Source organism: Methylobacterium sp. P5_C11 (assembly GCF_054049775.1).
Map to the genome: position 1 here is coordinate 1 of NZ_JBFULS010000051.1, position 42,290 is coordinate 42,290.

Consider the following 42,290-nt stretch of genomic DNA (forward strand, 5'->3'; position numbering starts at 1 on the left):
AGTGCTCGGGCAATTCCCGCGGCTTCTTCGAGCCGCGCATCGCCGGCGGCCAGCTCGCCAACGGCGCCATGGGCTGCGCCCGCTGGACCGGCGTGCCGCTCAAGGCCGTGCTCGACAAGGCCGGCGTGAAGGCCGGCGCCGTGCAGGTGTCCTTCGAGGGCCTCGACGGACCGGTCCTGCCCGAGACGCCGGACTTCGCCAAGGCGCTGACCCTCGACCACGCCCGGGACGGCGCGGTGATGCTGGCCTGGGGCATGAACGGGGCGGATCTCCCCTGGCTGAACGGCTTCCCGCTCCGCCTCGTGGTGCCGGGCTATTACGGGACGTACTGGGTCAAGCACCTCAACGGTATCGCCGTCCTCGATCACCCCTTCGAGGGCTTCTGGATGAAGACGGCCTACCGCATCCCCGACAACGCGTGCGCCTGCACCGAGCCCGGCAAGGCGCCGGACAAGACCGTGCCGATCGGCCGCTTCAACGTCCGCTCCTTCGTGACCAGCCTCGCCGACGGCGCGCAGGTCAAGGCCGGGCGCGTGCCCCTGCGCGGCATCGCCTTCGACGGCGGATCGGGCATCAAGGCGGTGGCGGTCTCGACCGACGACGGCAGGACCTGGAGCACGGCGCAGCTCGGCCCGGATCTCGGCCGCTACGCCTTCCGCACCTGGACCGCGGAGGTCGACCTGGCGCCGGGCGCCCATGCCCTGCGGGTACGGGCCACGGGCAACGACGGCGACACCCAGCCGATGGAGCCGCGCTGGAACCCCGCCGGCTACATGCGCAACGTCGTCGAGACCACCCGCGTCACAGCGGCCTGAGGAGGATCGACATGCTGAGGTCCATCGTGCTGCCCGCCACGGCCGTCGCGCTCGCGGCCGCCCTGGCGGGAACCGAAGTCCGCGCCGCGCCCGAGACCTACGCGCTGCCGGAGCCCACGGCCCAGTTCCGGCCGGCCCCGGAGGCCGCGCACGCCGCCGGCTTCCAGGCCGCGCAGGAGAACTGCCTGACCTGCCACTCGGCCGACTACGTCGCCATGCAGCCGCCGAAGAAGGGGCAGGCGTTCTGGGACGCCGAGGTCGCCAAGATGATCAAGGTCTACCGGGCGCCGATCACGGAGGCGCAGGCCAAGGCCATCGCCGCGTATCTCGGCGCGACCTACTGAGCGCCGGACAGGGAGGCGACGCCATGACCGCCAGGATGGCCAGCCGCGCCGCGGCCGAGATCGCGCCCGCCGGCCGCGGTCGCGCCTGGGCCGGTGCGGCGGGCAGCCTGCTGCCGGGGCTCGTCCTGTGCCTCGTCCTCACGGTGGTGGCGCAGGCGCTCCAGGCCGGCGAGGAGCGCCTGACCGGCCATCCCTACGTCGAGGCCCTGGTCCTCGCCATCCTGATCGGCACGGCTTTGCGCACCGTCTGGATGCCGGGCGCGCGCTTCAAGGCCGGGATCGCCTTCTCGGCCAAGCAGGTGCTGGAGGTGGCCGTCACCCTGCTCGGAGCCTCGGTGAGCCTCGGGGCGATCGTCGCGTCGGGTCCGGCGCTGCTCGCCGGCATCATCGGGGCGGTGGCGCTCACCATCCTGGCGAGCTGCGCCATCTGCCGCGGCCTGGGTCTGCCGGTGCGCATGGCGCTGCTGATCGCCTGCGGCAACGCGATCTGCGGCAACTCGGCCATCGCCGCGGTGGCGCCCGTCATCGGCGCCGACAGCCGGGACGTTGCGGCCGCCATCGCGTTCACGGCGGTGCTCGGCGTGCTGATGGTGTTGGGGCTGCCGCTGTTCGTTCCCCTGGCCGGCTTCGGGGAGCACCAGTACGGCGTGCTGGCGGGGCTCACCGTCTACGCGGTGCCGCAGGTGCTGGCCGCGACCGTCCCGGTGAGCCCGCTCGCCACGCAGGTGGGCACGCTGGTCAAGCTGGTCCGGGTGCTGATGCTCGGACCGGTGGTGCTGGCCCTCTCGCTCCTCGCCCCGCGCCTGCCGGCGGACGACGCTGCCAAGGCCGCCCAAGGGTCCGCGCCGGCCCGGCCCGGGTTCTTCAAGCTGGTGCCGTGGTTCATCCTCGGCTTCCTGGCGCTGGCCACGCTGCGCTCGCTCGGACTGATCCCGGATGCCTGGATCGGCCCGCTCTCCCGCTTTGCCGGCTTCCTCACGATCATGTCGATGGCGGCGCTGGGCCTCGGGGTCGATGTCCGCGTGCTGGCCCAGGTCGGCGGCCGGGTGACGCTGGCCGTCACCGCCTCGCTCCTCGTGCTGCTGGCCATCGCCGTCCTGCTCATCCGCGGCCTCGGAATCGGTTGAGGCGCCGCCGACGACCGGGCTCAGGCCGGCCGCTGCGCCGAGGCCGTGCAGGCCCCCACCGGCGGGCGTGTCGAAGGCGCCTGCGTCTGCATCATGCTCGGACGGACTGCTTCGACCGCCTCAAACTCACGACAGCCTCTGGGACGCACGTCACATCCGTTCCGCGCTGATCGTCATCGGCGCAACGGTCGCCGATTTGCGGACGCCGAAGGCGGGCCGCGCACGAACCGCCTGTCCGAACCGGGGACGTGCCTTCGGCGGTTGGCATGACCGGAGCGGATGCGAAGCCGAGCGTCCGTCCGGCGCGCTGGCGTGACGTGGTCTGGCTGGATGCGGTCCGTCGCCTCGCAGGCGGCCGAAACGGCCCAGCGGACACATCGGACGCGGACCAGTCACGCGTGACCGCATGCAGAGTGTCGGAGGATTGACCTTCGAACGCCTCCACTGCCCTCGGGCGGTTCCTTTTTCTCGTTCGGTTTCGGAGATGCTTGGCCGATTGTCGGACCAACTGTCGATAAAATAAGCGGGATCTTATTTGATCCAGATCAACGCCCCTTCCGATGGGTCCTAAGCTTATCGATCGGCAATCAAAACGGAATGCGACCGAGCAAAGACGGACAACCGCGACAGGAGGTGTCTCATGAGCAGGACGGCGACCTTTGGAACCCTCCCCGCGCAGACGGGCCATGCCCGCGGGTGGTTCATCGCGGTCGGCACCGCGCTGCTGGTCCTCGGCATCGTGGGCCTGTTCATGGCGGTGACCCTCACCATCGTCAGCACGCTCTGGTACGGCATCCTCCTGATCGCCGCCGGCATCGCCGAGATCGTGGAAGCGCTCACCAAACCCGCGGAGATGGAGGTCTGGCGCTCCCGCGCCGTCCGGTTCCTCGCGGGGCTGCTCTATCTCATCGGCGGTCTCTGGGCGGTCTTCCGTCCCCTTGAAGCCTCGCTCGCCCTCACGCTCGTCCTCGGCCTGACCCTGATCGCCTCGGGCGTGGCGCGCGCGCTCTGGGCGATCGTCCATGAGACGCAGATGTCCCGCGCCGCGGTGATCCTGTTCGCCCTGCTCTCGATGCTCCTGGGCGCCGCCATCATCGCGCAATGGCCGTATTCGGGTCTGTGGGCGATCGGCCTGTTCGTCTCCTGCGACCTGATCGCCGCGGGCCTGTCATGGGCCTGGATCGGCCTCTTCGGCAAGCCGCCCGTGGCGCCGGCGATCGCCTCGCCCGGCATCGGCTCGGCGGCCCGATGACCCTCTGCTGCGGACACGCCGATGTCCGCCGGCCGTCGACGTGACCACGGACATCAGCCTGCGGTTTGGAGGATGACAATGGGACCCCTGCCTCGTCGCACCGTCCTGGGTGGCCTCTCGTCGGCCGCCCTGGTGGCTACGGGCCTGCTCACGCTGCCGGGCGCCGTGGACGCCGCACCTCTCAGGGTGGAGCCCCTCGGCGGTCCGAACGGCGGCGCGCCCGTCGAGAAGGCTCGGGCCGTGGTCGTCGTCCCGCGCCGCCGCCGCCGCCGCAGGGTTTGCTGGTGGCGGCGCGGACGCCGGGTCTGCGCGTGGCGCTGATGGATGTGCCCGCGAGCCGGACCGGCCGCCCTCCTCGCGGCCCCCGGCGGCGTTCGCAGGCCGGGTCGTCTCACCGCCCGTGGCCGCGTCAGGGTTGGAACTGACCGATGTCCACACGACGCGCCTTCATCAAGACCCTCCCCGCCGTCGGGGCCGCGTTCTCCGCGGCCGGCTGTCTCATGGCGGAGGCGCGTGCCGCCGGCGGCACGGAGAACCGGCCGGAAACGCCCTTCCCGGAGCACTTCCACCCGAAGGGCAAGCCGGCATCGCCGTTCACGCGCGCGGTGCTGCGTCAGGCCCGCCAGTCTCTGCCTTTCGCGGACGACAGAGATGTCGAGGAGCAGAGACGCGGGCTGATCGCCCCCATGACCGCCATGACCATCCCGGCCGATGACGGTCACGCGGCCTGGGACATGCAGCAATTCAAGTTCCTCGAGGAGCAGGACGAGTTCGACAGCATTCATCCGTCGCTGCTGCGGATCTCGCGTCTCAACAACAATTACGGGCTCTATGAGGTCGTCCCAGGCATCTATCAGGTGCGGGGCTTCGACCTCTCGGACCTCACCGTCGTGCGCGGGCGGACGGGCTGGATCGTCTTCGATCCCCTGGTCAGCCAGGAGACCGCGCGCGCCGCCTGGGCGCTGTTCCAGGCCCATGTGGGCGAGGGGCGGCCGATCTCGGCTGTGATCTACTCCCACACCCACGGTGACCATTGGGGCGGCGTGCGCGGGATCGTCAACGAGGCGGACGTGCGGTCCGGGGCGGTGCCGGTGATCGCGCCGGCCGATTTCCTGCCCCACACGGTGGCGGAGAATGTCTACGCCGGCAACGCCATGAACCGGCGGCTCTTCTACCAGTACGGCCTGCTCCTGCCGGCGGCGCCGCACGGCTATGTCGGGCAGGGTCTCGGGCAGCGCGTCTCGGCCGGCACCAGCGGCCTGATCGCTCCGACGCGATCCGTAGAGAAGCCGATCGAGACCTTCGAGGTCGACGGCGTCCGAATGGTCTTCCAGAATACGCCCAACACCGAAGCGCCGCGGGAGATGAACACCTACATCCCCGAGATGAAGGCGCTCTGGATGGCCGAGAACGTCATCGCGTCCCTGCACAACATCTACACCCTGCGGGGCGCGCCGGTGCGCGATCCGCTGAATTGGTCGAAATACATCAATGTGGCGCTGCACCAGTTCGGGCAGGAGGCCGAAGTGATGTTCGCCTCCCACCACTGGCCCCGCTGGGGCAATGCGCGCATCCAGGAGGTTCTGCGGGCGCAGCGCGATCTCTACGCCCACATGAACAACCAAGTGCTCCACCTCGCCAACCAGGGCGTGACGATCAACGAGATCCACACCGTCTACGCGCTGCCGCAGAGCCTCCAGCAGACGTGGCATTGCCGCGGCTATCACGGGTCGCCGGAGCACAACAGCCGGGGCGTCATCCAGCGCTATCTCGGATTCTGGGACTGCAACCCGGCGACGCTGATCCCGCTGGCCCCGTCCGAAAGCGCGCCTCTCTACGTCGACATGATGGGGGGCGCGGAGGCGATCCTCGCCCGGGGACGACGCCTGCACGACGCGGGCCAGTACCTTCTGGCCCAGGAGATCGTGAAAAAGCTGGTCCAGGCCGAGCCGCACAACCAGGCCGCCAAGGAGCTGCTCGCCGACATCTTCGAGCAGATCGGCTACCAGCAGGAGAACCCCGGCCTGCGCAACAGCTTCCTGGCCGGCGCCTACGAGCTTCGCTCCGGCATCCCGGAAGGGGCGACGGCCAGTTCGAGCAGTCCCGACGTGGTGCGGGCGATGACGACCGAGCTGTTCCTGGACTTCCTCGGCATCCGCATGGACAGTCGGAAGGCCGAGGGCCTGCGCTTCACCATCAACCTGATCACGCCGGACAACGGCGAGCGGTTCATCGTCGAGCTGGAGAACGCGACGCTGACCACCATCGCGGGCTTCCAGGCCGAGAAGCCCGATCTGACCCTGACCCTCAACCGGTCGGATCTCGAGCAGACGATGGTCGGCGCCAAGACCCTGGAGGCGCACATCGCCGACGGGACCGCGCAGGTTCAGGGCGACGCGAGCATCCTGACCCGGCTGGCCGCCACGATGGTGGATTTCGATCCGCGCTTCGAGATCCTGCCCGGCACCAAGGTCCGGGGCGCCGCGGACCTGGTGCAGGCCGACCCGTACCGGGCCGATCCTTATCGGGCCGATCCTGGGCGGGCGTTCGCCGAGTAGCCGGGGACGAGCGCCCCCTCTTCGGCGGCGGTCGCGTTCCGGCCCGTCCGCGTGACGCTGGAATGCATGGCACGCGGGATGGGGGCTCGATCCGATGGCGAACGACGCGATCTCACCGGGGGCGTGCGCGGGGGATCAGGTCCTGATCGACCTGGCTCTGCAGGGCGGCGGCGCCCACGGTGCCTTCACCTGGGGCGTGCTCGACCGCCTGCTGGAGGAGCCAGGGCTCGGAATCGACGGCATCTCCGGAACGTCGGCCGGCGCCATGAACGCGGCGTTCCTCATCGACGGCTACGAGCAAGGCGGGGCCGCCGGAGCGCGCGCGGCGCTCGAGGCCTTCTGGGACGCCATCGCGCGCGCGGCCCGATTCAGCCCGCTCCAACGCAGCCCGCTCGACGTGATGCTCGGCCGCTGGACGCTCGATTACGCCCCCCTGTACTTGGCCGCGGACCTGATGGCGCGGGTGTTCTCCCCCTATGACCTCAACCCGCACGGCTTCAATCCGCTGGGGCGGATCCTGGACGCGCAGCTGGATTTCGAACGCATCGCGCGGAGCCGGATCAAGCTCTTCGTCACCGCAACGAATGTTCACACGGGCCAAGGCCGCGTGTTTCGCAACGCCGAGCTCACGGCCGACGTGCTCCTCGCCTCGGCGTGCCTGCCGACGCTGTTCCAGGCGGTCCAGATCGACGGCGCCGCCTATTGGGACGGAGGCTATTCCGGAAACCCGACGATCACGCCCCTCGTGCGCGAATGCGAGTCGCGGGACACGATCATCGTGCAGGTCAATCCGGTCGAGCGGGCACAAGCGCCGACCTCGGCGCGGGAGATCCTCAACCGGCTCAACGAGGTCTCGTTCAACGCGGTCCTGCTCAAGGAACTGCGGATGATGGCCCTGCTGCGGCAGGTCGCGCCCGCGGACGACTCGGAATGTGCCCGATGGTCGGCGATGCGCCTGCATCGCATCGCGAGCGACATCGTTGCGGGCCTTGGCGCCTCGTCGAAGCTCAATTCGGAATGGGCATTCCTGACGATGCTGCGGGACGAGGGACGCCGCTGCGCCGAGACCTTCCTGAACGCGCATCGGGCCGATCTGGGACGCCGCCCCACGTTCGACCTCGACCGGCTGCTCGACGGCGTGTGACGCGGGCAGCACCCGGCCGGGGACCGGCAACTCTGGCTTGGCCGATCCGATCCCGCGTTGATCAGGATCAATACGCTTATCGATCCCGGATATTATAAATATTCGCGCCGATGTCGGAATGCATATTTCGAGTATTTCAATATCGGTGGACTGCTGGCGGCGCTCTGGTGCCCAGCAAGTCGAAGTGGGGTGCCTGCGAGGGGTGGCGCGAGGCCCCGTATTCGGGCCGTCCGCGATCGCGGGTCGCTTTCATGTCCGGAACGACCGACCGCGTCCGGCCGGCGTCGGACACAAGGCCCGGCCCTGTGCTTATGGACAGAGGAGAGAACGCACATGAACAAGATCCGGACTCTTCGGGTGGCGCTGTTCGCCCTCCCCTTGGCCCTCCCCCTCGCCCTCCCTTTGGTCACTTTCGCCACGTTCGCGGAGGCGGCGCCGGCCGGCCCTGCGCACGCAACCGTATTGGCCGGTCCGGCGCTCTCGACAGCGGGCGTCACGATCGGCCGCCACAGGGCGCTTCCGAAGAAGAAGCGCATCCATCATCAGCGGAAACTCTAGGCGCGATCGAGCCGCGGGATCGCGCGTGCGTGCTGATCCCTGAGCGCTGGCGCATCGGTGGAACGACCCCTCCGGGGGGCGAGCGCGCGAGACGCGGGACCCGGCCGGACCTCGACACGCAGACTTCGACGCGCGCGCTGCCGCCGACCCGACTTGGTAAAGCGTTCGGTTGCCTCCATCCTGTTCGCGGACGGAACCGCTGGACCGGGTCGAGGGCGGCATGAAGCGACTGGACGTAGCGGTCATCGGCGGTTCGATCGCCGGACTGACCGCGGCATGTCTGCTCGCGCGCAGTGGGCATACCGTCTCGGTCTACGAGCGGTCGGCGAGCGCCCTCTCGAGTCGCGGGGCGGGGATCGTCACGCATCCGGGGCTCCGGTCGGTGCTGGAACGCTGCGGCAGCCGGGCCGGCGCGCGTGATCTCGGGGTGACGGTCGAGGGCCGCAGAGTCCTCGACCGGGACGGCCACGTCATCGCGGAACGCAGGCTGCCGCAGGTGCTCGCGGGCTGGGGGCGTCTCTATCGCCTGTTGCTGGATGCCCTGCCGCCGGACCGGGTCCGCTTCGGGGCGGCGCTGGCCACGGTCGACCATCGGGGCGATCACGTCGTCGCGTCCTTCGCTGACGGCCGTCGAATCACGGCGGACCTCCTCGTCGGAGCCGACGGGCAGTTCTCGACGGTGCGGGGCCAGTTCCTGAATGCCGTGACGCCGACCTATGCGGGTTACGTCGCCTGGCGCGCGGTCGTGGACGAGGCCGCCCTCTCACGCACAACCCGCGAGGCAATCTGCGGCCATTTCGCGTTCTGTCTGCCTCCGGGGGAGCAAATCCTCGGCTATCCGGTCTCAAGCCTCGAGGACGGGACCGGAGCCAAGCGGAGTTTCAACGCGGTCTGGTACAGGCCGACCCCGGAGGCCGCGCTCCACGCGCTGCTGACCGATACCGGCGGGATCCGCCATGCCCTCTCCATCCCGCCGGGCCGGATCAAGGCCGAGGTGCTGGCGGCGATGCGCGCCGACGCCGAGGGGATCCTCGCGCCGCCGTTCACCGAGGTCATGCTGCGCGCCGAGCAGCCGTTCCTGCAGGCGATCCTGGACATCGAGACGCCGACCATGGTTCCGGCCCGGGGCGTCGCCCTGATCGGCGATGCGGCCTTCGTGGCCCGTCCCCATGTCGGGATGGGCGTGACCAAGGCGATGGAGGACGCCGCCGCCCTCGTGGACGCCCTGGAGGTGGCGGGCGGCGACGTGGACGCGGCCCTCGCGGCCTTCGACCGCGCCCGACGCGCCTACGGAGCGGCGGTCGTGGCGCGGGGGCGCGATCTCGGCGCGTACCTGCAGGCGCAGCAGCGCGGGGCAGCCGAACGGATGGCGGCGGAGCGGTTTCGCAGCCCCGAGGCGGTGATGGCCGGGACGGCGGTCCCGCCGGATGTCCGCCTCGCTTAGGCCGCGCGGCGGGTCGCCTCCGCGCGGATGGCATCCGGGAGCCCCAGGGGCGGGTTCGCGCTGTCCAGGAACTCGACGGTGGTGAAGAGCAGCTCCGTGTCGCCGATATTGGCGAGGTCATGGGTCATCGACTCGCCCGGCCCGAACGACAGGTGCTGGATGTCGCCCGCGCGGTAATCGACCTCCGCGACCCGCCCGTCTCCGTACTGCGAGCGGGCGCGCCCCGCCGTCACCGCGGTCCAGAAATAGTCGAGGACGTGCGTGTGGAAGCCGATCCGCGCCCCGGGCGCCAGGACGATGGTCCAGACCCGGCAGCGCGCGTCCTCCGAGAGGAGGCGGGTGCCGACGCAGCCATTGCCGCGCGCCGCGTCGAACTCGCGCGCCAGATCCGGCGGCAGCGCCGCCAATGCCGGTTGCGATCCCTGGGTCATGGCGTTCCTCCACGCCGCAAGGCTAGCGCAGTTTTCGCGGAAGTCATCGACCCATCCGCGGATGACGGTGCCGCACGGGCTCGTCGCGCGATGTCGCCCGCGCGTCGGACCTCATGACGTCGGGTCGCCGGCGCCCGACCCGGTCCGGCTCGATCCGCTCGCCCGCTGGCCGGCGCCCAGCACCACCCGGCGATGGGTCGCGTGCAGGCCCGGCAGGGCCGCGTCGAGCATCGCGGCCCGGACCCCGTCGCGATCCGCGGCGCCGTCGATCCCGTAGACCCGCGAGCGGAGGCCGACATAGACCAGGGCGCCGTGGATGCCGAACAGCAACTCGAACTCGGCGTCGGACAGCGCCTGCGTCTGCGCGTTCGGCAGGTTCGACTCGGCCCGCATGCCCGCCAGCAACGGCGCGAAGATCCGTTCCCGGACCATGCCTAGATAGCGGCTCGGAAGATCGAAGCCCTTGAGCCCCGCCGAGACGAAGATCCGCAGCCACGCGTAATCGTCGATCCGGTGCTGATAATCGATCTCGAAGCGTCGGAAGCGTTCGAGGCACGGGAGGGCGGTGTCGCGCACCGTCGCCTCCCAGCCGGGATCCCAGCGCTTGAGATAGACCTCCTCGTAGATCCGCTCGATCAGGGCCGCCTTGGTCGGAAAGTACCGGAACAGGAGCGGCTGGGTGATGCCCAGCCGGCGGGCGAGTTCACGGGTGTGCCCGTCGAGGCCCACCTCGGCGAAGTAGTCGATCGCCCCCGCGACGATCTGGCGCTCGCGCGCCTCGGGCGTCAGCCGCCGGCCGGCCGGAGCACGCGCATCCCTGTCTGCCGGCCTGCTTGACGCCATACCGTTTTCGCCTTCTATTGAGCGAACGATCAATAAGGGCTTCCAGCCTGTCTCATCGAGGCGGTCATGGGCAAGTCCACAGGGAGGAGAAGCCGCGCGTGAAGGCGCCAGACTTCGCCTATGTGCGCCCGGCCTCGCTCGATGCGGCGCTGGCTTTGCTCGCCGAGCACGGGGAGGACGCCGTTCCCCTCGCGGGCGGCCAGAGCCTCGTCACGGCCCTCAACATGCGGCTCTCGGCGCCCGGCCTTCTGGTCGACCTCAACGCGATTCCCGAACTCGCCGGCGTCTCGGAAGCCGACGGCGTGGTGCGGATCGGCGCCATGACGCGCCACCGCGACGTCGGCACCGTGGCACTCGTGCGCGAACGCCTGCCGCTGCTGGCCGCCGCCCTGCCGCACATCGCCCATCCGGCGATCCGCAACCGTGGCACGATCGGCGGCTCGGTGGCGCTGGCCGATCCCGCCACCGAGTGGCCCGCCTGCTGCCTCGCCGCCGGCGCCACCATCGTGGTGCGCGGCCCCGGGGCCGAGCGGCGCATCGCGGCGGACGCCTTCTTCCTCGGCCTCTACACGACGGCGCTGGAGCCCGGCGAGATCGTCACGGCCGTCGAGTTTCCGGTGCCGGGTGCCGACGCGGTCTGGGGCTTCGACGAGCTGTCGCGCCGCCACGGCGACTACGCCCTCGTCGGCCTCGCGGCGACCGGGCGGCGCGGCGCGGGCGGCCTGTCGGACCTGCGCCTCGCCTTCTTCGGGGTGGCCGACCGGCCGGTCCTGGCCCCGGCCGCCGCGGCCTCCATCGAGGCGGGAGACCTCGCGGGCGCCCAGGCGGCCCTCGCCGGCGAACTCGACCCCCCGGACGATCCGACCACCAAGGCCGCGACGCGGCTCCACCTCGCCCGCGTGATCCTCGGCCGCGTGGCGGCCCGGATGCAAGGCGGCACCGCGCAGGAGGGCGGCCCCGATGGCGTCTGAGAGCCCGGACCGCGCGCACGCGGTCGCCTTCACGCTGAACGGCGAGGCCGTGCGGGCGCACGTCCCGGCCCGGATGCATCTCGGCGATTTCCTGCGCCAATCCTTCGGCCTCACCGGCGTGCATCTCGGCTGCGAGCACGGCGTGTGCGGCGCCTGCACGATCCTGGTTGACGGCCGGGCGGTGCGGTCCTGCCTGATGCTCGGCGTCCAGGCCGACGGCGCCACCGTCGAGACCGTGGAGGGCCTGACCGAGAGCGGCCGCATCCGCGACCTGCAGGACGCCTTCCACACGCGCAACGCCCTGCAATGCGGCTACTGTACCCCCGGCATGCTGGTGACGGCCGCCGAGCTGCTGGACGACGCGGACGCGACGGCTTCGCGCGCGGCGATCCGGGCGGCGATCGCGGGCAATTACTGCCGCTGCACCGGCTACCACGCCATCGTCGACGCGATCGCGGCGACCGCCGAGGCGCGCCGCAATCCCGGCCGGGAGGCCGCCGAATGAGCGCGGACCTAAGCGGCCTCACCTTTCTCGACCGGCCGAACAGCTATATCGGCCGCTCGGTCCCGCGGCCGAACGCCCGGCGCCTCCTGGAAGGCCGGGGCGTCTACGTGGACGACGTCGCCGTCGCCCGCCTCGGCCACGTCGCCTTCCTGCGCAGCCCCCACGCCCATGCCCGCATCGTCGCCCTGGAGACCGCGGACGCCAAGGCCATGCCCGGCGTGATCGCGGTGGTGACGGGCGCCGAACTGGCCGCGGTGTGCACGCCCTGGGTCGGCGTGCTCGGCCACTTCAAGGGCCTGCGCTCGGCGCCCCAGCACGCCCTGGCCCTCGACCGGGTGACCTGGGTCGGCGAGCCGTTCTGCGCGGTCGTCGCCCGCAGCCGGGCCGAGGCCGAGGATGCGCTCGCGGCGATCGTGGTCGAGTTCGACCCGCTCCCCGCCGTGGTCGACATGGAGACGGCACTCGATCCCGCGACGCCGGCGATCCACGCCGAGCTCGGCGACAACCTCGCCTTCGAGCGCGTCCTCGACGTCGGCGACGTGGATGCGGCCTTCCGCGACGCGGCCCTGGTGGTGGAGGAGACCTTCCAGTTCGGCCGGCACACGGGCGTCTGCCTGGAGCCGCGGGCGATCCTGGCGGACTGGGCGGCGGCGGACGGGATGCTCACCGTCCACCACTCCTTCCAGGCGCCGCATATGATGCAGGACATCCTGTGCAAGCACCTCGTCCTGCCGGAGGGCGCCGTGCGGGTGATCTGCAAGGATGTCGGCGGCTCCTTCGGGATCAAGGTCCACATCTACCCCGACGAGATGGCGACCTGTGCGCTGGCGCTGATGCTGAAGCGCCCGGTCAAGTTCGTCGCCGACCGGCTGGAGAGCTTCCAGAGCGACATCCACGCCCGCGACCACCGGGTCACCGCCCGGATGGCCTTCTCGGCCGCGGGCGACATCCTCGCCCTCGACATGGACGACCTCACCGGCATCGGTCCCTACTCGGTCTACCCGCGCACCAGCGCGGTCGAGGCCAACCAGGTCGTCAACCTGACCGGCGGCCCCTACCGGCACCAGCATTACCGGGCACGGGCGCGCGTCGTGCTCCAGAACAAGGCGCCGACCTGCCAGTACCGGGCGGTGGGCCACCCGATCGCCACGATGGTCGCCGAGGGGCTCGTCGATCTCGGCGCCGCCCGCCTCGGCCTCGACCCCCTGGCCGTGCGCGAGCGGAACGTCATCCCCGACGACGCCTACCCATGCGCGGGCGTCTCGGGGATCAAGCTGGAGAAGCTGTCCCACCAGGCGGCGCTCGCCAAGCTCAAGGCGATGATGGACTACGACGGCCTCAGGGCCGAGCAGGCGGACCTGCGCGCGCGGGGGATCCACCGGGGCATCGGGCTCGCGGCCTTCATCGAGATCACCAACCCGTCGGCGGCCTTCTACGGGGTCGGCGGCGCGCGCATCTCCTCCCAGGACGGCTGCACGATCCGGCTCGATCCACAGGGCGGCGTCGTCGCGTCGGTCAGCGTCACCGAGCAGGGCCAGGGCACCGAGGGCATCATCGCGCAGATCGTGGCCACCGCCACGGGCGTGCCGATGGACAGGGTCCGGGTGATCTCGGGCGACACGCAGACGACCCCCTACGGCGGCGGTACCTGGGCCTCCCGCGGGGCCGGCATCGGCGGCGAGGCCGCGTGGCAGGCCGGCAAGGCGCTGCGCGGCAACGTCCTGGCGGTGGCGGGGGCGATCCTGCAGGCCGATCCCGGGAGCCTCGATATCCGCGACGGCGCCGTGGTGGACGCCGCCACCGGGACCGAGCGCATGCCCCTCGCGGAGCTCGGCCGCATCGTCTACTTCCGCCCGGACACGCTGCCGCCTGGCGTGCAGCCGGAATTCGTGGCGACCCGGCACTACGTGCCGAAGGACTACCCCTTCGCTTTCACCAACGGCGTGCAGGCCTCCTACGTCGAGGTCGACACCGAGACGGGCTTCGTGCGGCTGCTCAAGCACTGGTGCGTCGAGGATTGCGGGACCGTGCTCAACCCGCTCCTCGTCGACGAGCAGATCCGCGGCGGCATCGTCCAGGGGATCGGCGGCGCCTTGTTCGAGCACTGCCTCTACGACGCGGAGGGCCAACTGCTGAACGGGTCGATGGCCGACTACCTCGTGCCGATGGCCGGCGAGATGCCCGACATCGATGTCGCCCACGTGGTCTCGGCCACCGCGTCGTCCGAGATCGGCGCCAAGGGCGCGGGCGAGGCCGGCACCGCCGGCGCGCCGGCGGCGGTCGTCAACGCCATCAACGACGCGCTCGCGCCGCTGAACGCCCGGGTCGCGCGCCAGCCGGTGACGCCCGAGGTGGTGCTGGAGGCGCTGGGACTGATCTGATCACAGGAAGGATAAACCGGACAGGCTTCCCCGTCTTTGCGAGCGCAGCGAAGCAACCCAGGGCAGCGGGACGCTGCCGAACGTGGCGGCTCCCTGGGTTGCTTCGCTGCGCTCGCAAGGACGGATGGCCCTCCCCGGTCGGTACACATCGACCACGACGACGCATCGACCACCACGGGGCACGGTCCGCCGAAGAGGCCGGTCCCGACGCGGAAACGCCACGCCAACGGAGGGACGAGGGAATGGGAAGCTTCGACAGGCGCCGGCTGCTTCAGGGCAGCGCCGCCGCATCCGCGCTGGCGCTCGCCGCCCCGGCGTTCCTGCGCTCGGCCGCCGCGCAAGGGGGGCCGACCGGCGGTCCGATCCGCATCGGCTTCCCGGTGCCGCTCACCGGCGCCTTCGGGGCCGAGGCGAACGACCAGGTGCGCGCCGCCCAGCTCGCCATCAAGGAGTTCAACGAGGCCGGCGGCTTCCAGGGCCGCACCGCCGAACTCCTCGTGCGCGACGACAAGCTCAACCCCGGCGAGGCGGCGACCCGCACCCTCGAGCTGATCGAGAAGGACAAGGTCAACTTCCTGGTCGGCGGCCTCTCGGCGGCCGTGACCCTGTCGACCAACAACGTCGCCCGCGAGCGCGGCGTGATCTACAACTCGATCAGCCAGTCCGACGCGATCAACGAGGCCAAGGATTTCGGCCGCACCACCTTCCACGAGGCCCTGAACCCGCACATGACCGCAGGGGCGGTCGGCCGCTACGTCTTCCCGAAGTCGGGCAAGCGGGTCGCCTTCCTCAGCGCCGACTACGCCTACGGCCACGAGATGATGCGCGGCTTCAAGCGCGCCGGCGAGGCCTCGGGCATCGAGGTCGTGGCCGATATCCGCCACCCGATCGGCGCCTCCGACTACTCGGCCTTCCTACCCCGGATCGCCGCGCTCAAGCCCGACGTGCTGTGCCTGTGCAATTTCGGGCGGGACCAGGTCGTCTCGATCCAGCAGGCCACCGAGTTCGGCCTGAAGCGCAACACCAAGCTGGTGGCCCCGGTCCTCCTGTTCACCGCCCGCAAGGCCGGCGGCGACGCCTTCGACGGCGTGATCGGCGGCACCTCCTATTACTGGCGCCTGGAGGACAGCGTGCCCTCCGCCAAGGCGTTCAACGACCGGTTCCGCGCCGCCTATAGCGGTGCCGTGCCGTCGGATTACGGCGCGCTCGGCTATGCAGGCGTCCGCTCGGTGCTGGAGGGGGTGAAGGCCGCCGGGTCGGTCGAGACCGACAAGGTCGTGGCCGCCATGGAGGGCCTGAAGGCCGATTTCTACAAGGGGCCGCAGAGCTTCCGGAAATGCGACCACCAGTCGGTCCAGTCGGTCCTGATCGTCGAGGCGAAGTCGAAGGACATGAAGACACCGGACGACGTCTTCACGATCCTCGGCACCGAGGGACCCGACGAGCGCTTCCTGCGCGGCTGCGACGAACTCGGCCACAAGGCGTGAGGCGCGCCCTGCGAACCCGCGGGAGGGCGCGGCCTTGAGCGACATCACGATCGGCGGCTTCCCCCTCGATCTCCTCGCCCTTCAGCTCGTGACCGGCATCGCGCTGGGGGCGATCTACGTCCTCGTCGGCATCGGCCTGTCGCTGATCTTCGGGCTGATGAACGTGGTCAACTTCGCCCACGGCGCCTTCTTCATGGCCGGGGCCTATGTCGGGGTCTTCCTCTACGGCTACACCGGCAGCTTCTGGCTGAGCCTCGTCGCGGCGCCGCTGGCGATGGGGCTTCTCGGGCTCGCCGTGGAGCGGGTGCTCGTGCGCCCCCTCTACGGGCGCGGCATCGACGACCCGCTGCTCCTCACCTTCGGCCTGTCCTACGTCATGATCGAGAGCGTGCGCATCGCCTTCGGGCTGACCGGGCTGCCCTTCGGGGCGCCGCCCGAGCTGCGCGGCGCGGTCGATATCGGCATCGGCTACTTCCCCCTCTACCGCCTGTTCCTGATCGGCTTCGCGCTGGCCGTGGTGGGCGCGCTCTGGCTCTTCATCGAGCGCACGCCCTTCGGACTCGTGATCCGCGCCGGCGCCCGCGACCCGCAGATCGTACAGGTGCTCGGCATTGAGATCGCGAAGGTCTGGCTCGCGGTCTTCGCCCTCGGCTGCGCGCTCGCCGGGCTCGCCGGCATCCTCGCGGCGCCCCTCCAGGGCGTCACGCCCGAGATGGGCATCCCGGTGCTGGCCGAGGCCTTCGTGGTCACGGTGGTCGGCGGCATGGGCTCGCTGGGGGGCGCCGTCCTCGCCGGGCTGCTCGTCGGCATCGTCGTGGCGATGACGTCGCTCGTCGCCCCCGACATGACCAAGATGGCGATCTTCGCCCTCATGGCCCTGGTGCTGCTGGTGCGCCCCCGGGGCCTCCTCGGCCGGGCCGGAGCCCTCGGATGAGCGCCCGCGCCCCTGCCCCCGCCGTCACGGAGGACAGCGCCTTGCCGCCGACCTTGCCGGCGACCTTGCCGGCGGCCCGGCCGGGCTCCGGCCGGACCGGCCGCCGGCTCGCGTGGTGCGGCCGGCACCGCGTCGCCCTGACGCTCGCCTTCCTCCTCGTGTTCCCCTGGATTACGCCCTACCAGGCCCTCGCCGTGAACATCCTGGTGCTCGGCCTCTACGCCCTCGGGTTCAACCTGCTGTTCGGCTATACCGGGCTGCTGTCCTTCGGCCACGCCGCCTTCCTGGGCGGCGGCGCCTACGGCTGCGGCATCGCCATCGTCCATTTCGGGCTGCACCCGGCCCTGGCCCTCGTCGCCGGCACGCTGCTCGCCACCGGGATCGCCGCCGTCATGGGCGTGCTCGCGATCCGCACCCGCGGCATCTACTTCGCGATGACGACCCTGGCGCTGTCCATGTGCGTCTACTACGCCTTCTACCAGGCGGAGGCCTTCACCGGCGGCGAGAACGGCCTGCGCGGCATCAACGTGCCGTCGCTCGCCCTGCCGGGCTTCCGCCTCAATCTCCTCGACCCGGTGGTGAAGTACTACGCCGCGCTGGCGGTGGTCGGGGTCGCGGTCTGGCTGTTCTCGCGCCTCCTGTCGTCGCCGTTCGGGGCCGCCCTCGAGGCGATCCGCGAGAACGAGGGCCGGGCGCAGGCCTGCGGCTACGACGTGCGCCGCATGAAGCTCGTGGCCTTCGTGATCTCCGGAGCCCTGTGCGGCCTCGCGGGCGGCCTCCAGGCGATCCACCTCTCGATCGTGCCGATCGAGACGATGCACTATTCGACCTCCGGCCAGGCCGTGATGATGGCGCTGCTCGGCGGCATGGGGACCTTCTTCGGACCCTTCGTGGGGGCCGCCACCTTCGCGCTGCTGCAGGACGGGCTCGCCACCGTGACGAGCCACTGGCAGCTCTTCGTCGGCGCCATCTTCATCGCCTTCGTGCTGTTCCTGCCGCTCGGCATCTGGGGCGAGGTGCTGGCGCGCCTCAGGAGGGCCGGATGGTGAGCACCGCCCCGGTCGTCGCCACGCCCGCCACGGCGCCCGTGGCGGCCCCGCCGATCCTCGCCACGGAGGGCCTCGGCAAGCGGTTCGGGCATTTCCGCGCCCTGTCGGACGTGACGGTCGCGTTTCCGGAGGGCGGCATCACGGCGATCATCGGGCCGAACGGGGCGGGCAAGTCGACCTTCTTCAACCTGATCTCGGGCGCCTTCCCGCCGAGCGAGGGCCGGGTGCTGTTCCGGGGGCGCGACATCACCGGATCGCCCCCGCACGCCTTCGCCCGCATGGGCATCGCCAAGTCGTTCCAGATCACCAACGTCTTCCCGCACCTCACGGTGCGCGAGAACGTGCGGGTGGCCGCCCAGGCGCGGCGGGTCCGCTTCGCGGTCTTCCGGGACCGCGCGGCCTATCCCGAGCTGGCGGAGCGGGCCGAGGCGCTCCTCGGCGAGGTCGGGCTCGGCGCCCGGATGGACCGCCTCGCCCGGGAACTCGCCCACGGCGAGCAGCGCGCCCTGGAGATCGCGGTGGCGCTGGCCGCCGAGCCGAGCCTCCTCCTCCTCGACGAGCCGACCGCCGGGATGAGCCCCGAGGAGACGCGCGAGATGATGGACCTCGTGCAGCGCCTCGCCGAGACGCGGACGCTGATCCTCGTCGAGCACAAGATGAAGCTCGTCATGGGCCTGTGCCGCCGCCTCGTGGTCCTCCACCAGGGCCAGCTCCTCGCCGAGGGCAGCCCCGACGACATCCGCGCCCATCCCGAGGTGCGCCGCGTCTACCTGGGCAACACGACGGGCAGAACGACGGGCACGACCGCATGAGCGCCGCCGCCACGCAGCCGCTCCTGGCGGTCGAGAACCTGCGGGCGTGGTACGGCCACTCCCATATCCTTCAAGGTCTCTCTCTGGAGGTGCGGCCCGGCGAGATCGTCACGCTGGTCGGCCGCAACGGCGCCGGCAAGACCACGACGCTGAAGGCCATCATGGGCCTCGTGGCGAAGCGCACGGGCCGCGTGACCTTCGCGGGCGCCGACATCCTCGACCGGCCGCCCCACGAGCGCTTCCACCGGGGCCTCGCCTACGTGCCGGAGGAGCGGCGCATCGTGCCGGGGCTGACCGTGGAGGAGAATCTGCGCCTCGGGATCCTGGCGGCCAGAAGCGGTCGCGCGACGCGCCGCGACGAGGCGCGGCGGATCGAGGTGATCGCCGAGACCTTCCCGCGGCTGAAGCAGCGGCTGAAGCAGGAGGCGATCACCATGTCGGGCGGCGAGCAGCAGATGCTCGCCATCGCCCGCGCGCTGATGGCCGAGCCCGTGATGGTGCTCCTCGACGAGCCCTCCGAGGGGATCATGCCGATCCTCGTCGAGGAGATGTTCGCGCAGTTTGTCGCGATGAAGCGGGCCGGGACCACGATCCTGCTCGTCGAGCAGAACGTGGAGCTCGCCCTCGAGGTGTCCGATCGCGTCTACATCGTGGACGGCGGTGCCGTCGTCTACCACGCCCCCGCGGCCGCGCTGCGGGACGATCCGGAGATCCAGGCGCGCTACTGCGCGGTCTGAGCGCCCGCCCCGGCCCTCCGGCGGCGCGGCTTCGCGAGAGGAGACGAACATGGACATCGCCGGCGAGTACCGGATCCCCGCCGCGCGGGAGGCCGTCTGGGCGGCGCTGAACGATCCGGACGTCCTCGCCCGCTGCATCCCCGGCTGCAAGGAGCTGGTGCAGGTCTCGCCGGAGGAGATGACGGCCAAGGTCGCCCTGAAGATCGGGCCGGTCTCGGCGGCCTTCATGGGCACGGTTCGCCTGGAGGACGTGCGTCCTCCGGAGGGCTACAGCCTCGTCGGGCAGGGCAACGGCGGCATGGCCGGCTTCGCCAAGGGCCGCGCCGCCGTGACCCTCGCGTCCGAGGGCGGCGAGACGGTCCTGGCCTACACCGCCAAGGCCGAGGTCGGCGGGAAGATCGCCACCCTCGGCGGCCGGCTCATGCAGGCGACCTCGCGCAAGCTCGCCGACGAGTTCTTCGGCAAGTTCGCCGCCGAGTTCGGCGTGACCCGCGATCCGGCCGCCCCGACACCGGCCGAAGCCTAGGCCCGCACGCCCGAGCCGTCGCTCCGGTGAGGCCGAGAGAGGCGCCCGCCTCCATCGCGGCGGCGCGCGAGGTCCCTGCGGCCGTCGTCGCACGCAGGACCCGTGATCCGGCCCAGTGCGATATCCGCTTCGGAGATGCCGCAGAACTCCGCCGAACGGCCCGGATGGGCTCCGAGCTGAACGGCCGGTCCGGCGCGCAATGTCGATCCGGCCTGACCGCCTGCACGGCCCTCAACGCGTTTTGGCGGGCAGAGCGAAGAGAGCGACGAACGACCGGACGAGATCGGCCTCGCCCGCGAAGGCGAGCGTTCCGCCCGCACCGTCTTGAGCCAGCGGCGCCTTGCCGTAAATCGTGCGGCGCATCGCCATCGTGTCGCCCGTGAACGCGAGGTCGGGTGCCTCCATGACACCCCGTCTCACAACGATCTCACCACCGGCCACCGTCGCGACGAAGTCCTCGCCGGGGAAGTGAAAGGCGACCGACACGGACAGCTCCGCGGCACGTGTGCGGTCGACCAGGGCCTGAAGCGACATCATGGCCGACGCGGCCGACATGAAGAGGCGCGGATCGTGCCGGGGCGAGCGCGCCGCCCAACGCCCCAGGTCGCGCATCAGCGGCGCGGTCTCGCGGCCCCACTCCGTCAGATCGTAGACCTGCACGTTGGCCGGAGACGGCAGCTGGTAGCGCAGGACGATCCCCGCCTCCTCCAGGCTCACCAGGCGCTGCGTCAGCACGTTGGCGCTGATGCCCGGGAGGTTCGCCCGAATCTCGCCGAAGCGGCGGGGGCCGAAAACCAGCTCCCGCATGATGAGCAGCGACCAACGCTCGCCGATGAATTCCAGGGCGAGCGCCGTGCCGCAAGCGTCGTCGTACCGTCGCTCCCGCGGTGCGAATGCCTCACCAGTTATTTTTTCTGACTGCATGGTTGTCTTGTGTAACCGGAAATGCCAGCCTGGGCAAAGCGGGACCTTAAGGGGTGCCGGGACGCGGCCGATGCGCCGGTTGTCAGGGAGAAGCGCCGGATGCCAACTGTCGAGGGGACCCCCATCTGGTTCGAGCTGAATGCGGTCGACCAGGACGCGGTGCAAGCCTTCTACGCGGCTGTCGCCGGCTGGCGCATCGCACCGTCGCCGATGCCGGAGCATGGCGGCTACCGGGTCGCTGAGGCCGACGGGGAGCCCGTGGCCGGGATCCGGCAGTCGATGCCCCAAGCGCCCGGCTTTCCCGGCTGGGCGGTCTACCTCGCGACCGACGACGTCGACGCCCTGGCGTCCCGGGTGGTGGACCTCGGCGGTCGGGTCCGGTTCGGGCCCGTCGACATCCCCCATGTCGGCCGGTTCGCCATGGTGAGCGACCCGCAGGACGTTGTCTTCGCGGTGATGAAGGCGGCCCGGCCCGGCAGGAGCCGCGCCTTCGGACCCGTCCCCCTCGGGACGGAGCAGACCCTCGGCCACGGCGTGTGGATCGAACTCGCTACCCCGGATCCCGAGGCAGCCTTCGCGTTCTATGGGGCGCTGTTCGGCTGGGAGAAGCTCGGGGCCATGCCGATGGGCGGCATGGGCGAGTACGCCTTCATCGGCCGAGGCGACCTACGCCCTGGCGCGGTGATGTCGAGCGCGGCCACCGGCGCGCCGGCCCGATGGAACTGGTACGTTCACGTGGCCGACATCGATGCCGCCCTCGCGACGGTCCGCGAGGGCGGCGGCACGGTTCTCAAGGGGCCCGACCCGATTCCCGGGGGCAGCTACTCGGCCAACATCGCCGATCCGGCGGGCAACAGGCTCGGCCTCGCCGGCCCGCGCCAGGCGGCGTGACGGGAGGCGCGTGATGACGTGCGAGATGCCGATGCATGCAGGTGGGCGGCCTGATACCAGCGCCGGGCAGGCACCCACGACGATGGAGCGGACATCGGACAGGGCGTTCGTTGTCATGCGAACCGTCGATGCCCCGCCGCGGATCGTCTTCGACGCGTGGACGCAGCCGACGCTGTTCCGGCGATGGTGGGTACCCGAATCCTGCGGGGTCTCCTTGATCGCGTTCGAGGCCGAGATCCGTACGGGCGGCACGTACCGTCTGGTGATGGGCCATCCCGCCTCGGAGCAACCCATGGCGTTCTTCGGCCGATACATCGAGGTGACGCCGCACGCCCGCCTCGTCTGGACCAATGACGAAGGGGGCGCGGACGGGCACCTCACCACGGTGACCTTCGAGGACCGGGACGGCGCGACGGACGTCGTCGTGCACGAGCTCTATCCCTCGAAGGAAGCCCTCGACGCAGCCCTGGCCTCGGGAAGCCCGAGCGGGTGGGGCGAGCAATTCGCGCAGCTGGACGACCTGATCGTCTCCCCGGACGCACAGGGCTGACGGCCATGGGCAGGGTGCGCGCGAGAGGCTTCGCAGTCTCCATCGACGGCTTCGGGGCCGGCCCGGACCAGAGCCTGGAGCATCCCCTCGGGAAAGGCGGCCCGGAATTGATGCGGTGGTTCTTCCCGACACGGGCCTTCCGATCGATGATCGGGCAGGAGGGCGGGACTGACGACCGGTTCGCCGACGCCGCGATGGACGGCTTCGGCGCCTTCATCCTCGGCCGCAACATGTTCGGGCCGGCCGGCGACGATTGGGGCGGGCCGGACTGGAAGGGCTGGTGGGGCGACAACCCCCCGTATCACGCGCCGACCTTCATCCTCACCCACCACGCCCGGGCGCCCATCGTGATGGAGGGCGGGACGACCTTCCATTTCGTCACCGGGGGGATCGAGGCGGCGCTCGACCAGGCCAGGGCCGCCGCCGGCGACTTGGATGTCAAGATCGGCGGTGGTGTGTCGACGGTCCGCCAGTATCTGCTCGCGGGCGCGATCGATGACTTGCACGTGGCGGTGTCGCCTGTTGTCCTGGGCCGGGGCGAGCACCTGTTCGCGGGCATCGACCTGCCGAGCCTCGGCTATCGGGTGACGGAAACGGTCCCGACGGAGCTTGCGACCCACATCGTGCTGACGCGCGGAGCGCCGGAAGACAACCGGGCGCCGCCCCCACCTTCGGAACCCGTATGAATGCGGACGTCGGAACCGCTCCCTGCCGGCGACGGCATGGACAAGGGACGCCGACGCCTGCCGGAACGGGTGTTCCGGCAGGATCACGGGGCCGAATCGGCGTTCGGCTCCGCACAGACCGGTCAACATGCCAGCGGATGGAACGGCTGAGATGAAGGTGACTGTTTCCATCGACGTCCCGTCGATCGATGAGGGCCTGAAGTTCTTCGGTGACGTCTTTGGCTTCGTCGAGACGTCCCGTCCCCATCCCGGTTACGCGAAGCTCACTGCGGGGACTGAAACGATCGGGCTTCTCGCGAAACCGGCCGGATCCTCCCCTGCGCCGGGCAGCGGCGACCGTCGCCGGTATGAGCGCCATTGGACGCCGGTGCACATCGACTTTCGGGTCGACGACTTCGAAGGGACGCTCGCACGCGCTGTGGCGAATGGCGCAACGTCAGAGCAGGTGCACCGCGTGCCGGGCTTTCCTCCGGTCGCCTTCTGCAGCGATCCTTTCGGGCATGGGTTCTGCATCGTCGGCATCAACGAGCTCTAGACTTGCGGCAAATCGAGTCATGGGATCAATTTATTTTCACGAAGTTCCGCCCATGAAGATTCGATTTTTTGTAGAAATTGTTTCGATGGGAGTCTGATTGCTGCTCGCGATTCAATAATTGCCGATATTAGCTTCGGAAATGCCTGTAAGGACGGCTGAATGGCCAGGGTTGCCGCAAGGCCGAAGCTCGCATTTCGACTGACCGAACGCTGTTCAGCGGGGCTGCATGGCGCCCGGAGATCGCGTGCGGCAGGAGGCCGATCGACGGTATCTCGTGATCTCAAGGACAACAGTGTTCGCAGTTTCGTTCGGGCTGGCGCGGCATGCGCGATCGTCGGGTCTTCATGTCCCGCATGATCAAGCACCCTCAGCGGGACCTGCAATGATGGGCGCGATCGACCATCGCGGAGCACAGGATAGTTTCCGATAAAATTTCTCGGACTATTTTATTGGATGGCGGAAAGATAATAAGCCGAATTATATATATCATCAATGATAATATTTCGGGTTGCGGCATGAATGCGGCCGGCTCGCGGAGGTGTCGCCCGGCTGCGAATTCCTGATGATCGCCCTGTTTTCGCGAAGAAAAAGACAGCGCATAGGGGTTGGGAGGAAAGAGAATTGTTCATGGACAATTCCTGTCACCAAACCTCATCCGGGCCGGGTGACGCGTCTTCCTGCTCTGCAGAACGAGATGGATCTCGGATCCGGAAATTCGGGCGCAGATTGTTGTCGGAGATCAAGCATATCCTCGGTATTTTCTCATATCTCTGGATCATATTCGGAATCCTGATCCTTCATGAACATGCCGTCCTGTCGCGACAGGGTATTGCCTATCAATTCTATGGGCTGGCCTTCCTCAACGCGTGGATCCTGGCGAAGGTCATGCTCATCGCCGAGCATCTCGATGCCCGACCGCACCTTCAGGGCAGACCCCTGATCTATCCGATCATCGCCCGTTCCTGCGTCTTCGCGGCGGTCCTGGTGAGCGCCTACGGCCTCGAGGAGATGGCAATCGGGCTGTATCGGGGACAGGCATGGCGCGCGAGTGTGCCGGCAATCGGCGGGGGCGGCGTCTTCGGCGTCGCGGCGGTGACCCTCATCATGACCGTGGCCTTGCTGCCTTACTTCGCGTTTCGAGAACTCGGGCGCGTGCTCGGCCCCGATCGACTGCGAACCCTGTTGTTGCGCGATGGAACCGGCCTTGACCTCTCGCGTCGGGCCAACCTCGGCAGCGGTTGAGGCCCAGGACGCCGATGCGTCCCGCGGCGCGTCACGGGTCACGGTCGGTGACGCGCGGGACCGGCACGACCCGAATCCCCGGCACCGCATCGCGTAAGCTCGGTGGCTGCGTCTTCGGCCCCGGTGAGTCCCACTCGATCAAGCGAAAAGTCCGGTGCCTGCGAAGATGGGGTCGCGCGGCTTTTTCGAGCCGTCGCGAGGCTCGGTCATGGTCCGCTTCCGCTCCCTGGTGCTGGGTCTCCTGCTGACCGCCGGTCTCTGTCCATCGGTCCGCGGCGAGGGCGATCTCAATGCGGCGCTGCCGGTCGGAACGGTCGCGGCCCAGCGCAAGGCTCTCGACAAGGCGCTGGACTTCGTGGGCCGGATCGAGGCCGTGGGCCGCGTCGAGGTGCGCGCCCGCGTGACCGGCTATCTCGAGGCGGTTCTGTTCACCGAGGGCAATCCGATCAAGGCCGGGGCGCCCCTCTATCGGATCGAGCGTGACCTGTTCGTGGCCGCGGTCAAGCAAGCCGAAGGCGCCCTGGAGCGCAGCAAGGCCGCGCAGGCCCTGGCCGCCATCCAGCTGCAGCGCGCCCAGGACCTGCTCGACCGCAACTCGGGAACCGTCGTTGCCCGCGATCAGGCACGCGCCGCCCTCGATCAGGCGAAGGGCGCCGTCACGGGCGACGAGGCCAGTCTCGAGACCGCCCGCATCAATCTCGGCTACACGGATATCACCGCTCCCATCGCCGGCCAGATCGGCCGCACGAGCGTGACGAAGGGCAACGTGGTCGGGCCCGACAGCGGCGTGCTGACCACGATCGTCAGCCAGGACCCGATCTACGTCACCTTCCCGGTGAGCCAGCGCGAGTTCCTGCGCTACCAGCAAGGCGCGAAAAGCCCGGACCGCAGCAAGGTCGGCGTCAGGATCCGGTTCCAGGACGGCTCGGAATACGGCCAGCTGGGCCGGGTCGACTTCGTCAACATCAGCGTCGACCGCACGACCGACACGGTCTCGGTCCGCGCCGTCATGCCGAACCCGGCGGGCGCGCTGCGCGACGGGCAGCTGGTCCGGGTCGCCCTTCAGGTCGGCGAGCCCGAGCAGAAGGTGGTCGTGCCGCAGGCGGCACTCATCGCCGACCAGGGCGGCGTCTACGTCTTCGTCGTGGAGGACGGGCGAGCCGTGATCCGGCGCGTCAAACCCGGTTCCGGCGGCACCGGCCCGGACGCCGTCATCGACGAGGGCCTGTCCGGCGGGGAACTCGTCATCGTCGATGGCCTGCCGCGGGTGCGGCCCGGGATCCCCGTGCGGGCGAACCCGATCGCCCAGTCGGCCAGCAGGACCTGAGGCCATGGTCTCGGCGCTCTTCGTCGACCGCCCGCGCCTCTCGGTGGTCATCGCGATCGTCATAACGATCGCGGGTGCGCTGGCGTTGTTCACCATYCCGGTGGCGCAATACCCCGACATCGTGCCGCCTCAGGTYTCGGTGACGACGATGTATCCCGGCGCCTCGGCCGAGGTGGTGGAATCCACGGTCGCACAGCCCATCGAGTCGCAGGTCGTGGGCGTCGACAAGCTGCTCTACATGAAGAGCGTCAGCGGCAACGACGGCAGCTACACGCTCACCGGATCCTTCGAACTCGGCACCGATCCGGACATCAACGCCGTCAACGTCAACAACCGGGTCCAGATCGCCCTGGCCAAGCTGCCCGAGGACGTTCGCAAGCAGGGGATTACGGTCAAGAAGAAGTCGTCCGCCCTGCTCGGCGTGCTCGCGGTCTACTCGCCCAAGGGTGTTCAGGACCCGCTCTTCATCTCGAACTACGTCACCATCAACCTGCTCGACCGCATCAAGAGCACGCCCGGCGTCGGCGACGCGACCTTGTGGGGGCCGCAGGATTACGCGATGCGGGCCTGGGTGCGGACCGACCAGCTGACCGGGCTCAACCTCACCACGAGCGACGTGATCGACGCGATCAAGGCGCAGAACGTCCAGGCGCCCGTGGGGCGGATCGGTGCCCGGCCGATCTCCAACGCGCAGCAGCTTCAGCTCAGCATCCAGACCCAGGGACGGCTCACCTCGCCCGAGCAGTTCCAGAACATCGTCCTGCGCACGAACCCGGACGGCTCCCTGCTCCGCCTCGGCGACGTCGCCCGGATCGAACTGGGTGCGGCGAGCCTCGACCGTGAGACCCGGCTCAACGGCAGCCCGGCGACCGTCGTGGCGATCTACCAATCGCCGGGCGCCAACGCGATCGCGACGCTCAAGGAGGTCAAGGCCCGCGTCGCGGCGCTCGCCCCCTCCTTCCCGGAGGGGCTGGAGTGGAAGGTCACCTACGACCCGACGGCCTTCATCACCGAGACCGTCCACGAGGTGCAGAAGACCCTGATCGAGGCGTTCGTGCTCGTCGTGGTGGTGGTGTTCCTGTTCCTCGGCAGCCTGCGCGCGACGCTCATCCCGACGCTGGCCGTGCCTGTCAGCCTGATCGGGACCTTCATCGCCCTCAAGGCGGTGGGGTACTCGGCGAACTCCGTCTCGCTGCTCGCCATGGTGCTCGCCATCGGCATCGTGGTCGATGACGCCATCGTGGTCGTCGAGAACGTCGAGCGGGTGATGGAGGAGCATCCCGACCTCTCCCCGCGCGAGGCCACCAAGCGGGCGATGGCCGAGATCACGGCCCCGATCATCGCGATCACCCTGGTCCTGCTCTCGGTCTTCGTGCCGGTCGCCTTCGTGCCCGGCATCTCGGGGGAGCTGTTCCGCCAGTTCGCCGTGGCGGTCGCGGTCTCGATGTTCCTCTCGGCGATCAACGCGCTGACGCTCTCGCCCGCGCTCTGCGGGGTGCTGCTGCGGCCGCACCACGGCCCGCGCCGCGGGATCATGGGCTTCATCATGCGCGCGATCGACGGGGTGCGCGACGGCTACGGCGTGGCGGTCGCCCGCATCGTCCGCCTGTCGATCATCGGTGTCGTGCTGTCGCTCGCGGCGGCCTGGGGCACGGTCGAGCTGGCCAAGATCACGCCCACGGGCTTCCTGCCGGAGGACGATCAGGGCGCGTTCTTCGTGGTCGTGCAACTGCCCGAGGGCGCGTCCGTCGACCGGACCTCGGCGGTCGCGGCGCAAGCCGAGGCGATCCTGCGCGAGGAGCACGCGGTCGCGGACACGACCACGGTCGTCGGCCTCAACTTTATCGACAATTACTCGCAGGGCAGCGCCGCCTTCCAGGTGGTGACGCTCAAGCCCTTCGAGGAGCGGAAGGGCGCGGGCGACGGCGCCGCGGCGCTGATCGCGCGGCTCGGCCAGCGCTTCCGCGAGATCCCCGGCGGCACGGTCGTGCCGATCGCGCCGCCGCCGATCATCGGTCTCGGCACCGGCGGCGGCTTCGCCTACGTTCTGGAGGACCTGCGCGGCGGCGACCCGAAGGAGCTCGCGCAAGTCTTGCGCGGGCTCCTTGTCGCGGCGAACCAGGAGCCGAAGCTCAATCGCGTCTTCAGCACCTTCTCGGCGACGAACCCCTCAGTCTACCTCGATATCGACCGCAACAAGGTCCAGATCCTCGGGGTGTCGCTCGACGCCGTGTTCCAGGCGCTGCAGGCCTCGCTCGGCGGCTACTACATCAATGACATCAACCTGTTCGGCCGCGCGTGGCAGGTCCAGGTCCAGGCCGAGGCGACGGACCGCCAGAAGATCGACGACATCTACCGCATCAACGTGCGCAACAAGGACGGCGGGATGGTCCCGTTGCGCAGCCTCGCGGAGGCCCGCATCGTCGTCGGGCCGCCCGCGCTGATCCGGTACAACAACCTCCGCGCCGTGACGGTGCAGGGCGGCCCCGCGCCGGGCGTCTCCTCGGGCCAGGCGCTCGCGGCCATGGAGGCCGTCGCGGCGCGCACGCTGCCGGCAGGTTTCGGCGGGGAATGGACCGACACCGCTTTCCAAGAGAAGCGGGCAGAGGGCAAGACCGCGATCATCCTGGCCTTCGCGGTGCTGTTCGCCTTCCTGTTCCTGGTCGGCCTGTACGAGAGCTGGACCATCCCGGTGCCCGTGCTGCTCTCCGTGACGGTCGGCATCGTCGGCGCCTACGCGGCGATGGTCTGGGGCAACCTCACCCTCGATCTCTATGCGCAGATCGGCATGGTCGTGCTGATCGGCCTGGCCGCCAAGAACGGCATCCTCATCGTCGAGTTCGCCAAGGAGCAGCGCGAGAAGGGCATACCGCTGCGCGAGGCCGCGACCGAGGGGGCGCGCCTCCGCTTCCGCCCGGTGATGATGACGTCCTTCGCCTTCATCCTCGGGCTCCTCCCACTCGTGATCGCCACGGGCGCCTCGCAGCTCGCCCGGCGCGATGTCGGGACGCCCGTGTTCGGCGGCATGATCGCCGCATCGTTCCTCGGCATCTTCGTGATCCCGCCGCTCTACGTCGTATTCCAGGGCCTGCGCGAGCGGGCGTGGCGCCTCCTGAGCGGCGGGACCGGCAAGACGACCGACACGGCCGCGCAACCCGACGCGCCCGCCGGCACGCCGGGCCATCTCCCGGCGGAATAGCGGAGGTTTGGCCCCCATGGACGGTACGAATCAGGCACGCGCCGCTGAGGGGCGCGTCAATGACGAGCTACCCGGCGAGCGCAGCCGGCTCAAGCGCAATGCCTACGAGCGCGAGTTGCGGAAGCTCCAGGTGCAGCTCTGCCACCTCCAGGCCTGGGTCAAGGCGACCGGCGCACGGATCATCGTGGCGTTCGAGGGGCGCGACGCGGCTGGCAAGGGCGGCACCATCAAGGCGATCACCGAGCGGGTCAGCCCGCGCGTGTTCCGCGTCGTCGCCCTGCCGGCGCCGTCCGATCGCGAGAAGAGCCAGCTTTTCCTTCAGCGCTACATCGCGCACTTTCCGGCTGCGGGCGAGATCGTGATCTTCGACCGCAGCTGGTACAATCGTGCGGGTGTCGAGGCCGTCATGGGGTTTGCCGGCGAGGCCGAGCAGCGCCGCTTCCTGACCCTCTGTCCGCAAATCGAGCAGTTCATCGCCGGGAGCGGGATCCAGCTCATCAAGTTCTGGCTGGAGGTCGGCCGCCAGGAACAGAGGATCCGCTTCGAGGCCCGCATCAGTGATCCGCTCCGGCAGTGGAAGCTGAGCCCGATGGACCTGGAATCTTATCGGCTCTGGTATGATTATTCCCGCGCTCGCGACGCAATGCTTGCGGCAACCGATTCCGACGATCTCCCGTGGTATGTGGTGCGCTCCGACGACAAGCGCAGGGCGCGGCTGAACTGCATCGCGCACCTGCTGCATCTGATCCCCTACCGGGAGCTCAAGCCGGAGCCGGTTGCGCTGCCCAAGCGCTGCAAGAAGAACGCTTACGATGACATGCTGCGCGACCAGCGGTTCGTGCCGGAGCAGTACTGATCCGGCGGCGGGAGCCACCGTTCGCCGTCTGCACGGTGTTGCGGCGATAGAGGATCTCGATCGTGGACGCGACGCACTCAGGCCGGCTGGCGGCGGGACGCGGCCTGCAAAGGCGTGTTCACTCCCGTGAAGGCGCAGTCCCGGCTGCGCGTCGCAGTCGGACTTTGCCGTGAATCCTTTTTCGTCCCAGTATCGGAGTTCTCTGCATCGGGACCGAGCTAACTCTGATGGATCGGCCGGCAAGGTTCCTCGGAGAAATCCTCGCTCGGCCCCGAAAAAGGTCAGGGAGACTCTTACTAGGTTCGGAGCTGTTCCGGTGTCCCGTCCGATCAAGCAATAATTTATGGTTCAGATTAACTGGTGTCGGAGGCTGCGACTATGTCCCTGTCCGCCACGTTGCGCAGCGGCTTCTGCTTGACGGAGGCAGCCTTGGCCGAGCGCGTCCACGCAACCGAGAAAGCGCCCTTGACGAGGTTTGTCCCAGTCGACGACGTCAGGGCGATCCAGGTCGATCTCGCCGAACTCGGCGCCGGCTTCGGCAGCCTCATCGCCGAAGCCGGCCTCGATCCGCAGATAATCGATAGCCGCACGAAGCTCGTCCCGTTCACCGCAGTCGGCCGCCTCATCGCTCTGGCAGCCGATTGCCGGCAACTCGGACTCCTCATCGGGGAGCGCGTCACGCTGGCCTCGCGGTGGCTCCGCGGCTCGATGCTGTGCAACTGCGACACGGTCGGGGACGCTCTGCAGGCCCTCAAGGCTCATCTGTGCGTACAGGACCGGGGCGGCGCGGTCGGGCTGGGCGTCTTCGACGAGATCGCCGTATTCAGCTACACCCCGTATGAGCTCGAGGTTGCCGGAGCCGCCCTCCGTTCCGAGCGGGCCCTGGCCAAGGTGACCAACGTTCTGCGGGCGCTCTGCGGGCCCCGATGGGCGCCGCTGGAGGTGCTGCTGCCGCGCTCCGCGCCGGATGACAGCACGCCATACGGTGCGTTCTTCCGCGCGCCCGTCCGGTTCGATCAGGAAATGACCGCCCTGATTTTTCCGGCGCCCCTCGTGCAGCAGACGATCGCCGGCGCGGACCCGGCCGTTCGCCGACGGGTGGAGGAGCGGATCCGCCGGATCGAGGTCGCCCAGCCCGCCAAGCTCACCGACGAGCTCCGCCACTATCTCCATGCTACGGTGATTAAGCAGCGCTGCAAGGCGGAGCAGATAGCGCGCCTGCGGCTGGTGAACCGCCGCACCCTGAGCCGCCGCCTGAGGGCCGAGGGCACGAGCTTCAGGCAGCTCACCAACGAGGTCCATTTCGCGGTGGCCAAGCAGCTTTTGGCCGACACGAGCATGAACCTGACGCAGATTTCGGCGGCCCTGAACTTCTCCGAGCTTGCCGCCTTCACGCATGCCTTTCGGCGCTGGTCGGGCATGGCGCCCAGCACATGGCGGAAGGAGAAGCGATCGGAGACGAACAGCCCCGTCGACAGTGACAAGCCTCAGGCGGGTTAGAGGAGGGACAAGGGATGCGCCAACCCGCTCGCATCTTGGTCTGCGCCCTCATCCTGTTCGCCGGCGCCGCGCGCGCGCAGGAAGCCCGCCCGCTGATCGCGATGCAGGCGGATTCGCACATGCAGATGGCCGCGGCGTCGCTGATCCCGACCCTCCGGGGACGGTGGCTCCACGCCGATCACAAACTCGTCGTGGGGCGCGTGCAGGATGTCAGGGTCTCGCAGGACGGCCATACGCTGATCGGCGTGGTCGCCCGCCGACGATGGCTCGGTGGCGGGGAGATCGGCATCCCGGTCCCAAAGCTGCATCAGTTCAACAATGACCTGATCGTCAGCGGCACAGGCGAAGATATCCGGCAAGCTCCCGTGATCGGGCCTTGAGAAAGGCTCTTCAGCTGAGCGCCATGGTTTTTCCAGGACCGCAACCTGGGCGCACGCCGACTGCGGCGCCGCCGGCAAAGCTGACTGCCCGACCTTTTTTAACGGCTTGACGAGAGTTGTTGAGATGACCATCGCCAACATCCTGGTTTCACTTGACCTTGGCGCGGCAGCCGCTACCCGCGTCCACCTTTCGGCGCATCTCGCGAAGCGCTTCGAGGCCATGCTGACCGGTGTCGCTGCGCGCAAGATTCCAAATCCTGGCCCCGGCCACGACCTGGCTGAGATTCAGGCGGACTATAACGAGGAGCAAGCCAAGCTCGCGAGGGATTTGGAGCGATGCCGGGATCTTTTCGAGCAGAATTCCGGCGCGGATGTCCCGACCAGCTGGTTACAAGCGGAGGCCAACGCGGCAGACTTTCTGGTGCGGTAGGCGCTGGCTGCGGACGTCGTTGTCGTCGGGCGCGAGAGTGATGAAGGCATCGGCGAGATGAGCGCCCTGCCCGGCGCGGTCCTGATGGAAGTCGGGCGTCCGGTCCTGATGACTCCACCCGGCTCGGATGACCTCAGGGCCGAACGGATCGTCGTCGCTTGGAAAGATGCGCCGGAGGCACGTCGCGCGGTCTCGGCTGCGCTGCCTTTCCTCCGTCGCGCGAAGCACGTCTCCGTCGTCAGTGCGGGCGAGGAATCCCGATCCGATGGTGTCGGCCGCGTCGCGGAGTTTCTGACCCGTCACGGCGCATAGGTCAGCCAGCACCTGTTGGATGCGACCGCTCGGAATGTCGCGGATGAAATCCTGCGCTTCGTAGACCAAGCGGATGCGGATCTTGTGGTTATGGGCGGATATGGCCGGTCCCGATTGCGGGAATGGTTGTTCGGCGGCGTCACGCGCGACTTCTTGAAACGTTCGTCGGTCTGCTGCCTGATGAGCCACTGATGACCAGTTCGCGGCGTATACACCGCCGGTTATCGCCCGACGACAGCGGCGGCCGGTCTACGGGGCACGCGACTGCCACGCGCGCCGCAGGCGCGCGCCGCGATGCAGGCGGACCCGTAGGTGCGGGCCGATCAGCCTCTCGAAGGCGTAAGCGACCTGCTTATACTCCTCTCCGCACGTCGCGGCCCGCTCGCTCGGCAGATAGCCCTTTGCAACGATGTCGGGGTAGCGGCGGGGATCGGAGCCGTAGGCGAGGCAGACGAGGCTGTAGAATCTCTGCCACGACAGGCCGTGCACGTTGGCGAAACTGCTTCTGTCGATCGCTTCCTGCCGCCCCAGCGTCACGAAGAAGTACCCGCTCCCGCCGATGAGATCCCGCGCCTGCGCAGGGGCGAGGTGGAGCAGGAGGAGGGCTGCGAGTTGATCGGCTGCATCCTCCTCGCGCCCGAAGATCGGGACGCGCAGCAGGTGGAACAGGGCATGTCCGGTCTCGTGGACGAGGATCTGGGCCACCGGCCCGCGGATCGCCTGCTCCTGGGTGACGCCGGCCGCAGAGGCCTCGCGCGGCGCGAGAGCGACGATGCCCGCGACCAACTCGTAGCACATCGTGACGGCGCGGCTTTCGGGATCGTACCAGGCGTTCGCCTCGCCGCCGCACCCCTTCACCCGGAGCGTCAAACGACCGGGGAGCCGGACCAGACGAACGACCGCGCCGAGTCGCTCCAACACGCGCTGCCGCCGCAGTCTCCGGTAGATCTCGCGATGCGCGGGGTCGGTAGGCTGCACGTAGGTCACGACGACGCCGCCGCGGCCGTGCCGCGCAGGCGTGGCATGGACGGGAGCAACCAATAAAAGGAGGAGGGCCGTCAGTAGGACCCTGGGGATCGCCCGACGACCGACGCGGTTGACCATGGCGCCGTCCTGTCCCGGTCCTCTAAGCCCAGAAACCACCCTCGCCTGAAGGCGCTGTGCTATGTCCATGATGCGCACCCGGTGGAAGAAGACTCTGTGGGTGGTTAGATCTGCTCGGGTTGTGGTGCGACGGTTCGGATCCGAGATGCGGCTCGATGCGGGGTCGCCGGAATGGTCCCGCCAGACGCCACGCCGCATTGCAGTGACAATCTAAATTGCAGTCGCCTTCATTTTGAACTAGATTGCCGGATGACAGATTAAGACATTTTTCCAACGAGATAGTCATCTGTCCCAAACGATCAAGCGGCGTGTATTCATCCCATTATAGCTTCTGATGGTCGCAGCTTCCAATCAGGTTCACGCCTCGGCGGGGTCTGGCGGGTAGTGCGGCAGGATTGGAAACTGTCGTCCGTTCGTCTGGAATCGCCGATTCAAGGACGAGCGACCGGATAGGGAAACATCCTATGGCCGATTGGCTCGTCAGGACCTTTCAGACCTATCCCGAGCTGGCGATTTTCCTGTCCCTTGCGATCGGATTTGCAATCGGCCCTCGAAAAATCGCGGGCTTCAGCCTCGGGAACGTCACCGCGACCCTGCTCGCCGCGGTCGCCATCGGTCAGCTGGGGATCGCCATCTCACCCAACGTCAAATCGACCTTCTTCATCCTGTTCATCTTCGCCGTCGGATACGGGGTCGGACCGCAATTCGTGAGCGGCCTGACCAAAGAGGGTCCGCGGCAGATCGGCTTCTCGCTCGTTGTCCTGGTCCTCTGCCTGCTCTCGCCCGTGCTCTGCGCGAAGCTCGCTGGCCTCGATCTCGGATACGCCGCGGGGTTGTACGCCGGCTCGCAGACCATCTCCGCCTCGATTGGTGTCGCATCCGACCAGATCTCGCGGCTCGACATGCCGGCCGACCAAGCCAAGACCTATCTCGATCAGATCCCGATCGGTTACGCAGTCACCTATATTTTCGGCACGATTGGGTCAGCGATCATACTAGCGCAGCTCGGACCGAAGCTGATCGGCGTCGATCTGGAGAAGGCCTGCAAAGACTACGAGCAGACGATGGGCGGCCAAGTGAGCGAGGGAGGCCTCATCTCGGCGATCCGCCACATCGAGTTACGGGCGTACCGGGTACCCGACGACGACAGTATCGTCGGCCGTCCGGTGCGGGACATATGGCCGGGGATGCGCGTCTTCGTTGAGCGCGTTCGGCGCGGCGATCAGATCATCGAGGCCGATGGCGAGACCATGCTGCGGCCGGACGACGTCGTCGCGGTCTCCGGTCATCGCGAGCGCCTCGTCGATACCCTCAATCCCATGCTGGAGGAGGTCCAGGACCGGGAGCTCCTCAACGTTCCGGCAGAAGTTGTCGACGTTCTCGTAACGAATCGAGCCATCGCCGGCAAGAATCTCGAGGAGCTGGCGACCCACGATTGGGCGCGCGGCGTCTATCTTCGCAAGATCATGCGAAACATGGTCGAACTCCCGGTGTTGCCCCGGACCGAGATCCTGCGCGGCGACATCCTGACGCTTGCCGGAGGCCACCGGCACGTCGAAGCGGCGATCGGGCACCTCGGCTACCCGGACAGGACGGTTGAGACGACCGATATCGCTTTTCTTGCCATGGGCATCGTCCTCGGGGGGGCTCGTCGGCGCGCTGAGCTACAAGATCGGCGGCATCCCGATCAGCCTGTCGACCTCCGGCGGCGCCTTGCTGGCCGGCTTGGTGCTCGGTTGGCTGCGGACGGTMCGTCCGATCTTCGGGCGCATCCCGGGGCCGGCCCTGTGGCTACTGAACACGCTGGGCCTCAACGTGTTCATCGCCGTCGTCGGCATCAGCGCCGGTCCGGGCTTCGTGGCGGGTGTCCAGGCTGTGGGCCTGAGTCTTCTTCTCTGGGGCGCACTGGCGACCGCTATCCCGATGGTCCTGTCGGTCTACATCGGCCGGTACATCTTCAAGTTCCACCCTGCCATCCTGTTCGGTGCCTGCGCGGGCGTACGGACCACCACCGCGGCCCTCGGCATGGTCCAGGAAGCCGCCAAGAGCAAGATCCCAGCTCTTGGCTACGGCATGCCCTACGCCATCGGCAACACCGTACTTACCATCTACGGAATGGTAATCGTGCTCATCTTTTCTTGAGACCCCCCGAAGCGCCGGAGTATTGTCATGACAGGATCATTCGATCTACAGGACTTCGAGTCGCTTAGCCCCTTCGAGATCAAGGACGAGCTGATCAAACTGGCAAAGGACACGTCTCGCCGAACACAATCGGCCTTTCTCAATGCGGGACGAGGTAACCCGAACTGGGTCGCCACGACGCCACGCGACGCCTTTTTCCTCCTCGGCCAATTCGCGATGACCGAAAGCCGGCGCGTGATGAGCCACCCCGCCGGGCTCGGCGGCATGCCGCAGGCAACCGGCAGTGCCGAACGCCTGGACGCGTGGCTGCATCAGCACGCCGATCAACCGGGCGCCGACTTCCTGACCGCCCTCGTTCCCTACGCGACGACAACGTTCGCCTTCGAGCCGGACGCCTTCGTGCACGAACTCGTCGACTCGATCGTCGGAGACAACTACCCTGTTCCCGATCGGATGCTCGTGCACAACGAGCGCATCGTGCACGAATACCTGATGTGGGCAATGTGCGGGTCGCGTAAGCCGCCGGGCCGGTTCGATCTCTACGCGGTCGAAGGCGGAACGGCGGCGATGTGCTACCTGTTCAAGTCGCTCAAGGCCAACCGGCTTCTGATGCCGGGCGACACGATCGCCCTCGGCACGCCGATCTTCACGCCTTATCTCGAGATGACGCATCTCGAGGACTACGCCCTCGACGTTGTCCACATCAAGGCGCCGCAGGAGAACAAATTTCAGTACACGGACGCCGAGATCGACAAGCTCCTCGATCCCAAGGTCAAGGCCTTCTTCGTGGTCAACCCCGGCAACCCGACCGGGATGGCCCTGAGCCCCGAGACGATCGCCAAAATCACCGCATTGGTCAGGGACAAGCGACCCGATCTGATGATCCTGACCGATGACGTCTACGGCACGTTCGTACATGATTTCCGATCGCTCATGGCAGAGCTGCCGCACAACACCATCGGCGTCTACTCTTTCTCCAAGTACTTCGGCTGCACCGGCTGGCGGCTCGGCGCGATCGCGATCCATGAGGATAATATCTTCGACAGGGCCATCGCGAAGCTGCCGCCCGAGGTCACCGCCGATCTCGACAAGCGCTACGGGCCGCTGACACTGGAGCCCCGCAAGCTCAAGTTCATCGACCGCATCGTCGCCGACAGTCGTGACATCGCGCTCAACCACACCGCCGGCCTGTCCCTGCCGCAGCAAGTGATGATGAGCCTGTTCTCGCTCGCCGAGCTGATGGACGAGAACAAGATCTATCAGGACGCATGCATGGAGATCGTCAACCGGCGCGCTTGGTCGATGATCGAGGGACTCGGCCTTCAGCTCACGCCCAACCCGAATTACGATGCCTATTATGGGCTGATCGATTTCGAGTTCTGGGCTCGCAAGAACATCGGCGAAGAGGCTGTGGCCTACCTGAAGCGCAACGTCCATCCCCTCGACCTCGCCTTCCGGCTTGCCGAGGTCCACGGCATCGTGCTGCTCAACGGCGGCGGCTTCGAAGCCCCCGACTGGTCCCTGCGGGTGTCCCTCGCCAACCTGCCCGACGAGGCTTACGCCGATATCGGACGCGGCGTCCGTGCCGTCGCGCGCGGGTATCGGGATGCCTACGAGGCTGCCAAGCGCGCCGCCCCGGCGGAGATCGAGGTCGAGCACGTCCCGGCTGAGTGACCTGCCCGATGTTCCGGTGTCGGGATCGCGCGGGTCCCGGGCCTGTTGATCGCATTTCCTGTCCGCACCGGCATGGTCGAGGCGCCGACGATGGCTTTCGTTGATGGAGCGAATGCCGCGATCGGCCTCCCGACGGCCCGGCTCCACTCGTCCCCAGGCAGCCGCTGCGCGTGGCGCGTGCTCGCGGCGGCGCTGCTCTGCCTGGGGGCGCAGGGTGCCGTAGCACGGACAATCTACGTTACGCCGGCGGGGTCGGGACCGGGATACGGTGCGGACGGCCGGATGGTCGCCCCGCAGACGCAAGCCTTCTCGACTGCGGCGATGCGGGGACTAAGCCCGGGCGACGTCGTCCAACTCCTCGCCGACAATCCGGATCCGGCCGTTGCGGCGCTCTACCGAGAGCGGATCGTGTTGTCCGGCCTTGGACAGCGAGACGCGCTGCCGATCCTGGTTAAGGGGCTCGGTCAGCGCACCCGGCTGGTCGGACGCACGGTCGCGGAGATACGCGGCTGCCCGATGCCCGAGGACGACGTCGAGCAGGCCTGCGGCGGCCTCGCGATGGCCCTTGCGGCCCCCCGGGCTCCGGATCTGCTCGGCGCTCTGACCACGCCGACCGCGACCGACGAGCGCGAGCGCAGCCGCCGCTCGCGGCTCGCCATACCGATCGGTCGTGCGGGGCGGCTGGCAGAGGCAGCCTGCCTCGATATCGAGCGGGCTGACGGCGTCACGATCGAGGATCTGACCTTTGACGGATGCTGGCTCGCGGCGGTCCGCGCGATTGGCAGCCGCCGCGTCACGCTGCGTCGCTCGCTCGTGATCGGAAGCAGCTACGGTCTGGCGGCACGCGGCAGCCCGGAGCACCCTGCCGATTCTCTCGTGGTCGAGGACGTGACATGGGTGCAGGACGCGAGCGGCTTCGACGCCGCGGCCCTGACGCGCGAGGGGCCGTTCCGCTGCGCCGACGGCCGCGTCAGCCCGCTCGGCTGCCCGGGGCTGCTCTGGCGGAGCATTCCTTGGGGCGTGAGCCACCACGGCGCCTATGATCACTTCAACGGCGCGCTCCTCGGCGCAACCGATGTGCGGGGGCCGATCATCTTTCGCCGCAACAGTGTCGTTTCGGCCTACAATGGCGTGCGGCTGAAGGCGGCCGCCTGCGATGACCGCAAGGCTGCGGATCTCTCACCGGAGACCTGCCCGTTCAATCAGGACATCTGGATCTACGACAACCTGTTCGCTTACGTGCGCGACAACCCCGTCGAACTGGAGACTTGGGCGACGGACGTTCGGATCTACCGCAACCGGATCGTCAATGCCCACGCGTGGTTCTCGTTCGACGAGATGGGCGGCGGCCCCATCTACATCTATGGCAATCGCGGCTGGTTCGACGACGTCCCCGCGACCGCCTTGCCGGATCGTTCACCGTTCCCGCCGCCCTGCACACGCCATCCCGTCGACAAACCGGCCGCCGGGGGGGCGTTCGATCCGAAGCTGGACCGCCGGTACGACTTCCCGCGCGCCCGCTGGCTTCCGGTGGGCGTCGAGAGCATCGGTCCGGGCGGTGCCGTCTCCTGGATGGATCCCCTCGACCAGACCTGTGAGGCAAGCCTCCAGGGCCGCGTCGTCAAGCTCGCGCTCCCGCCGCGGGATGCGGAGCCCGGGACCTACCGCTATGCGGAGCGCGGCGCGATCTACCTGTTCAACAACAGCTGGTACCTGCGCTCGCCCGTGACCGGGATCGGCGCGGCCGCCAATGTCAGGCATTGGAACAACGCCCTGCTGTTCTGCGAGGACGGCGTGCCCGGCTACGATAAGGAAGTGTGCCGGCCGAGACCCGAGACGTTCGATGTGAGCACCTGCGGACGCGGCGTCGTCGGTGGGGACGGCCTCGCCCGCTATCTCGGCGAAGCCGGAACGCTGCCGTTCTTCGACTGCTTCCGGTGGCTGCCCGTCGACGAGTCCGGACGCGATCTCCCGGCGCTCGCGAGCGTCTTCGATTACGATGTCAGCAGCAACGGCTTTCCGATCGCGCTCCAGCGCGAGCACGGGATCGAGTCCCACGGGCGTACCGGCAATCCGGGCTTCACGGCACCCGAGCGCGGGGACTTTCGGCTCATCCCGGGCGCGCTGGCGGCAACGTCGGGATGCACGGTGACGGAGATTTCAAATCATGATCTCGTCTGCGCGGAAACGACAGGAGGACAGGCATTCGCCGGTGCATTCGGCCCTGACGGCCACCTCTATGAGGGACCCGCTTCAGCGCGATTTCGACTGCCGGAATAGGTCGCGCCTGTAGGGTTCGGCGCACCCCGGTCCTGCCTGTACGCGGGCTGACCGACGCGTGGTTCTATGCCTGATGAAGTCAGGCGTATTGCCTAGGCGCGGCGCCCTATCCTCCGCTTGAGGCGCCGTTCGGAAATCGGCAGGTCTCTATCAGGCGAGGCGGCGCACGAACGTGGCCTCTGCCGCCGGTCGAACACGCTAATAAGCGTCAAGGCTCGCAGCAGGACTTCTTAGACCCCAATGGGGCGGATTGCCGGGCCGTTCCGGAACGGGCGTGCTTCCGGCGAGCCTCCTGGGTGACGCACGCACCGGTCGGGTCCAGATGTCACGCGGGACTGGTTCGAGCCACGCCGGAACTGAACTCGCATCGTGCCTCATCGAAATGACGCGACGGGAGGCGGCAACATGTTCAAGACGTTGGCGGCATGTCTGATGTTGCTGATCCTGGTCGCCCCATCTCCTGTTCTCGGGCGAGGGAAATTCTCAATTTCACATCAAGCGGCGGAGGTCGAGTCCCTGGTCAACAAGGCCTCCGACGTTCTAGTGGAACGGGGCAGCGAAGCCTTTGCGGACTTCAGGACGAAAGGCAGCTCTTGGCGATACGCGGATGTCTACCTGTTCGTGGTCGACATGAACGGCATCGTGCTGTTCAACGCCGCTCGCCTGGACCGCGAAGAACGGGACTTCCTCGACGACCGCGATGCTGACGGAAAGCGGTTCCACAGAGACTTCATCCAAGTCGTCAAGACGTTTGGCTCCGGCTGGGTCGGTTACATGTTCCCCAAGCCCGGACAGTCCCATGCCCACGTGAAGTGGAGCTACATCTGCGCGACGCGCGTCGACGGCGTCGACGCACTCGTGGGGGCGGGTGTCTATGTCGATTGACGCCGCCATCGTCCCCGACGGAACGGCGAGGACAGGAGATGAGCTCATCGGCGCAGCCGCAAGGTTTTCAAAGGTCTGATATGATCTCGTAAGTGATGCCTCGTCGATGACATCCCGGGCGGCTGCCAAGCGGCGGCAGGAGCCTGTCCCCTTTCACAACTGACCTTATCCGATGCAGACGGGCCGCTTTCGGCCAGACTACGTCAGATCGGAATGCCGTCGCACGTAGAACCGGACCGTGGGTTTCGCGCCCTTCCCGGTCATTCCGGGACCGTCGGACGCTCCTCCCGTGCTGACATTCATGCGACCGCTTCGATCCGGAGCCATTCGCATAACGGGCGGAACACTGTTAGCGAAATCGCAGTCATGCAGCGAGAGCGGCAGAGCGTGAGGTGCGCGTCGTGCCAACTGAGCGTTCGGCGAACCGCACGGCGAGTCGGTAGAGGTTGAGTGCCGYGGCGATGGCAACGGCTCTGCACGCTGGTAGGGTTCTCGCGCGCCCCGACGGCCTGTGAGCACAACCAGCTGCTCGTCAACTGCTTCGGACCCCCGTCGAACCAAAAAAGAGAGCGCGGCGGCAGCGGTCTTTCTGTGTCTCGGCTCCGAGTTTGCGACGCGTCCGAGGCTCATGCCCGCAGCCGCAAATTCCCGTAGTAAAGACCCTGTTGATCAAGCAGGCCGTCCGGAACAGTGATCTACCTCCAGAACGGCTGCGGTCCCGGGGCAGATGAAGCTTCGCTCTCGTCACGCCCGCGGCGCGGCAGACCTTGTGCCGCGGACGGATAATCTCGCCTCTCCCGCGCCATGACTCGCCGGAGTCCGATCACGACCGAGGCGCACCGGGGGCGATACGGGGCTGAACCGAGGGAGATGACCATGCTGTGCCGTCATGTGTCCGGACTCTTCGTCCTCGCCGCGTTGACTTTGGTCCCGCTGGGCGCCGCTCGGGCCGCCCCCTTGAGCTATCTCCGACCCGCGGTCCAGGCGACCGCGGTGTCCGATCGGCTGGTCATCAAGACCGTGACGGCGGTCGGGATGGCACACCGGTCGGCTCGCAGGACGGCCCGGCGCGTCAGCCGGCGTCACGCGTACTGACATCCGCTCCGTCTCCTCGGAACAGACCGATGACGGACACCTTGGCCCGGGCTGTCGCCCGGACGCTCTACCCGGATAGGAGGCCGATATGCAGAAGCGCTTGATTCCCATGGCTGCCGTCTTCGTGCTCGCCGGAGGCCCGTTGGCCTTGGCGGAGGACGTGTCCCGCACCGGCGCGCTCGCTGAGACTGGAAAGCTGACCCAGACGGACTTCAAGGCCCTGACCGATGCCCGGATCGGGGTGGTGAAGGCCGCCCTCCAGCTCACGCCCGACCAGCAGAAGTACTGGCCGGCCATCGAGGAGGCCATCCGCACGCGCGCCGATGCGCGCTACACCCGGCTGTCCAACCTGCAGGGACG

At 68.5% G+C, this 42,290-nt stretch carries 36 protein-coding genes and 3 pseudogenes; 35 read left to right on the forward strand and 4 right to left on the reverse strand.

What is annotated here, in order from left to right:
- The 9 genes from ACXJKQ_RS21655 to ACXJKQ_RS21695 form a co-directional block, all read left to right on the forward strand.
- On the forward strand, positions 1 to 815 hold an 815-nt coding region (locus ACXJKQ_RS21655), incomplete at its 5' end, for a molybdopterin-dependent oxidoreductase (RefSeq protein WP_457107757.1).
- Positions 816 to 826: 11 nt separating this feature from the next.
- On the forward strand, positions 827 to 1,159 hold the full coding sequence (gene sorB, locus ACXJKQ_RS21660) for a SorB family sulfite dehydrogenase c-type cytochrome subunit (protein WP_457107758.1): 333 nt from the start codon (positions 827 to 829) through the stop codon (positions 1,157 to 1,159).
- Between the two features lie 23 nt (positions 1,160 to 1,182).
- Positions 1,183 to 2,286, forward strand: a complete 1,104-nt coding sequence (locus ACXJKQ_RS21665; protein WP_457107759.1) for a YeiH family protein — start codon at positions 1,183 to 1,185, stop codon at positions 2,284 to 2,286.
- Between the two features lie 640 nt (positions 2,287 to 2,926).
- Positions 2,927 to 3,538, forward strand: coding sequence for an HdeD family acid-resistance protein (locus ACXJKQ_RS21670; protein ID WP_457107760.1), 612 nt, complete (start codon positions 2,927 to 2,929; stop codon positions 3,536 to 3,538).
- 78 nt (positions 3,539 to 3,616) lie between these two features.
- Complete coding sequence (locus ACXJKQ_RS21675) at positions 3,617 to 3,859, forward strand: hypothetical protein (RefSeq protein ID WP_457107761.1); 243 nt, start codon at positions 3,617 to 3,619, stop codon at positions 3,857 to 3,859.
- Positions 3,860 to 3,966: 107 nt separating this feature from the next.
- Positions 3,967 to 6,096 (forward strand): alkyl/aryl-sulfatase, encoded by a 2,130-nt coding sequence (locus tag ACXJKQ_RS21680; protein ID WP_457107762.1) that lies wholly within the window; start codon positions 3,967 to 3,969, stop codon positions 6,094 to 6,096.
- A 94-nt stretch (positions 6,097 to 6,190) separates the two neighbouring features.
- Positions 6,191 to 7,240 carry a patatin-like phospholipase family protein gene (locus ACXJKQ_RS21685; protein ID WP_457107763.1) on the forward strand — a complete coding sequence of 350 codons (1,050 nt, stop codon included), beginning with the start codon at positions 6,191 to 6,193 and terminating at the stop codon, positions 7,238 to 7,240.
- Positions 7,241 to 7,573: 333 nt separating this feature from the next.
- Positions 7,574 to 7,798, forward strand: a complete 225-nt coding sequence (locus tag ACXJKQ_RS21690) for a hypothetical protein (RefSeq protein WP_457107764.1) — start codon at positions 7,574 to 7,576, stop codon at positions 7,796 to 7,798.
- A gap of 220 nt (positions 7,799 to 8,018) precedes the next feature.
- Positions 8,019 to 9,242, forward strand: coding sequence for an FAD binding domain-containing protein (locus ACXJKQ_RS21695; RefSeq protein ID WP_457107765.1), 1,224 nt, complete (start codon positions 8,019 to 8,021; stop codon positions 9,240 to 9,242).
- Here ACXJKQ_RS21695 and ACXJKQ_RS21700 read toward each other — a convergent pair.
- On the reverse strand, positions 9,239 to 9,673 hold the full coding sequence (locus ACXJKQ_RS21700) for a hypothetical protein (protein WP_457107766.1): 435 nt from the start codon (positions 9,671 to 9,673) through the stop codon (positions 9,239 to 9,241). The two genes, ACXJKQ_RS21695 and ACXJKQ_RS21700, sit on opposite strands and share 4 nt — an antisense overlap.
- A gap of 111 nt (positions 9,674 to 9,784) precedes the next feature.
- The gene (locus ACXJKQ_RS21705) at positions 9,785 to 10,516 is read right to left on the reverse strand and encodes a TetR/AcrR family transcriptional regulator (RefSeq protein ID WP_457107767.1); all 732 of its coding nucleotides are present in this window, start codon (positions 10,514 to 10,516) and stop codon (positions 9,785 to 9,787) included.
- A 98-nt stretch (positions 10,517 to 10,614) separates the two neighbouring features.
- On the opposite strand from ACXJKQ_RS21705, the gene ACXJKQ_RS21710 reads away from it, so the two are divergent.
- The 9 genes from ACXJKQ_RS21710 to ACXJKQ_RS21750 all read left to right on the forward strand — a co-directional run bounded on the left by ACXJKQ_RS21710 (position 10,615) and on the right by ACXJKQ_RS21750 (position 19,918).
- Positions 10,615 to 11,487, forward strand: a complete 873-nt coding sequence (locus tag ACXJKQ_RS21710; RefSeq protein ID WP_457107768.1) for an FAD binding domain-containing protein — start codon at positions 10,615 to 10,617, stop codon at positions 11,485 to 11,487.
- A complete protein-coding gene (locus tag ACXJKQ_RS21715) occupies positions 11,477 to 11,992 on the forward strand; it encodes a (2Fe-2S)-binding protein (RefSeq protein WP_457107769.1) in 516 nt (171 codons plus the stop codon). Before ACXJKQ_RS21710 ends, ACXJKQ_RS21715 begins: the two co-directional genes overlap by 11 nt.
- Entirely contained in the window at positions 11,989 to 14,373 is a 2,385-nt protein-coding gene (locus ACXJKQ_RS21720) for a xanthine dehydrogenase family protein molybdopterin-binding subunit (RefSeq protein WP_457107770.1), read from the forward strand. Before ACXJKQ_RS21715 ends, ACXJKQ_RS21720 begins: the two co-directional genes overlap by 4 nt.
- 242 nt (positions 14,374 to 14,615) lie before the next feature.
- On the forward strand, positions 14,616 to 15,860 hold the full coding sequence (locus ACXJKQ_RS21725) for an ABC transporter substrate-binding protein (protein WP_457107771.1): 1,245 nt from the start codon (positions 14,616 to 14,618) through the stop codon (positions 15,858 to 15,860).
- Positions 15,861 to 15,894: 34 nt separating this feature from the next.
- Positions 15,895 to 16,794 carry a branched-chain amino acid ABC transporter permease gene (locus tag ACXJKQ_RS21730; protein WP_457107772.1) on the forward strand — a complete coding sequence of 300 codons (900 nt, stop codon included), beginning with the start codon at positions 15,895 to 15,897 and terminating at the stop codon, positions 16,792 to 16,794.
- Positions 16,791 to 17,843 carry a branched-chain amino acid ABC transporter permease gene (locus ACXJKQ_RS21735; protein ID WP_457107773.1) on the forward strand — a complete coding sequence of 351 codons (1,053 nt, stop codon included), beginning with the start codon at positions 16,791 to 16,793 and terminating at the stop codon, positions 17,841 to 17,843. The genes ACXJKQ_RS21730 and ACXJKQ_RS21735 overlap by 4 nt, the downstream gene beginning before the upstream one ends.
- The gene (locus tag ACXJKQ_RS21740) at positions 17,837 to 18,655 is read left to right on the forward strand and encodes an ABC transporter ATP-binding protein (RefSeq protein WP_457107774.1); all 819 of its coding nucleotides are present in this window, start codon (positions 17,837 to 17,839) and stop codon (positions 18,653 to 18,655) included. The genes ACXJKQ_RS21735 and ACXJKQ_RS21740 overlap by 7 nt, the downstream gene beginning before the upstream one ends.
- Positions 18,652 to 19,392 carry an ABC transporter ATP-binding protein gene (locus ACXJKQ_RS21745; RefSeq protein WP_457107775.1) on the forward strand — a complete coding sequence of 247 codons (741 nt, stop codon included), beginning with the start codon at positions 18,652 to 18,654 and terminating at the stop codon, positions 19,390 to 19,392. The genes ACXJKQ_RS21740 and ACXJKQ_RS21745 overlap by 4 nt, the downstream gene beginning before the upstream one ends.
- A 49-nt stretch (positions 19,393 to 19,441) precedes the next feature.
- Positions 19,442 to 19,918, forward strand: a complete 477-nt coding sequence (locus ACXJKQ_RS21750; RefSeq protein ID WP_457107776.1) for an SRPBCC family protein — start codon at positions 19,442 to 19,444, stop codon at positions 19,916 to 19,918.
- 231 nt (positions 19,919 to 20,149) lie between these two features.
- Here the strand turns inward: ACXJKQ_RS21750 and ACXJKQ_RS21755 are convergent, their stop codons facing one another.
- A complete protein-coding gene (locus tag ACXJKQ_RS21755) occupies positions 20,150 to 21,007 on the reverse strand; it encodes a winged helix-turn-helix transcriptional regulator (RefSeq protein ID WP_457107777.1) in 858 nt (285 codons plus the stop codon).
- On the opposite strand from ACXJKQ_RS21755, the gene ACXJKQ_RS21760 reads away from it, so the two are divergent.
- The 11 genes and pseudogenes from ACXJKQ_RS21760 (at position 21,002) to ACXJKQ_RS21810 (ending at position 32,942) form a co-directional block, all read left to right on the forward strand.
- Complete coding sequence (locus ACXJKQ_RS21760) at positions 21,002 to 21,733, forward strand: VOC family protein (RefSeq protein ID WP_457107778.1); 732 nt, start codon at positions 21,002 to 21,004, stop codon at positions 21,731 to 21,733. The genes ACXJKQ_RS21755 and ACXJKQ_RS21760 overlap by 6 nt on opposite strands.
- 31 nt (positions 21,734 to 21,764) lie before the next feature.
- A complete protein-coding gene (locus ACXJKQ_RS21765; RefSeq protein ID WP_457107792.1) occupies positions 21,765 to 22,283 on the forward strand; it encodes an SRPBCC domain-containing protein in 519 nt (172 codons plus the stop codon).
- A gap of 5 nt (positions 22,284 to 22,288) precedes the next feature.
- Positions 22,289 to 22,969, forward strand: a complete 681-nt coding sequence (locus tag ACXJKQ_RS21770) for a dihydrofolate reductase family protein (protein ID WP_457107779.1) — start codon at positions 22,289 to 22,291, stop codon at positions 22,967 to 22,969.
- 151 nt (positions 22,970 to 23,120) lie between these two features.
- On the forward strand, positions 23,121 to 23,504 hold the full coding sequence (locus ACXJKQ_RS21775; protein WP_457107780.1) for a VOC family protein: 384 nt from the start codon (positions 23,121 to 23,123) through the stop codon (positions 23,502 to 23,504).
- A gap of 729 nt (positions 23,505 to 24,233) precedes the next feature.
- Positions 24,234 to 24,746: a hypothetical protein gene (locus ACXJKQ_RS21780; protein ID WP_457107781.1), complete on the forward strand. Its 513-nt coding sequence runs from the start codon at positions 24,234 to 24,236 to the stop codon at positions 24,744 to 24,746.
- Between the two features lie 208 nt (positions 24,747 to 24,954).
- Positions 24,955 to 26,073, forward strand: coding sequence for an efflux RND transporter periplasmic adaptor subunit (locus ACXJKQ_RS21785; protein ID WP_457107782.1), 1,119 nt, complete (start codon positions 24,955 to 24,957; stop codon positions 26,071 to 26,073).
- Between the two features lie 4 nt (positions 26,074 to 26,077).
- A complete protein-coding gene (locus ACXJKQ_RS21790; RefSeq protein ID WP_457107783.1) occupies positions 26,078 to 29,272 on the forward strand; it encodes an efflux RND transporter permease subunit in 3,195 nt (1,064 codons plus the stop codon).
- A gap of 16 nt (positions 29,273 to 29,288) precedes the next feature.
- Positions 29,289 to 30,128, forward strand: a complete 840-nt coding sequence (ppk2, locus tag ACXJKQ_RS21795; RefSeq protein WP_457107784.1) for a polyphosphate kinase 2 — start codon at positions 29,289 to 29,291, stop codon at positions 30,126 to 30,128.
- A 429-nt stretch (positions 30,129 to 30,557) separates the two neighbouring features.
- Positions 30,558 to 31,628: an AraC family transcriptional regulator gene (locus tag ACXJKQ_RS21800; RefSeq protein ID WP_457107785.1), complete on the forward strand. Its 1,071-nt coding sequence runs from the start codon at positions 30,558 to 30,560 to the stop codon at positions 31,626 to 31,628.
- Positions 31,629 to 31,663: 35 nt separating this feature from the next.
- Complete coding sequence (locus ACXJKQ_RS21805; protein ID WP_457107786.1) at positions 31,664 to 32,008, forward strand: PRC-barrel domain containing protein; 345 nt, start codon at positions 31,664 to 31,666, stop codon at positions 32,006 to 32,008.
- A gap of 124 nt (positions 32,009 to 32,132) precedes the next feature.
- A pseudogene (locus ACXJKQ_RS21810) lies at positions 32,133 to 32,942 on the forward strand (universal stress protein).
- A gap of 57 nt (positions 32,943 to 32,999) precedes the next feature.
- On the opposite strand, the gene ACXJKQ_RS21815 reads toward ACXJKQ_RS21810, so the two are convergent.
- Positions 33,000 to 33,854 (reverse strand): DUF4344 domain-containing metallopeptidase, encoded by an 855-nt coding sequence (locus ACXJKQ_RS21815; RefSeq protein WP_457107787.1) that lies wholly within the window; start codon positions 33,852 to 33,854, stop codon positions 33,000 to 33,002.
- 464 nt (positions 33,855 to 34,318) lie between these two features.
- Between ACXJKQ_RS21815 and ACXJKQ_RS21820 the strand changes: the two are divergent.
- From ACXJKQ_RS21820 to ACXJKQ_RS21845, 6 genes and pseudogenes are all read left to right on the forward strand, one after another.
- Positions 34,319 to 35,095: pseudogene (locus tag ACXJKQ_RS21820) on the forward strand (aspartate-alanine antiporter-like transporter); the annotation flags it as partial.
- A gap of 379 nt (positions 35,096 to 35,474) precedes the next feature.
- A complete protein-coding gene (locus ACXJKQ_RS21825; RefSeq protein WP_457107788.1) occupies positions 35,475 to 35,996 on the forward strand; it encodes an aspartate-alanine antiporter-like transporter in 522 nt (173 codons plus the stop codon).
- A gap of 27 nt (positions 35,997 to 36,023) precedes the next feature.
- Positions 36,024 to 37,670, forward strand: coding sequence for a bifunctional aspartate transaminase/aspartate 4-decarboxylase (locus tag ACXJKQ_RS21830; RefSeq protein ID WP_457107789.1), 1,647 nt, complete (start codon positions 36,024 to 36,026; stop codon positions 37,668 to 37,670).
- Positions 37,671 to 37,760: 90 nt separating this feature from the next.
- Positions 37,761 to 39,950 carry a hypothetical protein gene (locus tag ACXJKQ_RS21835; protein WP_457107790.1) on the forward strand — a complete coding sequence of 730 codons (2,190 nt, stop codon included), beginning with the start codon at positions 37,761 to 37,763 and terminating at the stop codon, positions 39,948 to 39,950.
- Between the two features lie 405 nt (positions 39,951 to 40,355).
- A complete protein-coding gene (locus ACXJKQ_RS21840) occupies positions 40,356 to 40,835 on the forward strand; it encodes a cache domain-containing protein (RefSeq protein WP_457107791.1) in 480 nt (159 codons plus the stop codon).
- Between the two features lie 1,183 nt (positions 40,836 to 42,018).
- Positions 42,019 to 42,290 (forward strand): annotated as a pseudogene (locus ACXJKQ_RS21845) (Spy/CpxP family protein refolding chaperone); the annotation flags it as partial.

Coding starts and splice junctions, on each gene's coding strand:
- ACXJKQ_RS21720 (WP_457107770.1), top strand. CDS start 11,989: ATGAGCGCGGACCTAAGCGGCCTCACCTTTCTCGACCGGCCGAACAGC.
- ACXJKQ_RS21765 (WP_457107792.1), top strand. CDS start 21,765: ATGCATGCAGGTGGGCGGCCTGATACCAGCGCCGGGCAGGCACCCACG.
- ACXJKQ_RS21750 (WP_457107776.1), top strand. CDS start 19,442: ATGGACATCGCCGGCGAGTACCGGATCCCCGCCGCGCGGGAGGCCGTC.
- ACXJKQ_RS21680 (WP_457107762.1), top strand. CDS start 3,967: ATGTCCACACGACGCGCCTTCATCAAGACCCTCCCCGCCGTCGGGGCC.
- ACXJKQ_RS21685 (WP_457107763.1), top strand. CDS start 6,191: ATGGCGAACGACGCGATCTCACCGGGGGCGTGCGCGGGGGATCAGGTC.
- ACXJKQ_RS21715 (WP_457107769.1), top strand. CDS start 11,477: ATGGCGTCTGAGAGCCCGGACCGCGCGCACGCGGTCGCCTTCACGCTG.
- ACXJKQ_RS21700 (WP_457107766.1), bottom strand. CDS start 9,673: ATGACCCAGGGATCGCAACCGGCATTGGCGGCGCTGCCGCCGGATCTG.
- ACXJKQ_RS21690 (WP_457107764.1), top strand. CDS start 7,574: ATGAACAAGATCCGGACTCTTCGGGTGGCGCTGTTCGCCCTCCCCTTG.
- ACXJKQ_RS21695 (WP_457107765.1), top strand. CDS start 8,019: ATGAAGCGACTGGACGTAGCGGTCATCGGCGGTTCGATCGCCGGACTG.
- ACXJKQ_RS21840 (WP_457107791.1), top strand. CDS start 40,356: ATGTTCAAGACGTTGGCGGCATGTCTGATGTTGCTGATCCTGGTCGCC.
- ACXJKQ_RS21675 (WP_457107761.1), top strand. CDS start 3,617: ATGGGACCCCTGCCTCGTCGCACCGTCCTGGGTGGCCTCTCGTCGGCC.
- ppk2 (WP_457107784.1), top strand. CDS start 29,289: ATGGACGGTACGAATCAGGCACGCGCCGCTGAGGGGCGCGTCAATGAC.
- ACXJKQ_RS21740 (WP_457107774.1), top strand. CDS start 17,837: ATGGTGAGCACCGCCCCGGTCGTCGCCACGCCCGCCACGGCGCCCGTG.
- ACXJKQ_RS21775 (WP_457107780.1), top strand. CDS start 23,121: ATGAAGGTGACTGTTTCCATCGACGTCCCGTCGATCGATGAGGGCCTG.
- ACXJKQ_RS21705 (WP_457107767.1), bottom strand. CDS start 10,516: ATGGCGTCAAGCAGGCCGGCAGACAGGGATGCGCGTGCTCCGGCCGGC.
- ACXJKQ_RS21830 (WP_457107789.1), top strand. CDS start 36,024: ATGACAGGATCATTCGATCTACAGGACTTCGAGTCGCTTAGCCCCTTC.
- ACXJKQ_RS21815 (WP_457107787.1), bottom strand. CDS start 33,854: ATGGTCAACCGCGTCGGTCGTCGGGCGATCCCCAGGGTCCTACTGACG.
- ACXJKQ_RS21665 (WP_457107759.1), top strand. CDS start 1,183: ATGACCGCCAGGATGGCCAGCCGCGCCGCGGCCGAGATCGCGCCCGCC.
- ACXJKQ_RS21770 (WP_457107779.1), top strand. CDS start 22,289: ATGGGCAGGGTGCGCGCGAGAGGCTTCGCAGTCTCCATCGACGGCTTC.
- ACXJKQ_RS21725 (WP_457107771.1), top strand. CDS start 14,616: ATGGGAAGCTTCGACAGGCGCCGGCTGCTTCAGGGCAGCGCCGCCGCA.
- sorB (WP_457107758.1), top strand. CDS start 827: ATGCTGAGGTCCATCGTGCTGCCCGCCACGGCCGTCGCGCTCGCGGCC.
- ACXJKQ_RS21745 (WP_457107775.1), top strand. CDS start 18,652: ATGAGCGCCGCCGCCACGCAGCCGCTCCTGGCGGTCGAGAACCTGCGG.
- ACXJKQ_RS21670 (WP_457107760.1), top strand. CDS start 2,927: ATGAGCAGGACGGCGACCTTTGGAACCCTCCCCGCGCAGACGGGCCAT.
- ACXJKQ_RS21735 (WP_457107773.1), top strand. CDS start 16,791: ATGAGCGCCCGCGCCCCTGCCCCCGCCGTCACGGAGGACAGCGCCTTG.
- ACXJKQ_RS21785 (WP_457107782.1), top strand. CDS start 24,955: ATGGTCCGCTTCCGCTCCCTGGTGCTGGGTCTCCTGCTGACCGCCGGT.
- ACXJKQ_RS21835 (WP_457107790.1), top strand. CDS start 37,761: ATGGCTTTCGTTGATGGAGCGAATGCCGCGATCGGCCTCCCGACGGCC.